The sequence below is a fragment of the Lentzea sp. HUAS TT2 genome (genome assembly GCF_051853195.1).
Lineage (GTDB): Bacteria > Actinomycetota > Actinomycetes > Mycobacteriales > Pseudonocardiaceae > Lentzea.
In genome coordinates this window covers 7,861,877-7,916,212 of the sequence record NZ_CP196667.1, presented here as the reverse complement: position 1 = coordinate 7,916,212, position 54,336 = coordinate 7,861,877, and the positions used below count along the sequence as shown (strand labels likewise).

The 54,336-nt window shown below is 70.0% G+C and carries 58 protein-coding genes (2 of these 58 only partly in view); 32 read left to right on the top strand and 26 right to left on the bottom strand.

Annotation, left to right across the window (positions count from 1 at the left end; translation table 11 throughout):
• Positions 1-263 carry the final stretch of a TetR family transcriptional regulator gene (locus tag ACSHWB_RS37730; protein WP_439658096.1) on the top strand. 325 nt of this gene lie to the left of the window's left edge, so the window shows 263 of its 588 coding nt (coding positions 326-588); its start codon lies off the left edge, out of view; its stop codon occupies positions 261-263.
• Here the strand turns inward: ACSHWB_RS37730 and ACSHWB_RS37725 are convergent.
• Positions 260-1,009 carry an SAM-dependent methyltransferase gene (locus ACSHWB_RS37725; RefSeq protein WP_439658095.1) on the bottom strand — a complete coding sequence of 250 codons (750 nt, stop codon included), beginning with the start codon at positions 1,007-1,009 and terminating at the stop codon, positions 260-262. The two genes, ACSHWB_RS37730 and ACSHWB_RS37725, sit on opposite strands and share 4 nt — an antisense overlap.
• 158 nt (positions 1,010-1,167) lie before the next feature.
• Between ACSHWB_RS37725 and ACSHWB_RS37720 the strand changes: the two genes are divergently transcribed.
• Together ACSHWB_RS37720 and ACSHWB_RS37715 are read left to right on the top strand one after the other, a co-directional pair.
• Positions 1,168-2,010, top strand: coding sequence for a helix-turn-helix domain-containing protein (locus tag ACSHWB_RS37720; RefSeq protein ID WP_439658094.1), 843 nt, complete (start codon positions 1,168-1,170; stop codon positions 2,008-2,010).
• Entirely contained in the window at positions 1,988-2,158 is a 171-nt protein-coding gene (locus ACSHWB_RS37715) for a DUF397 domain-containing protein (protein WP_439658093.1), read from the top strand. Before ACSHWB_RS37720 ends, ACSHWB_RS37715 begins: the two co-directional genes overlap by 23 nt.
• Before the next feature lie 309 nt (positions 2,159-2,467).
• Here the strand turns inward: ACSHWB_RS37715 and ACSHWB_RS37710 are convergent, their stop codons facing one another.
• Positions 2,468-3,514 (bottom strand): M4 family metallopeptidase, encoded by a 1,047-nt coding sequence (locus ACSHWB_RS37710; RefSeq protein ID WP_439658092.1) that lies wholly within the window; start codon positions 3,512-3,514, stop codon positions 2,468-2,470.
• 162 nt (positions 3,515-3,676) lie between these two features.
• Here ACSHWB_RS37710 and ACSHWB_RS37705 point away from each other — a divergent pair, with 162 nt between their 5' ends.
• A complete protein-coding gene (locus ACSHWB_RS37705; RefSeq protein WP_439658091.1) occupies positions 3,677-3,853 on the top strand; it encodes a hypothetical protein in 177 nt (58 codons plus the stop codon).
• Positions 3,854-3,859: 6 nt separating this feature from the next.
• Here ACSHWB_RS37705 and ACSHWB_RS37700 read toward each other — a convergent pair whose 3' ends face one another.
• A complete protein-coding gene (locus ACSHWB_RS37700; RefSeq protein WP_439658090.1) occupies positions 3,860-4,351 on the bottom strand; it encodes an FBP domain-containing protein in 492 nt (163 codons plus the stop codon).
• A 66-nt stretch (positions 4,352-4,417) separates the two neighbouring features.
• Here ACSHWB_RS37700 and ACSHWB_RS37695 point away from each other — a divergent pair, with 66 nt between their 5' ends.
• Entirely contained in the window at positions 4,418-4,984 is a 567-nt protein-coding gene (locus tag ACSHWB_RS37695; RefSeq protein WP_439658089.1) for a TetR/AcrR family transcriptional regulator, read from the top strand.
• Here the strand turns inward: ACSHWB_RS37695 and ACSHWB_RS37690 are convergent.
• Positions 4,935-5,333 (bottom strand): VOC family protein, encoded by a 399-nt coding sequence (locus ACSHWB_RS37690; protein ID WP_439658088.1) that lies wholly within the window; start codon positions 5,331-5,333, stop codon positions 4,935-4,937. The two genes, ACSHWB_RS37695 and ACSHWB_RS37690, sit on opposite strands and share 50 nt — an antisense overlap.
• 62 nt (positions 5,334-5,395) lie before the next feature.
• Here ACSHWB_RS37690 and ACSHWB_RS37685 point away from each other — a divergent pair, with 62 nt between their 5' ends.
• Positions 5,396-6,361, top strand: coding sequence for a helix-turn-helix transcriptional regulator (locus ACSHWB_RS37685; RefSeq protein ID WP_439658087.1), 966 nt, complete (start codon positions 5,396-5,398; stop codon positions 6,359-6,361).
• 23 nt (positions 6,362-6,384) lie between these two features.
• Here the strand turns inward: ACSHWB_RS37685 and ACSHWB_RS37680 are convergent, their stop codons facing one another.
• The gene (locus tag ACSHWB_RS37680) at positions 6,385-6,843 is read right to left on the bottom strand and encodes a hypothetical protein (RefSeq protein WP_439658086.1); all 459 of its coding nucleotides are present in this window, start codon (positions 6,841-6,843) and stop codon (positions 6,385-6,387) included.
• A gap of 6 nt (positions 6,844-6,849) precedes the next feature.
• Complete coding sequence (locus ACSHWB_RS37675; protein WP_439658085.1) at positions 6,850-7,443, bottom strand: class F sortase; 594 nt, start codon at positions 7,441-7,443, stop codon at positions 6,850-6,852.
• A gap of 206 nt (positions 7,444-7,649) precedes the next feature.
• Here ACSHWB_RS37675 and ACSHWB_RS37670 point away from each other — a divergent pair, with 206 nt between their 5' ends.
• Positions 7,650-8,384 (top strand): M15 family metallopeptidase, encoded by a 735-nt coding sequence (locus tag ACSHWB_RS37670; protein WP_439658084.1) that lies wholly within the window; start codon positions 7,650-7,652, stop codon positions 8,382-8,384.
• Here the strand turns inward: ACSHWB_RS37670 and ACSHWB_RS37665 are convergent.
• Both ACSHWB_RS37665 and ACSHWB_RS37660 read right to left on the bottom strand, forming a co-directional pair.
• Complete coding sequence (locus ACSHWB_RS37665; protein WP_439658083.1) at positions 8,357-9,553, bottom strand: epoxide hydrolase family protein; 1,197 nt, start codon at positions 9,551-9,553, stop codon at positions 8,357-8,359. The genes ACSHWB_RS37670 and ACSHWB_RS37665 overlap by 28 nt on opposite strands.
• A gap of 37 nt (positions 9,554-9,590) precedes the next feature.
• Complete coding sequence (locus ACSHWB_RS37660) at positions 9,591-10,784, bottom strand: FAD-dependent monooxygenase (RefSeq protein ID WP_439658082.1); 1,194 nt, start codon at positions 10,782-10,784, stop codon at positions 9,591-9,593.
• Positions 10,785-10,842: 58 nt separating this feature from the next.
• Here ACSHWB_RS37660 and ACSHWB_RS37655 point away from each other — a divergent pair, with 58 nt between their 5' ends.
• Positions 10,843-11,331 carry a MarR family winged helix-turn-helix transcriptional regulator gene (locus tag ACSHWB_RS37655; protein WP_439658081.1) on the top strand — a complete coding sequence of 163 codons (489 nt, stop codon included), beginning with the start codon at positions 10,843-10,845 and terminating at the stop codon, positions 11,329-11,331.
• Between the two features lie 7 nt (positions 11,332-11,338).
• Here ACSHWB_RS37655 and ACSHWB_RS37650 read toward each other — a convergent pair whose 3' ends face one another.
• Positions 11,339-11,776 (bottom strand): Lrp/AsnC family transcriptional regulator, encoded by a 438-nt coding sequence (locus tag ACSHWB_RS37650; protein WP_439658080.1) that lies wholly within the window; start codon positions 11,774-11,776, stop codon positions 11,339-11,341.
• Positions 11,777-11,879: 103 nt separating this feature from the next.
• On the opposite strand from ACSHWB_RS37650, the gene ACSHWB_RS37645 reads away from it, so the two are divergent.
• Entirely contained in the window at positions 11,880-13,160 is a 1,281-nt protein-coding gene (locus ACSHWB_RS37645; protein WP_439658079.1) for an ArgE/DapE family deacylase, read from the top strand.
• Here the strand turns inward: ACSHWB_RS37645 and ACSHWB_RS37640 are convergent.
• Positions 13,090-13,740 (bottom strand): hypothetical protein, encoded by a 651-nt coding sequence (locus ACSHWB_RS37640; RefSeq protein ID WP_439658078.1) that lies wholly within the window; start codon positions 13,738-13,740, stop codon positions 13,090-13,092. The two genes, ACSHWB_RS37645 and ACSHWB_RS37640, sit on opposite strands and share 71 nt — an antisense overlap.
• A gap of 215 nt (positions 13,741-13,955) precedes the next feature.
• Here ACSHWB_RS37640 and ACSHWB_RS37635 point away from each other — a divergent pair, with 215 nt between their 5' ends.
• The gene (locus tag ACSHWB_RS37635) at positions 13,956-15,131 is read left to right on the top strand and encodes a hypothetical protein (protein ID WP_439658077.1); all 1,176 of its coding nucleotides are present in this window, start codon (positions 13,956-13,958) and stop codon (positions 15,129-15,131) included.
• On the opposite strand, the gene def is transcribed toward ACSHWB_RS37635, so the two are convergent.
• Positions 15,071-15,643 (bottom strand): peptide deformylase, encoded by a 573-nt coding sequence (gene def / locus ACSHWB_RS37630; protein WP_439658076.1) that lies wholly within the window; start codon positions 15,641-15,643, stop codon positions 15,071-15,073. The two genes, ACSHWB_RS37635 and def, sit on opposite strands and share 61 nt — an antisense overlap.
• A 48-nt stretch (positions 15,644-15,691) precedes the next feature.
• Here def and ACSHWB_RS37625 point away from each other — a divergent pair, with 48 nt between their 5' ends.
• Together ACSHWB_RS37625 and ACSHWB_RS37620 are read left to right on the top strand one after the other, a co-directional pair.
• A complete protein-coding gene (locus ACSHWB_RS37625) occupies positions 15,692-16,096 on the top strand; it encodes a helix-turn-helix domain-containing protein (protein WP_439658075.1) in 405 nt (134 codons plus the stop codon).
• A 6-nt stretch (positions 16,097-16,102) separates the two neighbouring features.
• Entirely contained in the window at positions 16,103-16,888 is a 786-nt protein-coding gene (locus tag ACSHWB_RS37620; protein WP_439658074.1) for a pentapeptide repeat-containing protein, read from the top strand.
• A gap of 4 nt (positions 16,889-16,892) precedes the next feature.
• On the opposite strand, the gene ACSHWB_RS37615 is transcribed toward ACSHWB_RS37620, so the two are convergent.
• Positions 16,893-17,792, bottom strand: coding sequence for an ATP-grasp domain-containing protein (locus ACSHWB_RS37615; RefSeq protein ID WP_439658073.1), 900 nt, complete (start codon positions 17,790-17,792; stop codon positions 16,893-16,895).
• 135 nt (positions 17,793-17,927) lie between these two features.
• Here ACSHWB_RS37615 and ACSHWB_RS37610 point away from each other — a divergent pair, with 135 nt between their 5' ends.
• Together ACSHWB_RS37610 and ACSHWB_RS37605 are read left to right on the top strand one after the other, a co-directional pair.
• Positions 17,928-19,004 (top strand): agmatine deiminase family protein, encoded by a 1,077-nt coding sequence (locus ACSHWB_RS37610; RefSeq protein ID WP_439658072.1) that lies wholly within the window; start codon positions 17,928-17,930, stop codon positions 19,002-19,004.
• Positions 19,001-19,558, top strand: coding sequence for a TetR/AcrR family transcriptional regulator (locus tag ACSHWB_RS37605; protein WP_439658071.1), 558 nt, complete (start codon positions 19,001-19,003; stop codon positions 19,556-19,558). Before ACSHWB_RS37610 ends, ACSHWB_RS37605 begins: the two co-directional genes overlap by 4 nt.
• Here the strand turns inward: ACSHWB_RS37605 and ACSHWB_RS37600 are convergent.
• Positions 19,555-20,319 (bottom strand): alpha/beta fold hydrolase, encoded by a 765-nt coding sequence (locus ACSHWB_RS37600; RefSeq protein ID WP_439658070.1) that lies wholly within the window; start codon positions 20,317-20,319, stop codon positions 19,555-19,557. The two genes, ACSHWB_RS37605 and ACSHWB_RS37600, sit on opposite strands and share 4 nt — an antisense overlap.
• Positions 20,320-20,751: 432 nt before the next feature.
• Between ACSHWB_RS37600 and ACSHWB_RS37595 the strand changes: the two genes are divergently transcribed.
• Positions 20,752-21,657: a sulfite exporter TauE/SafE family protein gene (locus tag ACSHWB_RS37595; protein ID WP_439658069.1), complete on the top strand. Its 906-nt coding sequence runs from the start codon at positions 20,752-20,754 to the stop codon at positions 21,655-21,657.
• Here ACSHWB_RS37595 and ACSHWB_RS37590 read toward each other — a convergent pair.
• Positions 21,654-22,184: a TetR/AcrR family transcriptional regulator gene (locus tag ACSHWB_RS37590; protein ID WP_439658068.1), complete on the bottom strand. Its 531-nt coding sequence runs from the start codon at positions 22,182-22,184 to the stop codon at positions 21,654-21,656. The two genes, ACSHWB_RS37595 and ACSHWB_RS37590, sit on opposite strands and share 4 nt — an antisense overlap.
• An 86-nt stretch (positions 22,185-22,270) precedes the next feature.
• On the opposite strand from ACSHWB_RS37590, the gene ACSHWB_RS37585 reads away from it, so the two are divergent.
• Positions 22,271-23,476 carry an FAD-dependent monooxygenase gene (locus ACSHWB_RS37585; protein ID WP_439658067.1) on the top strand — a complete coding sequence of 402 codons (1,206 nt, stop codon included), beginning with the start codon at positions 22,271-22,273 and terminating at the stop codon, positions 23,474-23,476.
• A gap of 7 nt (positions 23,477-23,483) precedes the next feature.
• On the opposite strand, the gene ACSHWB_RS37580 is transcribed toward ACSHWB_RS37585, so the two are convergent.
• The gene (locus ACSHWB_RS37580) at positions 23,484-25,142 is read right to left on the bottom strand and encodes a M14 family metallopeptidase (RefSeq protein ID WP_439658066.1); all 1,659 of its coding nucleotides are present in this window, start codon (positions 25,140-25,142) and stop codon (positions 23,484-23,486) included.
• Between the two features lie 104 nt (positions 25,143-25,246).
• Here ACSHWB_RS37580 and ACSHWB_RS37575 point away from each other — a divergent pair, with 104 nt between their 5' ends.
• The 5 genes from ACSHWB_RS37575 (at position 25,247) to ACSHWB_RS37555 (ending at position 28,488) form a co-directional block, all read left to right on the top strand.
• Complete coding sequence (locus ACSHWB_RS37575) at positions 25,247-25,969, top strand: class I SAM-dependent methyltransferase (protein ID WP_439658065.1); 723 nt, start codon at positions 25,247-25,249, stop codon at positions 25,967-25,969.
• Positions 25,970-25,982: 13 nt separating this feature from the next.
• The gene (locus ACSHWB_RS37570) at positions 25,983-26,573 is read left to right on the top strand and encodes a DinB family protein (protein WP_439658064.1); all 591 of its coding nucleotides are present in this window, start codon (positions 25,983-25,985) and stop codon (positions 26,571-26,573) included.
• 5 nt (positions 26,574-26,578) lie between these two features.
• Complete coding sequence (locus ACSHWB_RS37565; protein ID WP_439658063.1) at positions 26,579-27,157, top strand: DinB family protein; 579 nt, start codon at positions 26,579-26,581, stop codon at positions 27,155-27,157.
• Between the two features lie 192 nt (positions 27,158-27,349).
• On the top strand, positions 27,350-27,925 hold the full coding sequence (locus ACSHWB_RS37560) for a pyridoxamine 5'-phosphate oxidase family protein (RefSeq protein ID WP_439658062.1): 576 nt from the start codon (positions 27,350-27,352) through the stop codon (positions 27,923-27,925).
• Between the two features lie 62 nt (positions 27,926-27,987).
• Positions 27,988-28,488 (top strand): pyridoxamine 5'-phosphate oxidase family protein, encoded by a 501-nt coding sequence (locus tag ACSHWB_RS37555; RefSeq protein WP_439664740.1) that lies wholly within the window; start codon positions 27,988-27,990, stop codon positions 28,486-28,488.
• On the opposite strand, the gene ACSHWB_RS37550 is transcribed toward ACSHWB_RS37555, so the two are convergent.
• A complete protein-coding gene (locus ACSHWB_RS37550; RefSeq protein WP_439658061.1) occupies positions 28,465-29,751 on the bottom strand; it encodes a M20/M25/M40 family metallo-hydrolase in 1,287 nt (428 codons plus the stop codon). The two genes, ACSHWB_RS37555 and ACSHWB_RS37550, sit on opposite strands and share 24 nt — an antisense overlap.
• 15 nt (positions 29,752-29,766) lie before the next feature.
• Positions 29,767-30,594: a M55 family metallopeptidase gene (locus ACSHWB_RS37545; protein WP_439658060.1), complete on the bottom strand. Its 828-nt coding sequence runs from the start codon at positions 30,592-30,594 to the stop codon at positions 29,767-29,769.
• A gap of 44 nt (positions 30,595-30,638) precedes the next feature.
• On the opposite strand from ACSHWB_RS37545, the gene ACSHWB_RS37540 reads away from it, so the two are divergent.
• From ACSHWB_RS37540 to ACSHWB_RS37525, 4 genes are read left to right on the top strand one after another with little or no spacing between them, the layout of a single operon-like run.
• Entirely contained in the window at positions 30,639-32,396 is a 1,758-nt protein-coding gene (locus ACSHWB_RS37540; RefSeq protein ID WP_439658059.1) for an ABC transporter substrate-binding protein, read from the top strand.
• 45 nt (positions 32,397-32,441) lie between these two features.
• On the top strand, positions 32,442-33,347 hold the full coding sequence (locus tag ACSHWB_RS37535; RefSeq protein ID WP_439664739.1) for an ABC transporter permease: 906 nt from the start codon (positions 32,442-32,444) through the stop codon (positions 33,345-33,347).
• On the top strand, positions 33,344-34,186 hold the full coding sequence (locus tag ACSHWB_RS37530; protein ID WP_439658058.1) for an ABC transporter permease: 843 nt from the start codon (positions 33,344-33,346) through the stop codon (positions 34,184-34,186). The genes ACSHWB_RS37535 and ACSHWB_RS37530 overlap by 4 nt, the downstream gene beginning before the upstream one ends.
• Entirely contained in the window at positions 34,183-35,715 is a 1,533-nt protein-coding gene (locus ACSHWB_RS37525) for an ATP-binding cassette domain-containing protein (RefSeq protein WP_439658057.1), read from the top strand. The genes ACSHWB_RS37530 and ACSHWB_RS37525 overlap by 4 nt, the downstream gene beginning before the upstream one ends.
• 684 nt (positions 35,716-36,399) lie before the next feature.
• On the opposite strand, the gene ACSHWB_RS37520 is transcribed toward ACSHWB_RS37525, so the two are convergent.
• Positions 36,400-39,120 carry a BTAD domain-containing putative transcriptional regulator gene (locus tag ACSHWB_RS37520; protein ID WP_439664738.1) on the bottom strand — a complete coding sequence of 907 codons (2,721 nt, stop codon included), beginning with the start codon at positions 39,118-39,120 and terminating at the stop codon, positions 36,400-36,402.
• A 161-nt stretch (positions 39,121-39,281) separates the two neighbouring features.
• Between ACSHWB_RS37520 and ACSHWB_RS37515 the strand changes: the two genes are divergently transcribed.
• On the top strand, positions 39,282-41,402 hold the full coding sequence (locus ACSHWB_RS37515) for a choice-of-anchor P family protein (protein ID WP_439658056.1): 2,121 nt from the start codon (positions 39,282-39,284) through the stop codon (positions 41,400-41,402).
• Positions 41,403-41,444: 42 nt separating this feature from the next.
• Here ACSHWB_RS37515 and ACSHWB_RS37510 read toward each other — a convergent pair whose 3' ends face one another.
• On the bottom strand, positions 41,445-41,825 hold the full coding sequence (locus tag ACSHWB_RS37510) for a cupin domain-containing protein (RefSeq protein WP_439658055.1): 381 nt from the start codon (positions 41,823-41,825) through the stop codon (positions 41,445-41,447).
• 53 nt (positions 41,826-41,878) lie between these two features.
• Between ACSHWB_RS37510 and ACSHWB_RS37505 the strand changes: the two genes are divergently transcribed.
• Positions 41,879-42,850 carry a GlxA family transcriptional regulator gene (locus ACSHWB_RS37505; RefSeq protein WP_439658054.1) on the top strand — a complete coding sequence of 324 codons (972 nt, stop codon included), beginning with the start codon at positions 41,879-41,881 and terminating at the stop codon, positions 42,848-42,850.
• On the opposite strand, the gene ACSHWB_RS37500 is transcribed toward ACSHWB_RS37505, so the two are convergent.
• The 5 genes from ACSHWB_RS37500 to ACSHWB_RS37480 all read right to left on the bottom strand — a co-directional run bounded on the left by ACSHWB_RS37500 (position 42,828) and on the right by ACSHWB_RS37480 (position 48,135).
• A complete protein-coding gene (locus ACSHWB_RS37500; protein WP_439658053.1) occupies positions 42,828-43,865 on the bottom strand; it encodes a GrpB family protein in 1,038 nt (345 codons plus the stop codon). The genes ACSHWB_RS37505 and ACSHWB_RS37500 overlap by 23 nt on opposite strands.
• 33 nt (positions 43,866-43,898) lie before the next feature.
• The gene (gene ligD / locus ACSHWB_RS37495; RefSeq protein ID WP_439658052.1) at positions 43,899-44,771 is read right to left on the bottom strand and encodes a non-homologous end-joining DNA ligase; all 873 of its coding nucleotides are present in this window, start codon (positions 44,769-44,771) and stop codon (positions 43,899-43,901) included.
• Complete coding sequence (gene ligD / locus ACSHWB_RS37490; RefSeq protein ID WP_439658051.1) at positions 44,761-46,203, bottom strand: non-homologous end-joining DNA ligase; 1,443 nt, start codon at positions 46,201-46,203, stop codon at positions 44,761-44,763. The genes ligD (ACSHWB_RS37495) and ligD (ACSHWB_RS37490) overlap by 11 nt, the downstream gene beginning before the upstream one ends.
• Entirely contained in the window at positions 46,204-47,028 is an 825-nt protein-coding gene (locus tag ACSHWB_RS37485) for a Ku protein (protein ID WP_439658050.1), read from the bottom strand.
• Positions 47,029-47,157: 129 nt separating this feature from the next.
• Positions 47,158-48,135: a tyrosine-type recombinase/integrase gene (locus tag ACSHWB_RS37480; RefSeq protein ID WP_439658049.1), complete on the bottom strand. Its 978-nt coding sequence runs from the start codon at positions 48,133-48,135 to the stop codon at positions 47,158-47,160.
• A gap of 607 nt (positions 48,136-48,742) precedes the next feature.
• Between ACSHWB_RS37480 and ACSHWB_RS37475 the strand changes: the two genes are divergently transcribed.
• Genes ACSHWB_RS37475 through ACSHWB_RS37465 form a run of 3 tightly spaced genes read left to right on the top strand, consistent with a single transcriptional unit; the run spans position 48,743 to position 50,884 of the window.
• Complete coding sequence (locus ACSHWB_RS37475) at positions 48,743-49,237, top strand: DinB family protein (RefSeq protein ID WP_439658048.1); 495 nt, start codon at positions 48,743-48,745, stop codon at positions 49,235-49,237.
• A 15-nt stretch (positions 49,238-49,252) separates the two neighbouring features.
• The gene (locus ACSHWB_RS37470; protein WP_439658047.1) at positions 49,253-50,053 is read left to right on the top strand and encodes an LLM class flavin-dependent oxidoreductase; all 801 of its coding nucleotides are present in this window, start codon (positions 49,253-49,255) and stop codon (positions 50,051-50,053) included.
• Positions 50,054-50,089: 36 nt separating this feature from the next.
• Positions 50,090-50,884: an LLM class flavin-dependent oxidoreductase gene (locus tag ACSHWB_RS37465; protein ID WP_439658046.1), complete on the top strand. Its 795-nt coding sequence runs from the start codon at positions 50,090-50,092 to the stop codon at positions 50,882-50,884.
• Here ACSHWB_RS37465 and ACSHWB_RS37460 read toward each other — a convergent pair.
• Positions 50,873-51,433 carry a TetR/AcrR family transcriptional regulator gene (locus tag ACSHWB_RS37460; RefSeq protein ID WP_439658045.1) on the bottom strand — a complete coding sequence of 187 codons (561 nt, stop codon included), beginning with the start codon at positions 51,431-51,433 and terminating at the stop codon, positions 50,873-50,875. The two genes, ACSHWB_RS37465 and ACSHWB_RS37460, sit on opposite strands and share 12 nt — an antisense overlap.
• A 9-nt stretch (positions 51,434-51,442) precedes the next feature.
• Positions 51,443-52,309, bottom strand: a complete 867-nt coding sequence (locus ACSHWB_RS37455; RefSeq protein ID WP_439658044.1) for an SDR family NAD(P)-dependent oxidoreductase — start codon at positions 52,307-52,309, stop codon at positions 51,443-51,445.
• Positions 52,310-52,404: 95 nt separating this feature from the next.
• On the opposite strand from ACSHWB_RS37455, the gene ACSHWB_RS37450 reads away from it, so the two are divergent.
• Together ACSHWB_RS37450 and ACSHWB_RS37445 are read left to right on the top strand one after the other, a co-directional pair.
• Positions 52,405-52,953 carry a cadmium resistance transporter gene (locus ACSHWB_RS37450; protein WP_439658043.1) on the top strand — a complete coding sequence of 183 codons (549 nt, stop codon included), beginning with the start codon at positions 52,405-52,407 and terminating at the stop codon, positions 52,951-52,953.
• A gap of 30 nt (positions 52,954-52,983) precedes the next feature.
• On the top strand, positions 52,984-54,336 hold the start of the coding sequence (locus ACSHWB_RS37445; RefSeq protein WP_439658042.1) for an NACHT domain-containing protein. The gene runs 1,527 nt beyond the window's last position; only the first 1,353 of its 2,880 coding nucleotides appear in the window; the start codon lies at positions 52,984-52,986; its stop codon lies off the right edge, out of view.

Genomic DNA, 54,336 nt, shown 5'->3' with positions numbered 1-54,336 from the left:
AACGGCGCCCCACCGGGCATCTCGTCGCCGACACCGATCGCCTGGACCAGAACAAGCTCCAGGCGATCACCGCGGCGCAGCAGGCAGGACTGATCCGGGCCGGCGACCCGTTCGACCTGATGGCCATGGTCATCGCGATGTCGATGACGTGGTCACCGGTCAGCAACGTCTACGCGGCGTCGATCGACGAACCCGCAGAGGTCCACGACCGCCGCCGGGACTTCCTGCGCGACAGCGTCCGCCGCGCGGTCGCGCCGGACTAGGGCCTGGTGCGCCGCAACAGGAGCACGACGAACCCGAGATATCCGCGGTAGCCGCCCAGCCAGTTGGTGCGGTGGTCCGCTGACATCTGGAGCGCGAGGTCGTGGTCGGGGTGTCCGGGGTTGTCGAGGGCCCACTGGGCGAGGGTGCCGGTCCAGCACCACTCGTACTCGTCCCACTCCGCGAGGGTGCTGACGTACCCGTAGACCGGGGTCCACCCGTCGGCGACGACCTGGGCCACGGTGGTCGGGAGATCCGCGTACTTCTGCGGACCGTCCTCCTGTTGCGCGCGGACGGCGGCGTCGGGTTCGCGCTCCCAGAAACAGTCGCCGAGCAGGAGCATCCCGTCTTCGGCGAGGTGTTCGCGAGCGGCGTTCAACGTGGGCAGCAGCCCGCCGTACGCGTAGGCGGCACCCACGCTGAGCACCAGGTCCGCCTTCCTGGTCGACCGGTACTCGGCGACGTCCTCGCGGCGCAGGTCCAGCCGATCGGCCAGACCGAGCCGGGCGGCCTCGCCCAGGACCTGGTCGAAGCCTTCACCCGAGATGTCGACTCCGACAGCCGTCACGCCGTCGTGCGCCTGGATTGCGCTTAGCAACCAGGTGCCGTCGCCGCAGCCCAGATCGAGCAGGTGATCGTCCGGCTTGCGGATGGCCCGGTCGAGGAGGTGCGCCACCGTGCTGTCGCTCAACGGCGCGGATATCGGGTGGTCGGTGTGCGCGATGGCAGCGAGTTCACGTCGGCCCATCAGCGCTGTCTAACAGAGTCTGGATCTTGTGTCGCAGGTATTTCGGTGACTTTGGAAGATGTCCAAAGGGCACGCTTTCAGGTTGACCTGCGGCGAATGGGTGGAACCAAACGGAACGCCGCCCCTACCGTCCCTGCATGCCTTTGCGGAGATCAACGGTGCGCGGTCGCGAGTTCGGCGACGCCATACGCGCACTCCTGCGGGCGGCCGACCTCACCAACCGGGCCGCCGCCGAATTGCTGGGCTGGCAGGAAGCAAAAGTCTCAGAACTGGTCAACGGCAAGGAAGGCGTCAGCGACGTCGACCTGGCCAAGCTTCTGGGTCTGCTGCGCACGCCGCCCGACGAGTTCGACCACCTCATGGCGCTGCACCACGACGCGCACATCAGGGATTGGTTGCAGCCAGCCGGTTCCAAGCTGCCGGACCGAGTGCGCACGTTGCGAGAGCACGAAAGAATCGCATCGCAGATCACCGGCTGGTCGATGAACGTCGTGCACGGGCTGCTTCAGGTGCCCGACTACACCTGGCATCTCGCACTCGCCAAGCCACTAGCTGAACCGGACGCCCGCGTGGTGGTCGAGAACCGGGTCGTGCGTCAGACAGCGGTGCTCGACGGGAATCGGCCGGTCACGATTTTCATGCACGAGCAGGCTCTGCGACTGCCGGTCGGCGATGCGAATGTCATGGCGGAGCAGCTGCACCACCTGTTGCGCTTGTCCGTGCGGCCGTATCTCACGATTCGCCTGATTCCCACGGTGTTCGGGCCACACGGCGGCCTCGCGGGTGACTTCGACCGGTTGAGGTTCAAGAAGATCCCCGCACTCGTCTACGTCGAGAGCGAAGGAGCTAACGTGTTCCTCGAGGATCAAGCTTCTGTGGCCCTCTACGACACCGTCCTGGAGTCACTCGATCGGACGGCGTTGGACGAGGTCGAGACGAGGAAGCTGATCACCGACATCATCGGTGAGGAGGCTCGTGATGACCAGGTGGCGCAAGAGTAGTCACAGCGCCAGCGACGGCAACTGCGTCGAGGTGGGCCGTGGCGTCGGCATCCGGGACAGCAAGTCCCCGTCCGTCGAACTCCCGCTCACGGCCCGCCAGTGGGCACCGCTGCTGCGGCTGGTCAGGACTCATCCCGCGGAGAGGTGACGGAGTCGTCCCACTCCTCCTCGAACACCGGCCGCCGCGCCTATGGTCATCCGGCCGGACAGCACCTCCTGCGCCGTCTAGGTCATCGGTTGTCCCGGCACTGACGGACCAGGTTGCGCAGCACCGCTTCCCGCAGCCGTGGCTCGTCGATGCCGGTCCCTTGCTGAACGGCAGCGACTTCGGAGAGGTACCGCTGCCTCGTCGGAGGAGTTGCCCGCGCGGCCGATGTTCGGGCCGATCTGCTCGCAGGCCGCCCCACCTGCTTCCAGACCGTGACGCGGGGGCGATCACGCGTGCGGCGCAACCGGTTCAGCGCACGCCGACGTCGTTCCACGCCGCGCGGACCACGGTCGCCACTTCTCCTCCGAACAACGCCTGCGCGCTCGCGGTGGTGGCCGCGGCGGCGTCGGTGAAGTTCGAGTTCACGCGCAGTTTGGTGGCGAGCGCGTCGTACCAGATCTTGCCGGCGCGGTCCCAGGCGTGACCGCCGAGCCGGGTCGCCGTGAGGTGGAACGCCTTGTTGGGGATGCCGGAGTTGATGTGGACGCCGCCGTTGTCGTTGCGCGGGTTGCCGTCGTCGGGCAGGTCGACGTACGAACGCATGTGGGCGGGCTGGCGGTCGAGCTGGTGCGCGCGGCCGGGGTCCTTCATCGACCGCAGTGCGACGCCCTGCAGCTGCGTGCCGAGGATGCCCGCGCCGATGAGCCAGTCGGCCTGGTCGGCGGTGTGTCCCAGCGCGTGCTGCTTGACCAGGGAGCCGAAGACGTCGGCCATCGACTCGTTGAGGGCACCGGACTGCTTCCGGTAGCGCAGTCCGGCCGTGTACTGCACGACGCCGTGCGTGATCTCGTGTCCCACGACGGTGATGTCGCGGGCGAGTGCGCCGGGCTGGAAGACCTTGCCGCTGCCGTCGCCGTAGACCATCTGGGTGCCGTCCCAGAAGGCGTTGTCGAAGTCGCGGCCGAAGTGGACGGACGACACGAGCTTGAGGCCGTTGCCGTCGACGCTGTGGCGGCCCAGGACCTCGCGGTAGAAGTCGTGGGTGCGGTCGGCGTTGTCGAAGGCGTCGTTGACGGCGGAGTCGCCGACCTGGCCGTCGCCCTCCTTGCGGCGCAGGACGCCGGGCAGGGTGCGTTCGTCGCCGCCCTGGACGTCGTGGACGGCCTTGAACTCGCCGGCGGGGCCGCGCAGCTGGGCGGCGTGCAGGTCGAGGAACTGCACGGCCTCGGTGAGCGTGTCGCGCTGGGAGCGCAGGGCGGCGGAGGCGAGCAGGGTCCCGATCGTGTCGCGGATGTCGACGTTGCCGGCTTCCGCGAGTTCGATCAGCAGGTGCGCGGGCAGGATGAAGCAGGTCATGAGCGTCTTTCCCCTCTTTCGTACTGAGGAAGAGGAATAACGCCGCACGGAAATACAGATCACCCGCGACCCGCCGAAAGTCGGAATTCGCGAAATTGCCGCCCGTGAGAGCCGTCACAGGTGCATGCTGTGTCCACCAGCTCAACCCGAGGACTGATGAACATGACGAGTGCGACCGCGGGCCCCCGCCACAACTGGGAGTCTGACCTGGAGCGCTACCGGACCAGGGCCGTCCAGGTGCTCGACACGCACCTGCCTGCCACGTCCGGCTGCACGGAGTGCGGCGACCCGTGGCCTTGTGCCCGTGCGTGCACCGCTGAGCTGGTGCTCGAACTCTGACGACAGCTACGAGTTCACTCTTCCGAGAAACGCGCCGATCCCGGCCACCATTCGTTCGACCTGTTCGTCGATCGTGAGCGACTCCTTGAACCGGGAGCCGGGTCCCGCGTTCTTCTTCCCGCGCAGATACAGCGAGCACTGCAGGTCGGCGCACACGTAGACGCCGACCGAGTTGCCCAGCTGACCGGACTTCCCGGCCTTGCGCGCGGACATCAGCGAGACGCCGTCGCCCGAATGCGTGGTCAGGCACCATGAGCACATCGTCTTGCGCGCCCGCCCTGCCTGCTGCGCCCGGCGCAACGCGATCCCGGTCGGGCGCCCGTCCAGCTCGATCACCAGGTACGAGCGGTCGGGCGCGGCCGGGTCGGTCCAGCCGAGGAAGTCCAGGTCGTCCCAGGTGCGGTCACCCAGATCCCTGGGTACGTGCATGCGCTTCGCCTCGCCCTTGGTGGAATTGACGAAGGACGCGCGGATGTCGTGTTCCGTCAGCGGCTTCATGCCCAGGACGCTAGGCTCACCTAGAGGTCCTAGGCAAATAATTAAGGACCCTAGGAAGGGTGACGGATGGCACGTGCGGGGCTCACGGCCGACCGCCTCACGCAGGCGGCGGCGGACCTGGCGGACGAGGTCGGCTTCGAGAACGTGACGGTGTCCGCCCTCGCCCGCCACTTCGGGGTGAAGGACGCCTCGCTGTACTCGCACATCCGCAACGCCCAGGACCTGCGCGTGCGCCTGGCCGTCCTGGCGCTGGCCGAGCTCGCCGACCGGGTGGCGGAGGCGATCGCGGGCCGTTCGGGCAAGGACGCCCTGGTCGCGTTCGCCAACGCCTACCGCACCTACGCGCGCGAGCACCCCGGCCGCTACTCCGCGACCCAGATGGCGCTCGACCCGGACACGGCCGCGACCAGCGCCGCCGGCAAGCACTCCGAGATGACCAGGGCGATCCTGCGGGGCTACGACCTGTGGGAACCCGACCAGACCGACGCCGTCCGGATGCTGCACAGCACGTTTCACGGGTACGTCTCGCTGGAACGCGCCGGGGCGTTCCACAGCCACCCGCGCGGGGTCGAGGCGTCGTGGCTCAGAGCCCTGGACGCGCTGGACTCGCTGCTGCGGTCGTGGCCCGCCTGAAGAAGTTGACCAGGTTGCCGTCGGGGTCGCGGACCAGCAACGAGCGGTTGCCCCACGGCATCGTGGTGGGCTCCTGGACGACCTCGGCGCCGGTCAGGTTCTCGTGCACGCCGTCCACGTCGCCGACCTCGAACTCGATGATGACGCTGCGGTTGGCGGCGGGCTCGGCGGAGCCTTCCGCGAACAACGCGACCGTGCGGGTGCTGCCGATCGCGAGGGTGGCGGTCGCGGTCCTGAGCTCGGCGAAGTCCTCGGTGGCCCAGGTGGCAGGCACGCCGGTGGCGCGTTCGTAGAAGCCGACGAGGCGGGTGATGTCGTTGGTGATGACGCGGATCGAAACGAAGTTCATCCCTGCACGCTAGAAGCGATACCGGACAGAACCCGCCCGGTATTCGGGGGAGAATTGCGGTCATGCCCCGGCCCACCGCTCGCGTGCTCGCCCTGTTGGAGCTCCTCCAGTCCGGCGGCGTCCGGACCGTGGCCGAGCTCGCCGACCGGCTCGACGTCGACGAACGCACGGTGCGCCGGTACGTCGACCACCTCCTCGACCTCGACGTGCCGGTCGAGTCGGTGCGCGGCCGTTACGGCGGCTACCGGCTCGCTCCCGGCTACCGGATGCCGCCGCTGATGCTGAGCGACGACGAGGCGCTGGCCGTGCTGCTCGGCCTGGTTGCAGGGCGCCGAGCAGGCCTGATGGCGGGCACGGCGAGCGAGACGGCGGCCGCGAAGATCCGCCGGGTGCTGCCCGCACGGCTCGGCGGCAGGCTCGACGCGGTGCTCGGCTCGCTCGCCTTCACCACGCCGGAAGGTCAGCCGGTCACCCCGGACGCCGCGGTCCTGCTGACGCTCGCAGACGCCGTGACCCACCATCGGCCCGTGTCGATCCGCTACACCGCCGCCGACGGCCGGCACAGCGAACGCACGCTGCACCCGTACGGGCTCGTCGCCCACTCCGGCCGGTGGTACGTGACAGGCGCCGATGCCGCGATCGGCGAGGACCGCACGTTCCGGCTGGACCGGATCGCCGGTGCCAGGACGCTGCCCGGCTCGTTCGACCCGCCCGCCGACGTCGACCCGGCGCAGCGGGTGCTGACCGGGATCGCCACCGCTCCGCACCGGCACGAGGTGACGGTGCGGATCCAGGGGACCGCCGCGCAGATCCACGACCGGCTGCCCGCGAGCGTCGCCGTGGTGGCCGAGGCCGAGGACTGGTCGCGCGTCGACCTGCGGGTGGAACGGCTCGACTGGCTGCCCGGTGTGCTCGCGGCGCTGGACCTGCCGTTCGTGGTCGAGCGGCCGGACGAGCTCCGTGAACTCGTGGCGGGGCTCGCCGAGCGGCTGCTGCGGTCAGCTCGTGCGCCTGCCACACCCCCGTGATTCAGCGACATCGCGCCGCCTCCTCACGATTCTGCGGTGCCACCACCACCGGTCTGCGGCGGTCCGATCGGTGTCACCCTCGTGGGAGGCGTTGTCGTCGGGGTCGTGTCGGACCCGACGATCGTGAACTTCGCGGTCATGGGGGTACCACTGGCGCAGGGGACAGCCGCCACGTAGTCACCCGGCTTCCTGACCACCGGACCGTGTCCGCGCAGCGTCGAGTGCCCCACGCGGCCGACGTAGATGGGGGCGGCGAACCCGGGCGAGGTCGCCAGGCCGCCGCAGCGTCCGTCGAGGAGGGACCACGACTTCAGTTCGAGGTAGATCGTCTCGCCCGGTTGCAGCACGGTAGGCGAGACGGTGAACGAGAAACTCGGTTGGGGCGGGGGCGGGGACGTCGACTCCGTCTGGGCGGACGCGGTGGACATGCTCACCAGCGTCATGGCCGCGAACAGTCCTATGACTACCTTCCTGCGTCGCACTGTCGGTCACTCCTCACTCTTGATCGCGTACGCGATGATGTTGTCCACGTAGCTGCGTGCGGCCGGGTCGAACCGGCCGCCGCAGGTGATCAGTCGCAGTTCGGGCCCGGGCGTCTGCCCGTAGACCGCGTCGGTCGGGAACCGCGACTTGGCCACCTGGTCGACCTTGCGCACGACGAACCGGATCACCGTCCCGTCCGCCCGCGAGATCTCGACGTCGTCGCCGGGGACGAGGTCGCGCAGCCGGTAGAAGATGCCGGGCATGCGGTATCCGTCCACGTGGCCGAGGATCACCGCAGGACCGACCTCGCCGGGCGTCGGGCCCAGGGAGTACCAACCGGCCTGCATCGGCTGCTCCACCGGAGGCACCTCGACGGTGCCGTCCTCGTTCAGCGCCAAGGGGATCAGTGAAGAACGAGCCCCGATGTGCGGGATCCACAGCTCGGTCGGCTCCGAGCGAGGCATTCCGGTGGTGGCGATCGTCGTACTCGTGACGGCGGGGCCGGTCGTGGTGGTGCCCGGCGCAGTCGGCTGCCGGGGTGCCCTGGTGCAGGCGACCACCAGCGCGGCAACGAGGGCGATGAACGCGAACAGCCTCATCACATCCCCCACCAATCCGGGCTTTCCACACCCGCGTCGGTTGCGCACTGGCCGAACCCACTGCGCTTTCAGCATCACGCTCAGCTGGACCAGGTGACCAGGGACGTTGTGCGGGGCCTGCCAGAGGCGAACGCCGTGCGTGGTCGAGCGGCCGGGCGACCTGACGGCCCTGTGCCGATTCCGGTCGCGCTGCTTGGATGAGCTCCATGCGAGCCCTGCTGCTGTCCGCGCTCCTGGCCCTGTCGTTCGCCGTTCCCGCCCACGCCACCACCGGGTTCGTGGTGCTGCGCGACGTCGACCCGACCATCCGGCACGACATCCGCTACTACACCGCGCACAACTTCGTCGGCACCCGCGTCGACGGCTACCGCGCCCCGCTGTGCATCCTCACCAAGCAGGCCGCGAAGGCGTTGCGGACCGTGCAGCGCGAGATGCTCAAGCAGGGCTACACGCTCAAGGTCTACGACTGCTACCGGCCGCAACGCGCCGTCGACCACTTCGTGCGCTGGGCCCGCGACCTCGACGACCAGCGGATGAAGCCCGAGTTCTACCCGCGCGTCGACAAGACACGGCTGTTCGAGGACGGCTACATCGCCGAGAAGTCCGGCCACAGCCGCGGGTCCACGCTCGACCTGACGATCGTGAAGCTGCCCTCGCGCCACCAGCGGCCGTACGTGCCGGGCGAGCGGCTGGTCGACTGCACCGCGCCCGGCCGGTTCCCGGACAACACCGTCAACATGGCCACCGGCTACGACTGCTTCGACACGCTCTCGCACACCGACGACCCGCGCGTGACCGGTCAGGCGCGGGAGAACCGTCAGCTGCTGAAGTCGGCGATGGCCGGGGCCGGGTTCCGCAACCTGCCCGAGGAGTGGTGGCACTTCACGCTCAACGACGAGCCGTTCCCGGACACCTACTTCAACTTCCCCGTCGCGCGCTGAAAGGTGCGGCGCAGGTCGCCCACCCACGCGTCCGGGTTCTCCCACGGGATGAAGTGGCCGCCGTGCTCGTGGGCGTTCACGTTGACGTGGTTGAAGTAGCCGCCCAGCGGTCCGGTCTTGAACGCCTCGACCCGCTCGGCGGCGGTGTGGACGCCGGGCGGGTTCTCGTAGCCGACGAACGTGATGCCGACCGGTGCCTGCACGACCGGCGTGCGGTCGTGGGCGGGCGTCCACGGGTAGCGGTTGGCGTTGGCGTAGTAGCGCAGCGACGTGCCGATCGAGTTGGTCGCCCAGTAGATCGTCGCGTGCGTGAGCAGGTCGTCCTTGGTGAAGACGGACTCGACGTCGCCGCCGTTGTCGCTCCAGGAGTTCCAGCGCTCGAGCAGCCAGGCGAGCAGTCCGGCGGGTGAGTCGCTCAGGCCGTGGGCGAGGGTGGCGCCGTCGAGCATGTGCACGGCCAGGTGGGGTGCCCAGCGGTGGTCGAGCTCGATGGTGCGGGCACGGGTGGACGGGTCGTCGGGCAGGGGGCGGTTGCGGGCGAAGTCCCAGGCCCGGTCGCCGGTGAAGAAGTCGAGCGGCAGCCCGGAGCCGATGTGGACGCCGTACAACGAGTCGGCGTACTTGTGGCCGAGCTGGCTGGAGATGAGCCCGCCGATGTCGCAGCCGCCTGCCGCGTACCTCTCGTGGCCGAGGGTCTCGGTCATCAGGGTGTGCCAGAGGTCGGCGACCTTCCAGAAGTTCACGTCGGGGAAGCCGGTGAGCGGGCCCGGGAACCCGAAGCCGGGCAGCGACGGCACGATGACCTCGAAGTCGTCGGCGAGCGGGTCGATCACCTTCGACCAGTGCCAGAACGTCCACGGCCAGCCGTGGCTGAGGATCAGCGGGATCGGGTGCTCGCCGCGGCCGGGCTTGCGCAGGAAGTGGATCGGGACGCCGGAGACGCTGACCCGGTAGTGCTCGTAGGCGTTGATGGCGGCCTCGGCCTTGCGCCAGTCGAAGCCGTCGCGCCAGTAGCCGACCAGTTCGCGCAGGTAGCTCGCCGGGACGCCGTAGGACCAGTCCTCGTTGCCCTCGTCCAGCGGTGAACGGGTCAGCGCCAGGCGGGCGCGCAGGTCGTCGAGGACCTCGTCGGGCACGTGGATCGGCGTGGGCTCCAAGGGGAAGGTCACGCCTCGACGATAGTGATCACACGTGCCCGGCCGGGCGCTAGGAGTGCGCAGCCCCGATGGGCGGTAGTGCCCTGGTCGTGTCGGCGACCTGGGTGAACTTCGCCGTCAGGGGAGACAGCAGCGACGAGGTCATGGCCTTGTCCGCCAGGCGGCGCAGGGCCAGTCCGAGCCGGGTGCGGGGGTAGGCGACCGGCACGATCCAGCGCGGGAGGGTCTGGACGTCGTCGACGAGTGGCCGCATCCACTCCTCGTAGGCCGCGAGCCCCTCCTCGAACTGGTCTCCCGCGGTGGACAGGCACGCCGCCAGGACGTACCCGCTCACGAGCGCCAGCGATGCGCCGCCCCCGCCCATCGGGGTCACGCACCAGGCGGCGTCGCCGGCCAGGCACACCCGCCCGCGGTGCCACAGGGGCATGCGGATCTGGGTGAGGTGGTCGACGTAGACGTCGTCCGAGGTGTCGAACCCGTCGAGCACGCGGCGGGCCTCCCAGCCGGCGTCGGCGAAGTGGTGCCGGAACTCGGCCAGTGCGGCCGCGCGATCGAGCCGGGTGACGTCCGCGGCTCGGGCGTGGGCGAGCATGGCGCGGGTGGTGCCGTGGTTGTCGGGGCGCAGGTGGACCTGACGTCCTTCCGTGGTGGTGTACCAGCGCCAGCGGCTGTCGTCGGAGGCCGTGCGGGGGATCGTGCCGAAGACCATGGAGATGCCCAGGTCGCGGCGGTCGACCAGGTCGCCGAACAGCTTGTCGCGGGTGGCCGAGCGGACGCCTTCGGCGACGACCAGCAGGTCAGCGTTCAGAACGCGGCCAGAGGCGGTGGTGATGGTGACCTCGTCGGTGCCGTCGGCCACCTCGGTGATCGTGTCGCCGTAGGTGATCTCGACGCCGTCCGGCAGGTTCTCCAGGATCGTGCGGGCGAAGTCGCCGCGCAGGACCTCGAACTCGGCGGTGGCGCCGTCCGGGCCGTCCGAGGGCAGTTCGGCGAGCACCCTGCCGTCCGTGTCGACGAACACCGTGCCCGTCTCGGTGGTGTTCTGCTCCTTCAAAGCCTCTGCCAGGCCCATCCTGGCGAGCACCTCGCGTCCGACGCCGCGGACGTCGACGTTCTGCCCGCCGTCGCGGAACTCCCCGGCCCGTTCCAGCACGGTCACCTGCCATCCCGTGCGCCGCAGCCAGAACGCGGCCGAGAGGCCGGCGATGCTCGCGCCGGAGATCACCGCGTGTCGTGCAGCCATCCGAAACTCCCCAATCAGTAGCTTTGCTGCAAAGCTACTTTGGAGTGAAGGCGCGTGCATGATGGAGAGCGACCCGCTGACCGCGGACTGGACGCCCGAGCAGATCGCGGTGATGCACCGCCTGCGGGACTGGGTGATCGACTTCGGCGAGCTCAACCAGCACCTCGCCACCTGGATGCGACTGCCGGGAGCCGACGCCAACGCGTTGGGCCAGATCATCTGGGCGGCCGAGACGAACGCGCCGCTCTCCCCGGCACAGCTGTCCCGGCAGATCGGCATGACGACGGGCGCCACCACCATCCTGCTCAACCGGCTCGAAGCCGCGGGCCACATCCACCGCACTCGCGAGAGCACCGACCGCCGGCGCGTCACCCTGCGCCCCACACCGGACGCCCGGGATCGCGCCCGCCGGTTCCTCGGCCTGGCCGGCGCCGAGATCGCGAACGTCCTGCACACGACCCCGCCGGCCGAGCTCCGCACCGTCGCGACGTTCCTGGCGAGGATGTCCGCGGCCGCGGACGAGGCGAACCAGCGCCTGGGCCGCTGAAGGGTCGCTACAGACGCGGCCGGGTCAGCAACCGCGACAGCACGATCGCGCTCTCGGTCCGGTCCACGGGGGTGGTCGAGCGCACGCGCTGGATGGCCTGTTCCAGGTGCGGGATGTCGCGGGCGAGCATGTAGAGCATCGCGTCGGCCGCACCGGAGACCGTGCACGCCTCGATGACCTCGGGAATGTCGTGGAGCGCCTTGGTCAGTTCGGCCGGGGTCGGGTTGCCCTTGCAGTAGACCTCGACGAACGCCTCGGTGTGCCAGGCCATCGCCTGAGGGTCCACCAACGCGCTGAAGCCGCGGATCGCACCCGTGGCGACCAGGCGGTCGAGGCGTCTCTTCGCGGCGGACGGCGACAGCCCGGCCTCCTTGCCGATCTCCGCGTACGTCGCGCGGGCGTTGCGCAGCACGCACCGGATGATCGCTTCGTCGATGTCGTCCATGCGCAAAGAATCGCCGCAGAGGCCTGTTTTTTGCAAAGGATGCCCTCGTGAACGCCGGTTCTGGCGATTGTTTGCGCAGGTGAGCGACCCTAACCTCCGGCTGGTGACCATCAACGATGTCGAGGCGGCCGCGCTCGCGGCGGTGGACGAGGCGGCGATCGGCCGGCTCCTGCTGGACCTGCTCGCGGTGCCGAGCGTGACGGGAAGTGCCGCCGAGTCCGAGTTGCAGCACGTGCTGGCCGGACACCTGGAACGGCTGGACCTGGAGGTCGACCTGTGGCCGATGGACCTGCCGGAACTGCGCGCCCACGAGGACTTCCCCGGCGGTGAGGCACCGCGCACGGAGGCGTGGGGGCTGGTCGGCGGCACCAGGAAGACCGACGGACCGACGCTGATCCTGCAGGGACACGTCGACGTCGTCCCGCCCGGTGACCTGGCTCAGTGGGAGGGCGATCCGTTCCGGCCGCGGGTGGTGGGCGACGTCGTGCACGGTCGTGGCGCGTGCGACATGAAGGCGGGCGTGGTGGCGATCCTCGCCGCGATGTCGGCGATCCGGTCGACTCGACTGCGTGGCCAGGTCGCCGTGCACTTCGTGGTCAGCGAGGAGGACGGCGGTCTGGGCGCTTTCGGCACGCTCCAGCGCGGTCACACCGGCGACGCCTGCATCATCACCGAACCGACCGGCGGCGATCTCATGATCGCCAACGGTGGTGCGCTGACGTTCCGCATCGAGGTACCTGGGCAGGCCACGCACGGCAGCACGCGGTACGCCGGGGTCAGCGCCCTCGACGCCTACCTGCCGATCCACGCCGCGCTCGCCCGGCTGGAGACGCGCCGCAACGTGGACACCGACCCGCTCATGTCGGCCTACCCGATCCCGTACCCGCTGTCGGTCGGCACAGTGCGGGCGGGGGACTGGGCGAGCAGCGTGCCGGACCTGCTGGTGGCCGAGGGGCGGCTGGGTGTGGCGCTGGGGGAGGACCCCGGGCAGGCGCGTGCCGAGCTCGAGGCGTGTGTGGCCGAGGCCTGTGCCGGCGATCCGTGGTTGCGGGCTCATCCCGCCGTGGTGACGTGGCCCGGTGGGCAGTTCGCCAGTGGCCGGTTGCCGGTGGGACATCCCCTCGCCGGCCTGGTCGGTGCCGCGCACGCCGACGTCACCGGGATGTCACGTCCTGCCGAAAAGGGGGCGCCGTACGGCAGTGACCTGCGGTTGTACGCGGGTGCCGGCATCCCCACCTTGCAGTACGGGCCCGGTGACGTCCGGCTCGCCCATGGTCCCCGGGAGCAGGTTCTCGTGAGCGAGGTCGTCACCGTCACCCGAGCCCTGGTTCTCGCCGCCCTGCGGACTGTCGGTGAGCAGGTCCAGGCGATTCCGCCGCTGTAGCGGCTCCCAGCGCCAGGACCAGTCCCGCGAAGGACAGGACGGAAAGCCCCAGCACCAGCCCGGGGTCGTCCACTCCCAGCATCAGATCGAGGAGGACGGTGCCGGGGAGCAACGACAGGTAGCCGAGCACCGCGATTCCCAGCAGCCACGGCCAGGCCCGCCCCGCCGCCCGTGCGACACGTCCCGGACCGCGACGCGGAGGAACACCGATTCTCGTCGCGGCAACCCCGATGACGATCCCGATCAGCGGCGGGCCGAACCCTCCGCCCACCAGGAGCAGGAGCACCGACAGCAGGATCAGTACCAGGCCGCCGTGCCGCCGTCCGGCGAACCAGACCGACCAGACCAGGACCGCGACTGCGACGAGGACGGCGGCGATCCCCGTGACCAGCAGGTCGGGGATGACTGTCAGGGCGGGCTCTCCGCCGAGGATCTCCAGCGCCGCCGCGTCCGGCCACGACTCGATGACCGGTCCTGCCGGTCTGACCGAGCCCTGCAGGATCTCTCCGACTCCGTGTTCGATGCCCGCCAGGCCCAGAAGCACTCCGAACGTCGACACCACGATCCTCAGGGCGCTCATCGGGGACCCCTCCCACTTTTTCGGCTTGCTCTGCCTCGACTGTGCAGAGCGGCGCCGGCACGGCTCCAGAGACGAAGGTCCCCGCCCCAACGGTTTTCGCCCCGGTTCTGGCCGCCGATAATGTTCACTTATCGGCGGCCAGACTTTTCTCGCCCTATTAGGTAGCGTTGCGTTTGTTACCGTTATTGCACACGTAATTCTGCTACGATATCCGCGTGGAGACGAGCTGTAACTTCCCCGGCTGTGAGCGCCCCGTTTTCCGAGGTGGCGGGCCCGGCAGGCCCTCGGAGTACTGCGACCTGCCCGAGCACACGCGCTGGCGGGCATGGAGGGAGCGGCAGCGACTGGCGGAGACCCCCGAGCAAAACCTGGAGGTCGTCACCGTGACGAATCTCCCCAGGGTCTCCGGTACCGCCAAGATCAGGGCTGAAGAGCTCCTCGACCGGTTCCGGGTGCTCTCCGAACAGATGACGCAGACCCTGGGACGGGCGGTCGGCGAGCTGAACGCCATGGCGGACCCGAGCGTCGCCGAGACGCTGGTCCAGGCCGCCGAGGCCGAGGCCGCGCGACGGGTCGCGGAGGCCCAGTCGGAACTGGCCGTCGCCGAACGCCGCCGGCACGACGCCGAGCAGGCGCGCAAAGCCGCCGAGGAGACCACCGAGCAGGCGGTGCGCGCGGCGGAGGAAGCCGACGACGCGGTCGACACGGCCGTGACGGAACGGGACGAGGCTCGCGAGGCCGCGCGGACCGCCGTCGAGAAGGCCGAGGCCGAGGTCGCCGAGGTCAGGGTGCAGGCGGCGGCCGTCGTGGAGGAGATCCGGGCCGAGGCGGACGAGAAGGTGCGGCTGGCGCTGGAGGCCGTGGAGCAAGCGAAGGCCGACGCGGTGAAGCACGCCGAGCAGGCGCGGCGGCAGGCGGCCAAGGAGATCGAGCAGGCGCGCGCCCAGGCCGAGCAGGAGGTCGAGCACGCGCGGGCGGAAGCCCAGCGGGAAGTCGAACGGGCGCGGGCGGAGGCTCAGGCGGTGGCCGAGCAGGCCAAGGCCGAGGCGGTCACCGCCGTCGAGGGAGCAGAGCAGGCGCGGCAGGAGGCGGCGGAGACCGTCGGCAGGGCCGCGAAGGCCCGGGACCTGGCGGTGGTGCGGGCCGAGCGCGCTGAGCAGGCCGCCGCGGACGCGCGGGCCGAGTTGGAGCGCTCACGTGCGGAGTTCGAGACGCGGTTCGCGCAGGTCCGGCAGGAGAGTGCGGACCAGGTGGCGGCGGTGCGGCAGACGCTCGCGGTCGTGGAGGACGCGCGCGCTCAGACGTTGACGCGTGCCGAGCGCGCGGAACGTCAGCTCGACGAGGCCGCGGAGGAACTGCGGGCGGCGCGGCGGGCGAAGACCTCGTCCTGACGGTCGGCCATCTCGCGCAGTGCGGACTTGCGTTCGCGCTGGGTGAGGCGATCCAGGTAGAGCCTGCCGTTGAGGTGGTCGGTCTCGTGCTGCAGGCAGCGCGCGAAGTAGCCCCTGCCCTCGACGACGATCGGGGTGCCGTCCTTGTCCTGGCCGCGCACGACGGCGCGGTCGGGGCGGGCCACCACGCGGGACGGGCCTGGCACGGACAGGCAGCCTTCCGGTTCCTCGAGCAACGTGCGCGCGCCCGGCGGGAGGTCGTCGAGCACGGGGTTGAGGATGTGGCCGGTGTGGTGGACGCCCCACTCGTCGCTCATGTCCCACACGAACAACCGCAGGTCGACGCCGACCTGGTTCGCGGCGATCGCGGCGCCCTCGGCGACGTGGTTGGTGGCGAACATGTCCTCGATGAGCCGGGTGAGCTCCGGGGTGCCGAACTCGGTGGCCTCGCGGCACCGGCGGGTCAGGATCTCTTCGCCGACGACGGTGATGCGGCGCGGTGAACCAGGCATGCTTTGCAAAGTAGCAGTCTTTGCAAATTTATCGGTAGGGTGCCCACCATGCCCCGACGCCCGCTCCCTGACCATCCCGTGCGCATCGCGTTGCTGGACCTGCTGGCCGAGCACGGCACGCTGACCTCCACCCAGGCCGCCGCACGGCTCGGGCAGAGCTCGGGGTTGTGCTCGTTCCACCTGCGCAAACTCGCCGAGCTGGGCTTGATCGAGGAGGCGCCGCACCAGGGCGGCAAGGCGCGGCCGTGGCAACTGCGGTGGGAGACCGAGCAGGAGCAGGCGGCCGACGAGTCGTTCACCGCGCTCATCCACGTGACGCCGCAGGAGATGGCGGAGATCGGCGAGTCGATCCAGCGGCTGTTGTTCCGCTACCGCGACCGGGGCACGCGCCCGGCGGACGCGGTGGCGGTGACCGCGGAGGTCCGGCTGCGCACCGGGAACCCAGTAGGCTGACCCGCGATGGACGAGCTGAAAGGCGACTGCGCCAACTGCTTCGGGTTGTGCTGCGTCGCGCTGCCGTTCGCCAGGTCGGCGGACTTCGCGGCCACCAAGGACGCGGGTACGCCGTGCCGGAACCTGCTGGCCGATCACCGCTGCGGCATCCACGACCAGCTGCGGCCGAAGGGTTATGCGGGCTGCACGGTCTACGACTGCTTCGGCGCGGGCCAGCGGGTGTCGCAGACGGTCTTCGGCGGTGTCGACTGGCGCATCGCTGAGCGGCAGAAGATGTTCTCGGTGTTCCCCGTGGTCAGGCAGCTGCACGAACTGCTCTGGTACCTCGCCGAGGCACGCCGTCTCGACCCGCACGACGACCTGGCCGCGGCCTACGCCGACGTCGAACGGCACACCGTCGCCGACCCGGACACGATCCTGGCGCTCGACGTCGCGGAGGTCCGGGCGAAGGTGAACGTCCTGCTGCTGCGCACCAGCGAGCGGCTGCGGACCAGCGCGAAGTCCTACCGGGGTGCCGACCTGATCGGCGCACGGCTGCGGAACAAGAACCTGGGCAGCGCGGACTTCCGCGGCGCCTATCTGATCGGCGCGGACCTGACGAACTCCGACCTGACGCGGGCGGACATGATCGGCGCCGACCTGCGGGGTGCGGAGCTGTCCGGCGCCGACCTGAGCACCTGTCTGTTCCTGACGCAGCCGCAGGTCAACGCCGCTCGCGGCAACAGCAGGACGAAGCTGCCGGACGCGCTGACCCGGCCATCACACTGGCAGGAGCCCGTCCGGCGCCGTTGAGCGGTTACACGGGCTGCGCGCTGAGCACGTGCGGCAGGTGGGCCGCCACGTAGGGCAGCGCCATCTGTTCGAGGCCGCCGTCGCTGCCGAACACCGGGTGCACGTTCACCTCGAACACCACCCCGCCGTTCTCGGTGGCGAGATCGACTCCCGCGAGCGGCAGTCCGACCGCGCGGGTCGCGGCCAGCGCGAGGTCGGCCATGCCCGGCGGCAGGTCCTCGACGCGCATCACGGTGGAGACCGCGCCCTTGCACTCGTTGCACGGCGCGTCCGGATCGGCCTGGATGTGCTCCACCGCCCTGATGACCTCGTCGTCGAGCACGACCACCCGGTACTGGTGCCGGAGTCCTCGCTGGTTGAAGTTCTGCGCGTCCGCCGCCACCAGCCAGTCGCTGCCCGACGAGGCGTAGTGCGCCATGGCCTCGGCCATGTGCGCGACGGTCGTGATGTGGAAGACCTCGTCGCCGCCGGTGCCGATGCTGGGCCGCGCCCACACGTCACCGCCGAGCAGTCCGATCGCGTCGCTGGCCTGCTGGGTCGTGGGGGACGACAGGGTCAGGGTCGCCATGTGCGGGATTCCGGTGAGCAGGAAGCGCTCGATCGTGAGGTTCTTCTCGGTGGCCACCCGCCACGCCTCGACGTCGGTGCCGAGCGAGTGCACGCCCAGCGCCTTCAGTCGTTGCTGGCAGACCTCGAAGTCACGCCGGCGATGTGGAGGGATCTCGTAGACGATCACGGTGGCGGCGTCGATGTCGGCGACGTCGGAACCACCGGTCATGAACCTCCTGGCGTCCACCAGGAGTGGGGCCCTGCCCGTGAACTGCTGGACCGCGGTGGCGAGCGTGTCTCGTCCGCCTTCGGCCGAGCTGTGGTCGGTCAGGATAACGATTTCGTCGCTCGGCATGTGTCTCATCCAACCGCCCTTCTGGCCCAATGGATACCGCTCAATGGCGGGCAGCCCCTCGGCGCATGCGCGACGGAGTCGCCTGACCAGGCGAAACAGTTTGACTGAAATTTCAGTCAGGATTACCGTGGGGTCATGAACAGGCGCAACTTCGTGCAGTCGGCGGCAGCGGCCATCAGCGGCCTGCTCGCCGGCTGCACAGGCAGGTCCGGCGGTGACACCGCAGGTGAGCAGGCATGGGTGATGCCAGAGGAGGGTCAGCCGCACCGGCGGACGTGGATGGCGTTCGCCGCGAGCGAGCGGATCTGGGGTGCCGGCCTGCTGCCCCGGGTACGGCGGGACCAGGCGACGATCGCGACCACGATCGCCCGGTTCGAGCCGGTGTCGATGCTGGTGCGCGCCGAGGACCTGGAGCTGGCCCGGTCGTTGATGCCCGGTGTCGAGCTGGTGGTCGGCGAGCTGGACGACCTGTGGATGCGCGACACCGGTCCGGTGTTCGTGCGCGGCGGTGGCGCGGTCGACTTCAACTTCAACGGCTGGGGCGGCAAACAGGAACACCGCCGCGACGCGAAAGTCGCCGCGTTCGTCGCAGGTCAGGCCGGTGCCCGGCGGGTGCGCACAGACCTGGTGCTGGAGGGTGGCGCGCTGGAGGTCGACGGCGAGGGCACGGCGATCATCACCGAGAGCTGCGTGCTCAACAACAACCGCAACCGGGGCTGGAGCAAGAGCGACGTCGAGCAGGAGCTCGCCCACCTGCTCGGGATCAGGAAGGTGATCTGGCTGCCGGGCATCGCCGGGCGTGACATCACCGACGGCCACACGGACTTCTACGCGCGGTTCGCCGGACCCGGTGTCGTGGTGGCGGGGCTGGACAACGACCCCGAGTCGTTCGACCACGACGTGACGCGCCGGCATCTGGAGATCCTGCGTTCCGCCACCGACGCCGCCGGACGGCCGTTGCGGGTCGAGGTGCTGGAGGGCCCGCAGACCGTGCGGGTGCGCGACGAGGACTTCGCGGCCGGGTACGTGAACTTCTACGTGTGCAACGGCGCGGTGGTCGGGCCGGAGTTCGGTGACCGGCGGGCGGACGCCGCGGCGAAGGCGACGCTGGAGCGGCTGTTCCCCGGACGTACGGTGGTGCAGATCAACATCGACGGGATCGCGTCGGGCGGTGGCGGCATCCACTGCACCACGCAGCAGGAACCGAAGTGAGGGAACCCGTGTCGGAGCGCAGGACGCAGATGCTCGAGGCCGCGGTGCGGGTGATCGCGCAGGACGGCGTGCGCGGGTTGCGCGTCGAGAAGCTCGCGGCCGAGGCCGGGGTGTCCACGGCGTTGATCTACTACCACTTCAAGGACCGCGCCGGGATCCTGCGGGCCGCGCTGGAGCACGTGAACCACCGGGCGCAGTCCTACACCGGCGGCGAGGACTCCGGTGATCCGCGCACGCGGGTCGAGCAGATGCTGCTGGGCGAGCTGCAGGACACCGCGTTCGTGCGGGAGACGAGCGTCGCGTGGGGCGAGCTGCGGGCCAGCGCGGCGTTCCACGAGGAGCTGCGCGCGACGTTGCGCACGGCCACCGACGCGTGGAACTCCGACGTCGAAACCCTGCTCCGCCAAGCGAATCCGGACATCGACGCGGCGGCGGCCGCGGAACGGCTCACCGCGCTCGTCGAGGGGGTGAGCGAACGCTGGCACAGCGGCTCGCTGACCCTGCAGCGGGCGCGGGAACTGCTGGCCGGGGCGATCGCCCGCGAACTGGGTTAGACCGACAGCCGCTGCTGGGCGACGGCGCGCGCGAAGCCCTCGACGTTGTCGATCATGATGTTGTGGCCGGTGTTCGGCACGGAGACGAGCTGCACACCGGACGCGGCGAGATCGCGGCCGCCGCTGGGCGGTGCGTCCTCGGGGTAGAGAAAGACGCGCGGGATCTCCAGTTCCAGCAACAGCTTGCGCATCGTGGGCGACGTGCCGCGCACGAGGTCGACGGCGCTGCGGTAGAGGGCCTCGCGGCCGGCCATGCGCATGGTGGCGGCCCAGTGCGGGCCGACGTCGCGCAGCACGCGCTCGAAGCCGTGGCTGAGGAAGTCCGCCTCGCCGTAGGCGGCGATGCCCCGGCTGCTGGGGGCGCCGAGCGAGGGGACGGCGGGGTCGATGTGGGGGTCGACGAGCACGAGCGAGCGCACCATCTCGGGGTGGCGCGCGGCGAGCACGATGGCGACGGCGCCGCCCATGCTGTGACCGATGATCTCGCTGCGGCGCAGCCCGATCTTGGCCAGTGCCACGGCGAGCGCGTCGGCGTGGCCCTCCAGCGAGTAGGCGAACCCGGCGGGCCGGTCGCTGATGCCGAAGCCGAGCATGTCCATCATCAGGCTGCGGCGGCCGGCCAGCAGCGGGTGGGCGACGGCCTCTGCGTAGTAGGGAGCCGACGAGGCGCCCAGTCCGTGCAGGTAGACGCGTGCGGGCGAGGCGCCCGGCACTTCGACCCAGCGGATCCGGACCCCAGGTCTGATCTCGACGGCGCGCATGTCTCTCCCGGCGGTAATCGGTGTGCGGACCCTACCTCGCGCCCGGACCGGCCGAGAGCGGTTTCGAGAGTCCGTTCTCATCTGGTCAACGAGCCGCGCGGACACCACTGCGGGCAGCAGCGTCACGGCGGTGAACACGAGGGTGTAGCCGAATCCTATGGCGGCGTGCAGGGGACGTGAGCGTGCTCCCTCGCACAGCTGCGAGCGCGGTGGCACCGATCGCGACGGCGAGCAACCAGGCGTGGCGTAAGGCCATCGCGTGATGTTCGTCCACGGGAGCGCCGGCCGACAGCGACCGAACGGCGGCTTTTATCGCCGTGGGGTCGAATTGGCAACCCCTTCGCCACCAAGGGTTCCGTCATGTGGTCATCGTTGGCTGATCTTGGTTCTGTCCGGATCATCACCATCAACCCGACGGATTGGACGGCCGGCATGAGACAACTGCTCCTGCTCGCTTTGGTGGGCCTCGGCGCACAGCTCGTCGACGGCAGCCTCGGCATGGCGTACGGCGTGACCTCCACGACGCTGCTGCTGGCGATCGGCACCAGCCCGGCCGCGGCGTCGGCGACGGTGCACCTGGCGGAGATCGGCACGACGCTGGCGTCCGGGTTCTCGCACTGGCGGTTCGGCAACGTCGACTGGAAGGTCGTCGCGAAGATCGGCATCCCGGGCGCGGTGGGCGCGTTCGCCGGGGCGACGTTCCTGTCGAGCCTGTCCACCGAGGTGGCCGCGCCGGTGATGTCGCTGGTGCTGCTGGTGCTGGGCCTGTACGTGCTGATCCGGTTCACGACGTTCGGGCTGCCGCGCACGAACCTGGGCAAGCCGCTGCGCAAGAGGTTCCTCGCGCCGCTGGGCCTGGTCGCCGGGTTCGTGGACTCGACCGGCGGCGGTGGCTGGGGTCCGGTCGGCACGCCCGCGATCCTCGCCAGCGGCCGGTTGGAGCCGCGCAAGACGATCGGGTCGATCGACACCAGCGAGTTCCTCGTGGCGGTGGCGGCGAGCGTGGGCTTCTTCGTCGGCATCGGCAACGAGGGCGTGAACTTCACGTGGGTGCTGGCGTTGCTGGCCGGTGGCCTGATCGCCGCGCCGATCGCGGCGTGGCTGGTGCGGCACGTGCCGCCGCGGGTGCTCGGGTCGGCGGTCGGTGGCGTGATCATCCTGACCAACGTCCGCACGTTGCTGCGCAGCGACTGGATCGACGCGAGCGACGCGGTGAAGTGGCCGATCTACGGGCTGATCTACGTGGTGTGGGCGGCGGCGCTGGCGTACTCGATCCAGCAGTACCGGGCCAACCGCGACGAGGAGCGCAAGATCGTGGCCGAGGCCGAGAAGGTCTAGACGCCCAGGGCTGCGCGCGCGGCCGTCACGGTCGCCGCGCGCAGCTCCTCGACGGGGGTGTCGGGGAACTGCATGGTGCAGTCCTGCATGCCGCCGAACGCCAGCACGGCGCGGGCCTGCTGTTCGAGGGTCGCCTCCGCGCCGAACACGAGCCGGGTCAGGCGGGCGCGCCAGGACAGCACGACGTCGATCAGGCCGAGCTCCGCGAGCGTGGTCAGCTCCGTGAGCAGCAGCATCATGTCCTTGCGGTGGCGGTGGTGGAAGTCGAAGAAGCCCTCGATCAGCTCCACCGGTGCCACGTCCGCGCGTTCCTCCATGCGGGCCAGGAACCCCTCGCCGTCGTCGAGCAGCGGGGTGACGATGCTGCGGACGAGGTCCTCGCGTGAGGTGAAGTGGTAGTAGAGCGCGGGTTTGGTGATGCCGAGGCGGTCGGCGATCTCCTGCAGGCTGGTCTGCTGCACGCCCTGGGAGGCGAACAGCTCGCGCGCGGTCTGCATGATCCGCTGCTTGGTGTCGGACTTGGCCACGTGCCGAATCTTACTTAACGATCGGTAAGTCGCGGGTGTACGCTCGCCCCAGTTCACTTACCGACCGTTAAGTAAGGAGCTTTGACGTGCGGATACTCGTTTCCGGAGCCAGCATCGCCGGCCCGGTGCTCGCCTACTGGCTCACCCGGCACGGGCACGAGGTGACGGTGGTGGAGCGCTCGCCGGTGCTGCGCAAGACCGGCGGGCACGCGGTCGACCTGTTCAAGCCCGCGATGGACATCTCCGAACGCATGGGGGTGCTGCCGCGCATCGAGGCCCTGGCGACCGGGACCACGCGGCTGACCTACCTGCGCGAGGGCGCGCGCAAGCCGATCAGCGCCGACGTGACGAAGTTCTTCGCGGCCGCGTCGGACCGGCACGTGGAGGTCATGCGCGACGACCTGAGCGAGATCTACTACGAGGCCACGCGCGCGGACGTCGAGTACGTGTTCGGCGACTCGATCACCTCCATCGGCGACGAGGTGAGTTTCGAGGTCGGTGCGCCGCGGCGGTTCGACCTGGTCATCGGGGCGGACGGGCTGCACTCCAACGTGCGGCGGCTGGTGTTCGGCGAGGTCGAGAAGACGTTCGTGGGTGCGTATCTGGCCGTGTTGTCCGTGCCGCGGTCGTTGGGTGTGCCGGGTGAGATGACTGGGCATATCGGGCCGGGGCGTACGGCGGCGGTGTACAGCGCACGGCATCTGGACGACGCACGCGCGGTGTTCCTGTTCCGCTCACCCGAGCTCTCCTACCACCACCGGGACGTGGCGCGGCAGAAGCAACTGCTGCGGGAGGCGTTCGCGGGCCAGCATCACGAGGTCGACTCGTGGCTGAAGCACCTCGACGGCGACGCGGCGTTCTACTTCGACTCGATCACCCAGCTGCAGGGCGACACGTGGTCGCGCGGGCGGGTGGCGCTGGTCGGCGACGCGGCCTACTGCCCCGGCCCGGCGATCGGCGGCAGCACGAGCCTCGCGGTGCTGGGCGCCTACGTGCTGGCGGGCGAGTTGTCCGCGGGTTCCGACTTCGAGGCGGCGTTCACGCGGTACGAGGACGAGATGCGCGGCATCGTGCACGACAGCAGGGCGTTCGCGCTCGGGGCGGCGAAGACGTTGATCCCGTCCACCACGCTGGGTGTGCGGGCTCTGGTGCGGGGCGCGCAGCTGGTGACGTCGTTGCCGTCGTGGATGATCCGGCCGCTGGCCAAGCTGAACTCGAAGGGCGTGCGGCTGCACGACTCGATGCGCGTGAAGGACTATGAGCGTCAGGGCGCCGGCGTACCGGCGCCCTGACGTCAGGTCAGAACTGCAGGCTCCACTTGTCGAGGAACCCGGTGTCCTGGTTGGCGTTGTCGTTGACCCGCAGCTGCCAGGTGCCGTTGGCGACCTCGCTGGAGGCGTTGACGGTGTAGGTGGTGTTGATGTTGTCCGTGCCGCCGCCCGCGCGGTTGTGCAGGACGTAGACGGTGCCGTCCGGAGCCACCAGGTCCACCTTCAGGTCGCCCTGGTAGGTGTGCTTGATGTCCACGGCGACCTTGAGGGTCGACGGCGCGTTGCCGGTCACCTCGGCCACCGTGATCGGCGAGTTGATCGTGGTGTTGTCGCGGATCTGGAAGTCCGCGGCGTTCTCGAAGAACTTGCCGGGGCCGGGCGGGGTCACGCCGCAGTACTGCGATTCCTTGCCGATGGCCTCGTACGGGCAGTCGGCGCGTTCGAGCAGCTGCAGCACGGCCTCCTTGTTGCGGGAGGTCTGCGCCGGGATCACCTCGTCGGGCGGGTAGAAGCCGCCACCGCCGGCGCTGCCGGGGTACATCTCGAAGGTGTAGGCGAAGATGCCCTGCGTGCCCCACAGCCAGTCGGGGATCGACCCGTCGGTGATGTACAGGTCGCTGGACTGCTCGGGCGTGTAGCCGTTGCTCTGCGCCATGGACTGGCCGATGGTGGCGAACGTGTCGCGCTGGTCCTGGGTCAGGCCCGGTGCGACGTCGTCGTAGGTCCAGCCCCACGGCCACAGGATGAGCTCGCTGTAGGTGTGGAAGTCGATGGACGCGCCGATCTGCTGCTTGCCACCGACGTTGCGGCTGCGCACGAAGTCGGACACGACCTTGACCTCGGGCGCGGACGCCGCGCTCGGGCCGCGGTAGGTCTCGGAGCCGGTGCTGCCGCTGGAACCGCCGCAGCAGCCCCACTTGTAGTCCCAGTTGCGGTTGAGGTCGGTGCCGACGTTGCTCGAACCGGCGTTGGGCTGCCGGTTCTTGCGCCACGACCGGTAGCTGCCGGTCGCGATGTCGTACTCGCCGCCGTCGGGGTTGACGTCCGGGATGATCCAGATCTCACGGGTGTCCACCAGGTCGGTCAGCCGTGCCTCGCTGCCGTACTTGGTGGTGAACTCCTTGATCAGGTACAGCGCCATCTCGACGGTGAGGTGCTCACGGGCGTGCTGGTGGTGCGTGAACAGCACCTCCGGCTCGTTCTCGTCGACGCCGACGTTGTCGCTGATCTTGAGGGCGACGATGTCGCGGTTCTCGTAGGACTTGCCGATGACCTGCTTGCTGATCAGGTTCGGGTAGGCGGCGACGGCGTTGTTGATCTCCGTCGTCATCTCGGCGTAGTTGTGGTAGTTCGAGTCCGCCGCGGGGAAGTCGAACGGCCCGACCGCCGCGTTCGCCTCCATCCGCTTGGGCAGCTCGGTGATCTCGAACCCCTGTGCCTTCAGGTTCTTGACCTCGCGGGCGGTCGCGGTGATCACGACGATGCCGTGCTCCTCGACCGAGTCGATCGCGGCGCCGGACTTGGCGAGCTTGCTGCGCTGCTCAGCGGTGCGGACGTCGCTGACCTGGTAGTTCGTCGACGTTTCCTCGGCGCCGGGTGCCGCGCCGGTGGGCACGCCTCCCATGGCGAACACGACGCTCGCGGCGACGGTGACCCCGATCAGGGGTCTGAGATGGCTCTTTCGCATGCAGGGCAACCCTTTCGTACCACGGCAGGGACATGGCTCGACAATGTGTAGTGCGTGTGAAGGCTCACTGTCATCCCGCCATCCGTATGGGGTTACCTGGTGGGATGACGCGCTACGACGCTGTGGAGGCGGGTTCGTACCGATTGGCCCGCGAGATCTCGCTCGGCGGGTTGGTGTCGTGGCGGGACGCGGTGGCGCCGTATTTCCTGCCTGGGCGCACGGTTCTGGACCTCGGAGCGGGCACCGGGTTGTTCGTGCGGGCGTTCCGGGAGTGGTTCCCGGAGGTGTCCGTGGTGGCGGTGGAACCGTCGCCGGCGATGCGGGAGGCCTCGGGGTTGCCGATGCTCGTCGGGGACGCGGGCGCGATCCCGTTGCCGGACGCGTCGGTGGACGTGGTGTGGATGTCGACGGTGGTGCACCACGTGCGGGACCTGGCCGCGGCCGGGGTGGAGTTTCGGCGGGTGCTGCGTCCGGGCGGTGTGGTGGTGCTGCGGTCGTTGTTCCGCGAGCGGCACTCCGGGATCGGGCTGTTCCGGTTCTTCCCAGAGGCGGTGCGGGGCATGCCGGGGTTCCCGACGGTCGAGGAGGTGGCGGACGGCATGGGGTTCGCCGTGCAGCGGCTGGAGGCGATCCCTCAGGTGACGGCGTCGTCGTTGGCGGACAAGGCGTCCACGGTGCGGCAGGAGTCGGACACGCTGCTGCGGTCGCTGACGGCCGCGGAGTTCGCGGCGGGCCGGGAGCGGTTGCGGGCGGCGGCCGCCGTGGAGTCCGGGCCGGTGGTGGACCACCTGGACCTGCTGGTGCTCAAAACTGTCGGTGCCGTCTGAGACGCTGCTTGCTGTGGACGAGAAGGCACTACTGCACCGGTACCTGACGGCGGCGCGTGACGCGTTGCTGTGGAAGCTCGACGGCCTGTCGGAGTACGACGCGCGGCGCCCGCTCACGCCGACGGGCACGAACCTGCTGGGCCTGGTGAAGCACGCCGCCGGGGTCGAGCTCAACTACTTCGGCCGCGTGTTCGACCGGCCGTTCCCCGAGCCACCGCGGTGGTCGACCGCGGACGCCTTACCCGCCTCCGACATGTACGCGGACACCGACGAGTCGCGCGAGTCCGTCGTGGCCTTCTACGCGCGGGTGCGGGAGTTCGCCGACGCGACCATCGACGCGCTGCCGCTGGACGCGCCCGGCGTCGTGACGTGGTGGCGGGAGGAACGGCGCGCGGTGACGCTGCGGCAGGTCCTCGTGCAGGTCTCGATCGAGCTGCACCGGCACGCCGGGCACGCGGACGTGGTGCGGGAGCTGATCGACGGCGCGGTGGGCATGCAGGACGGCAACACGAACATGCCACCGGTCGACGCCGGGTGGTGGGCGGGGCACCACGCGAGGCTGGAGGAAATCGCCGCCACCGCCGGCGCGACTCTGCGAGGGTGAGCGGCATGGCCTCTGACCCGAAAGCCGACCTGCACCGCTACCTCAAGGCCGCCCGCGAGGCGTTGCTGTGGAAGCTCGACGGCGTGTCGGAGTACGACGTGCGGCGACCGTTGACACCGACGGGCACGAACCTGCTGGGCCTGGTCAAGCACCTGGCCGGGGTCGAGGCGGGGTACTTCGGCGACTGCCTGGGGCGCCCGTTCCCCGAGAAGCTGCCGTTCGACGTGGACGCGGACCCGAACTCGGACATGTTCGCCACGGCGGACGAGTCGCGGGAGGACGTGCTGGGGCTGTTCGCGCGGGCCACGGCGTTCGCGGACACGAGCATCGAGGAGCTGCCGCTGGACGCGCCCGGTGTGGTGCCGTGGTGGCCGGAGGAACGCAAGTACGTGACGCTGCACCTGCTGCTGGTGCACGAGATCGCCGAGGTGAACCGGCACGCGGGGCACGCGGACATCCTGCGGGAGGGGCTCGACGGGATGGCCGGGCTGCGGGCGGGCATTTCGAACCTGCCGCAGCAGGACTGGCAGGCGTACTGGGACCGGGTGGAGCTGGAGGCGCGCAAGGCGTCAGGGCAGGCGTGAGCGTGTGCTGAGGCCGCAGGAGCGGTCCCGGCACGAGCGGTCGGCTGACGGCGGGTGCGGACTCGCCGGAGATGCCGGCCGTGTGCCTGGGCGTGCTGGGGTGCGGGTTCTCCGCGGACGGGCCGCCGGAGCTCGTTCAGCACCTGGGAAAGGTGGCTGACAGGGTCCGCGCGGCGATCGATACTGCTTCGCATGGGTAAGGAATACGAGCGGATCGAGCCGCGGTTGCGGGAGTTCATCGAGAACCAGAAGGTGTTCTTCGTGGCGAGCGCTCCGCTGGCGGGCGACGGGCACGTCAACCTCTCGCCCAAGGGCCGGCAGGGGACGTTGCGGATTCTGGACGACCGCACGGTGGCCTACCTGGACTTCGGGGGAAGCCATGCCGAGACGATCGCGCATCTGCGGGAGAACGGGCGCGTCACGCTGATGTGGTGTGCGTTCGAGGGGCCGCCGACCATCGTGCGCGTGCACGGGCGAGGTGAGCCGGTGTTCCGCGACGATCCCCGGTTCGCCGAGCTGGTGGCGGGGTTCGGGGAGGCGGACGGCCCGGCGTTGCGGGCGGTGGTCGTGGTGACGGCGGAGCTGGTCAGTGACACGTGCGGGTTCGCGGTGCCGTTCATGGACTACCGCTCCGAACGGGAGCTGCACGCGGACTACTTCGGCCGCAAGACCGACGACGAGTTCCGCGAGTACACGAACAAGAAGCCGTACAACAACGCGAGCATCGACGGCCTGCCCGCCATGGAGCTGCCGCTGCCACCCCGCTAGAAGAATCTTCGGGCGGGGTGTCGAGAACGTCGTGGCGGCTCCGTCCCCGGGGCATGACGACGATGACGCAGAGCGAGATCCTCGAGGTTCTGAACCGGCCGCACAGCAAGGAGCTGCTGCACCGCGACATGCTGCGGATGGCGTACGTGGCCAAGGACGGCACGCCGCGTGCGATCCCGATCGCGCACACGTGGAACGGCGCGCAGCTCGTGCTGTGCACCTCGAAGAACGCGCCGAAGCTGCACGCGCTGCGGGCCAACCCGGTGGTGGCGCTGACGATCGACACCGAGGTGCACCCGCCGAAGATCCTGCTGATCCGCGGCACGGTGGAGCTGGACGAGGTCGACGGCATCCCGCAGGAGTACCTGCAGATGAACGGCAGCTACGACATGTCGCCGGAGCAGCGGGTGGAGTGGGAGCGGGAGGTCCGGTCCCTCTACGACGGCATGGTGCGGATCGTGGTGACTCCGACGTGGGCGAAGCTGATCGACTTCGAGACGACGCTGCCCAGCGCGGTGCAGGAGCTCGTCGAGCAGCGGTCAGCTCGACAGGAAGCGGTCTAGGACGCGCACGCCGAACTCCAGGCCCTCGACGGGGACGCGTTCGTCGACGCCGTGCGCCATCGCCCGGTAGTCGAAGCCCAGGGGCAGGCGCAGCGGCGAGAAGCCGTAGCAGTGGATGCCGAGGCGGCTGAACGCCTTGGCGTCGGTGCCGCCGCCCAGGCAGTACGGCACGACGGCCGCGGCGGGGTCCTCGTCGCGCAGGGCGTCGGCCATCGCGGCGAACCAGGGCGTGTCGATCGGGGCCTCGACGGGCGGCTGGTGTTCGAGGAACTCGCGGGTGACGCCGGCGGGCAGCAGCGAGTCGATGGTGGTGACGAGCTCGTCGACGGTGCCGGGCAGGGTGCGGACGTCGAGGTGCGCGGTGGCGGTGCCGGGGATGACGTTGACCATGTACCCGGCCTGCAGCATCGTCGGCGTGGTCGAGCAGCGCACGGTGTTCTCCACCAGCTTCGCGGCGGGGCCGAGGCGGGCGACCGTGCCGTCGACGTCGTCGAGGTCGACCTCCACCCCGAGCGCCTTGCCCGCGCCCACGAGGAACGCCTCCACCGTCGGGGTGAGCCGGACCGGGTGCTCGTGCGCCGCGATCCGCGCCAGGCACGTGACCAGCGCCGTCACCGCGTTCTGCTCGTTGCGCCGCGACCCGTGGCCCGCGCGGCCGCTCGCGGTGAGCTTCATGTGCGACGTGCCGCGCTCGGCCGTGCCGATCGGGTACAGGCGCACGCCGTCGACGTCGTAGGAGAACGCGCCGGACTCGCTGATCGCGGCCTCGACCCCGGCGAAGTGCCCGGCGTGGTGCTCCACGAGCCACTGCGCGCCGTGGGCGCCCTGGTCCTCCTCGTCGGCGACGAACGCCAGCACGACGTCGCGGCGCGGGCGGCGCCCCTCGGTGTGCCAGCGGCCCAGGACGGTCAGCGTCATCGCCGCCATGTCCTTCATGTCGACCGCGCCCCGGCCGTGCACGAACCCGTCGCGGATCTCGCCGGCGAACGGGTCGAAGCTCCACTCGGCGGGGTCGGCGGGCACGACGTCGAGGTGCGACTGGACCAGCACGGCGGGCAGCGACGGGTCGGTGCCGGGCACGCGCGCCAGCACGTTGGTGCGCCGCGGGGCCGGTTCGAGCAGTGTGGGCGGCACCCCGTTGTCCTGCAGGAGCGCCGCGACGTGCTCGGCGGCCTCCCGCTCGCCCGCGGAGTCGCCACCGCCGCGGTTGGTGGTGTCGAAGCGGATCAGCTGCGCGCAGACCTGCGCGACGTCCAGCGTCATGGCGACACCCTACGGTCAGCCGTAGATGCCCTCGATCGCCGCGCCCGCGATGTGGGTGACGACTTTGAACGCCTTCATCGCCTCGGTCATCGACGCGGCGTCGAACCCGACGCGCCGCACCCCGATCAGGTCCACGGTGGGCACGATCGCGGCGGCCTCGGCCAGGTGCGAGGCGTCGAACTCGACCTCGATCCGGTGCGGCTCGACGACCCCGGCCGAACGCCCCGCGGTGGCCATGGCCGCGGTGGCCGCCTCTGTGATCTGTGAAGAAGTCACCGCCGGTGGCAGGCACACGGCCGCATACCGCGACACGCACTCCTTCACGGCCACCGTCCACGCCGAGGCCGCGTAGGACGCGGCGTCCTCGCACGTGAGGTCGTCACCGGTCACGAGCAGCACGGGAACGCCGTGTTCGGCGGCCAGTGCGGCGTTGAGACGGCCCTCGGAGGCGAGCACGCCGTCGAGCCACACGCCGGTGATGGAGTTCTCCATGTAGGTGTGCGCGAGCACGCCCCGGGAGCCGGCACCTGTGTGATAGCCGAGAAACACCACTCCGTCCACATCGGAGTCGATACCTTGCATCATCGACAACGGCTTGTGCCGGCCGGTGAGCAGCCGCGCCGACTCGTGGAGGTCCTCGAGCAGGAGGTTGCGTTGCGAGGAATGCGCCTCGTTGACGAGCACCTGCTCGGCCCCGCCCGCGAGCAGGCCGTACACACACGCGTTGACGTCCGCCGTGAACAAGCGCCGGAACCGCAGCCACTGCTCCGTTCCGGGGACGACGTCCCCGGTCCAGGTGACTCCGGTGGCGCCTTCCATGTCCGCCGAGATCATGATCCGCACATCTCGGTAAGTTAGCGGTGGGCTGCTGGGGAAGAGGGGTTTTCGTGCGGGTGAAGTTGTGCGCGTTGCTTGCAATAGCAACGACACTGGGGCTTTCGGCACCTCCGGCGACGGCGCAGGCGCCCGTCATCCTGAAGGTCGCGATCGTGCAGCAGATCGACTCGATGAACCCGTTCCTCGCGGTGTTCCAGTCGAGCACCGAGATCGGCCGGCTGATGTACGACTACCTGACCGCGTACGCCGCGGCGGACCAGTCGGTGACCGAGGGCCTGGCGAACAGGTGGGAACCGTCGGCGGACAAGCTGACGTGGACGTTCACGGTCCCCGAGGGCAAGAAGTGGTCCGACGGGGTGCCGATCACGGCACGCGACGTCGAGTTCACCTTCAACCTGATGCTCAACGACCAGATCGCCCGCACGGCCAACGGCAGCTTCGTCACCAACTTCCAGGACGTCACCGCCACCGACGACCGGACCGTGGTCATCAGGACCAAGACCCCGCAGGTCACGATGCTGGCGCTGGACGTCCCGATCGTGCCCCGGCACGTGTGGGAGAAGGCCGGCAGCATCAAGGACTACACCAACGACCAGATGCCGGTCGTGGGCTCCGGCCCGTTCGTGCTCACCGAGCACGTGCCCGGGCAGTTCATCAAGCTCCGTGCCAACAAGGACTACTGGCGCGGCGCGGCGAAGTTCGACGAGCTGCACTTCGTGTACTTCCAGAACTCCGACGCCGCGGTGCAGGCGCTGGGCAAGGGCGAGGTCGACCTGGTCAACCGGATGGCGCCGGCCCAGTTCGACTCGCTGCAGGGCAAGGCGGGCGTGACCCTCAACAAGGCGCAGGGCCGCCGCTTCACCGAGCTCATGATCAACCCCGGCGCGCAGACCCGCACCGGTGAGCCGATCGGCGACGGCAGCCCGGTCCTGCGCGACGTGCGGGTGCGGCGGGCGATCGCGCAGGCCATCGACCTGGACGCGCTGGTGTCGAGGGTGAACCTCGGGTACGCGGAGAAGGGCGCCGGGCTGGTGCCGCCGGTGTTCACCAAGTTCCACTGGCAGCCCAGCGCGGCCGAACAGCGCAAGTTCGACCCCGCGGCGGCCAACGCGGCTCTCGACGCCGCCGGGTTCCCGCGCAAGGCCGACGGCACCCGCTTCGCGCTGCGGTTGATCGGCCGTGCCGGGCGGGCCTACGACGAGCAGGCCAGCGAGTACCTCAAGCGGTCGATGGGCGACATCGGCATCCCGCTGGACGTGCGGCTGGTCTCGGACAACCAGCTCAACGAGTCCACCACCGCCGCCACCTACGACCTGGCGTTCTCGGGCTGGTCGACGAACATCGACCCGGACTTCGTGCTGAGCCTGCACACCTGCGCGCAGCGGCCGGGCGCGGACGGCAAGGGCGGCACCACCGACGCCTACTTCTGCGACGAGACCTACGACCGGCTCTACGCCCAGCAGCTCTCGGAGTTCGACGAGGGCAAGCGCGTGGAGATCGTGAAGCAGATGCAGGCCCGGTTCTACGACCAGGTGCCCGCGGTGGTGCTCGCGTACGAGAACGCGCTGGAGGGCTACCGGTCCGACCACTTCGCGAAGTTCACGACGCAGCCCGCGCAGGGCGGCGTGATCATGGCGCAGAACGGCATGTGGGGCTACTACGGCGCGGAGCCGGCGCAGCGGTCGGTGCAGGCGCAGGGCACCCGGTGGGCAGGGCTGGCGCTGGGTGGTGCGGTGATCGCCGGGCTGGTGCTGGCCGTGGTCGTGATGGCCCGGCGGCGCAACGCCACGGCAGGGGAGCGCGAGTAGGTGCGGCTGGCCGGTCGGTTCGGTGGTGCCGCGCTCAGCTTGCTGATGGTGGCGGTGCTGGGTTTCTTCCTGTTCCGGGTGGTGCCGGGCGACCCCGTGGTCTCGATGACTCGGGGCCGCCCGACCACCGCGGCGATGCAGGCCGAGCTGCGGGCGCAGTTCGGCCTGGACCGGCCGCTGCACGAGCAGTTCTGGAGCTACTTCACCTCGTTGCTGCAGGGCGATCTGGGGACGTCGTTCACGTTCCGGCGCCCGGTCTCGGACGTGATCCTGGAGCGGCTGGGGCCGACGGTGCTGCTGGTCGGCACGGCGACGCTGGTCGCGGTGCTGCTGGGGTTGTGGCTCGGGGTGCGGGCGGCGTGGCGTCGTGACTCTGCGTTCGACCGGGTCACGACGGGGGTGTCGCTGACGTTGTGGGCGGTGCCGACGTTCTGGCTGGGCATGCTGCTGATGATGGTGACGGGGGATCTGTTCCCGTCGCGGGGCATGCGCGACACGGACACGGCGCCGGACTTCGTCTCGCAGGCCCTCGACGTGGGTCATCACCTGGTGTTGCCGTCGGTCACGCTGGTCGCGGTGGTGTGCGCGGAGTACGCGCTGGTGATGCGGTCGTCGTTGCTGGAGGAGATGCACGCCCCCTACCTCACGACGGCCCGCGCGAAGGGTCTGCGCGACGACCTGGTGCGGCGCCGGCACGCCGTGCCCAACGCGGTGCTGCCGGCGATCACGCTGGTGTTCCTGCGGTTCGGGCTGGTGGTGGCCGGGGCGATCACGACGGAGACGGTGTTCTCCTGGCCGGGTCTGGGGTTGTTGTTCTACGACGCGCTGACCGGGCCGGACTACTTCCTGCTGCAGGGGCTGCTGGTGGTGACGGCGGGCGCGGTCGTGGTGATGAACCTGCTGGCCGACCTGCTGCACGGGGTCCTGGATCCACGGGTGAAGGTCGTATGAGCGGCATCGAGACGAGGACCGGGTTCCTGGCGCAGCGCGCGGGACTGGCGGGGGCGGCGGTGCTGGCCGCGGCCGCCCTGATCGCGCTGGTCGCGCCGCTGCTGATCCCGGACGACGCGCTGGACGTCACCCGCGTGACCGACGCGGCGTGGCAGTCGCCGGGTGCGGGGCACTGGCTGGGCACCGACCACGCCGGGCGGTCCATCGCGTTGCTGATGGCGCAGGGCGCGGGGACGTCGTTGTTCGTGGGGCTGACGGCGGCGGTGCTGGCGGTGGGCATCGGCACGCTCGTCGGCATCCTGAGCGGTCACTTCGGCGGGCTGCTGGCGGGGGCGTTGCTGCGGGTCACGGACTTCTTCCTGGTGCTGCCGGCGCTGGTGCTGGCGATCGCGTTGTCGACGGTGCTGCCGCGGGGGCTGGGCACGATCGTGCTGGCCATCGGGCTGACGAGCTGGCCGTCGACGGCGCGGATGGTGCGGGCGCAGACCTTGACGATCGAGGCCCGGCCGTTCGTGGAACGCGCACGGGCGCTGGGCGGCGGTCACACCCACGTGATCGGGCGGCACGTGCTGCCGTCGGTGGTGCCGCTGGTGCTGGTCAACGCGACGCTGGCGGTGGCGTCGGCGATCGTGGCCGAGTCGACGCTGGCGTTCCTGGGGCTGGGTGACCCGGCGCGGATCTCGTGGGGCGCGATGCTGCACCAGGCGCAGCTGCACGGGGCGGTGCCGCAGCGGGCGTGGTGGTACCTGCTGCCGCCGGGCCTGGCGATCGTGGTCGTGGTGCTGGCGTTCACGCTCGTCGGGCGCGCCCTCGAAGCCGTCGTGACGCCGAAAAGGTGAACCCGTTGCTGGAGCTGAAGAACCTCACCGTCCACTACGGACCGAAATGCGTCGTCAACGACGTGAACCTCACCCTTGCGCCCGGTCGGACGCTGGGGCTCGCGGGTGAGTCGGGGTCGGGCAAGTCGACGGTGGCGATGTCGGTGCTGCGGCTGCTGCCGCGTTCCGCGAGCGTGTCCGGGGAGATCCTGCTCGACGGCGACGACGTGACGACGATGTCGTGGGGCCGGTTGCGGGCGGTGCGGTGGGCGTCGGCGTCGATCGTCTTCCAGGGCGCGATGCACTCGCTCAACCCCGTGCAGCGGGTCGGTGAGCAGATCGCCGAGCCGATGCGGCTGCACGGCACGCCCGGCAGCGTGGCGGAGCTGCTGGAGCAGGTCGAGCTGCCGCCGGACAAGGCACGCGCCTATCCGCACGAGCTGTCGGGCGGGCAGAAGCAGCGGGTGATGATCGCGATGGCGCTGGCCTGCGGGCCGCGGCTGGTCATCGCCGACGAGCCGACCACCGCGCTGGACGTGGTGGTGCAGGCACAGGTGCTGGCGGTGATGAAGCGCCTGGTCGCCGAGCAGGACCTCGGGTTGCTGATGATCAGCCACGACCTGTCGGTGCTCGCCGAGACGTGCGACGACCTGGCGGTGATGCACCGGGGCGAGCTGGTCGAACGCGGCCACACCCGCGAGGTGATCGCCAACCCCCAGCACCCCCACACGGCGGCGCTGACGGCCGCGTTCCCGGTGATCGGCGACCCGGCGCACCGCTGGGCGGAACCCGCGCCGACGCCGGAGCCGTTGCTGCAGGTGCGGGACCTGGTGGTGGACTACGGGCGCACGCGCGCGGTCGACGGGGTGGACCTGACGATCGGGCGGGGCGAGATCGTGGCGCTGGTCGGGCAGTCCGGCTCCGGCAAAACGACACTGGCCCGTACCATAATGGGGCTGCGGAATCCGTCCTCCGGTCGGGTGATCTTCGACGGCGCCGAGGTGGGTCGCGGCGGCAAGGCGCTCAAGGCCTTCCGGCGGCAGGTGCAGCTGGTGCTCCAAGATCCGTCCAGCGCCCTGAACCCGCGGCACAAGGTGTTCGACGCGGTCGCCGAGGGACCACGGGTGCACGGCGTTCCCGGCGACCTGGAATCCCTGGTCACGGCCGCTGTGGAACGTGCAGAGCTGCGTCCGGCGAGCCTGTACCTGGAGTCGTTGCCCCACGAGCTGTCCGGGGGTCAGCAGCAGCGCGTGGTGATCGCCGGCGCACTGGTGCTGCAGCCCCGTCTGCTGGTGGCCGACGAGCCCGTCGCCTCCCTGGACGCCTCGGTGCGGGGCGAGATCGTGGCCCTGTTGCTCCGGTTGCGCCGCGAACTGGGCCTTGCTTCATTGATCATCACGCACGACCTAGGGCTGGCGTGGCAGATCGCCGACCGGGTCGCGGTGATGCACCAGGGGAAAATCGTGGAACAAGGCTCAGTCGAAGAAGTCCTCCTCACCCCCACTCACGACTACACGCGCGCCCTGTTGCGCGCGGTGCCCCAGGTCTGAGGGTGATCCCGATCGAACACGCCCGGTACCGGGCCTCGCTGACGCCTGCCGAGATCGGGCGGGGCGGGGCCGACGGCTGGGTGGACGTCGACGAGGTGCCGACGCTGGCGCGGCTGGCGTGGCACGACCTGGGCCGCCCGCCCGGGGTGCTGGGCGAGCTCGCGCAGGCGTGCGAGCCGGGGCACGTGCTGGAGCTGTGCCGGATCCTGGCGTCGACCTCGCGGGCCGACACCGCGGCGGTGTGGCGGTACTTGGCCGCGGACTTCGCCCGCACCGGGGAACGCTCCGACGGCCGGCAGCGGTTCCTGCTGGACCGGGCGATGCGCGGCGAGGGCATGAACTGGGGCGACTACGCCGCGCTGATGGGCATCGCCCGTCCCGAGGAGGTCGACGCGGCGTTCGACCGCGACGAGGACATGGTCGGCGTGGCGGTCATCGGGCTGGCGATGTCGTACCCGGACCCCGTGGTCGCGTTGCGGCGGGTGGCCCGCGCCCTGGACCACAACCGCATCGAGGTCCGCCGCCAGGGCGCCACGGCGCTGGCGCACGTGGCGCGCATGCACGGGGTGGTGTCGCGGGAGTGCCTGGAGGTGCTGCGCCGGTACCCGGACGACGTGGCGGAGGAGGACCTGTGGACGTTCGTCGCGCACCGCAGGCTGCCGGCGTGGTTGTGGTGGCGGCGGGTCAGGTCACGGGCAGGGCGGCGAGTTCCACGCGCACGGCGTGCCCGGTTACGAGGTCGCGCTGCGCCTCGGCCCGTCGCAGCGCCTCCTCGAAGTGCCGCCGCGCCAGGTCCGGGTCGCCCTCGGCCTTCGCGACGCGGCCGCGTTCCACGGCGATGTGGCAGCGCATCTGGTCGGGCCCGTACCAGCCGCCGGGGCACAGTTCCCACGCCAGGTCGCACTCGTGGCGGGCGGTCGCGTAGTCCCCGGTGAGGCGGGCGAGCCCGGCCAGGCCCAGGCGGGCGCCGGCCTGGATGACGAGTGCCCCGGCGCGGCGGGACAGGGTCAGTGCGAGGGCGAAGTCGGTGCGTGCCCCGTCGAGGTCGCCGGTGAGCAGGGTGGCCTGGGCGCGTCCGATGACGGCCTCGGCGGTGTCCTCGGTGGCGCCGAGCTCGTCGAGCAGGGCGCGGCCGCGTTCGATGTGGACCAGGGCGCCCGCGGCGTCGCCTTCGGCCATGGCGATCTCGCCGAGCTGGTTGAACGCCAGTGCCGCGCCCCAGCGGTCGCCGGCGCGGGTGAACGCCTCCGCGGCGCGTTCCAGTAGATCGGTGCCCGTGGCCGGGTCGCCTCCCATGCGGGCCACCAGACCGTCGCCGACCAGGGCGAGCGCGGCGCTCCACGGGTCGGAGCCCAGCAGCCGGTTGCGGCGGTGCCACACCTGGGAGTCGTCCTGTGGCGCGCCGAGCGCCATGCCCCACATCATCGTCATGATCGGGTAGCGCGGTGGGTCGACGAGCATGTCCATCAGCTCGTCGGCCTGGCGGACGCGGGCGCTCTGGTCGCCGGTCGCGACGGGCCACGCGATCAGCAGGCACAGCGAGTACTCCTGCTCGTGGCCCTCTGGCGGGGTCTCGCCGCACGCGTGCAGCACGGCGTCGGCCTGCTGGGCGGCCTCGGTGCGCAGGCCGCGGAACCAGTAGTAGGTCGCGAGCGCGGCGACGAGCTCCAGTGCGAGGCGCAGGTCGTGGGCGGTGGCCCAGGTGACGGCGGCGACGAGGTTGTCGTGGTCGGCGGCGAGCCGGGCGAGCCATTCGATCTGGTCGTGGGCGCGCAGGTGCGGTTCGGCCTGCTGGGCGCGTTCGAGGAACCACCGCGCGTGCCGCTGCGCCAGGTCGGGGGCGTGGGTGGCGCAGAACGCGTGGATGGTGTCGAGCATGCGGTAGCGGTCGTCGGCGACCTCGACGAGTGACTTGTCCGCCAGCGAGATCAGCGTGTCGACGTCGGAGTCGCACACGGCGGTGACGGCGTCGAGGCTCGCGCCGCCGGAGAACACGGTGAAGCGGGCGGCGAGGTCGCGTTCGGCGTCGGTGAGCAGGTCCCAGCTCCACCCCACGACGGCGTGCAGCGTGCGGTGCCGCGGCGCGGCGGTGCGGCTTCCCTTGGACAGCAACCGGAACCGGTCGTCGAGCCGCGCGGTGATCTCGGTCAGCGGCAGTGACCGCACGCGTGCGGCGGCGAGCTCGATGGCCAGCGCGATCCCGTCCAGGCGCCGGCAGACCTCGGCGATGACGTCCAGGTCGGCGTGGAAGCCCGGCTTCACGGCCTGGGCGCGGTCGAGGAACAGGCGGGTGGCGGCGTCGTCGTCCAGGGCGGTGACCGGGCTCAGGGTCTCGCCGGTGATGCCGAGCGGTTCGCGGCTGGTCGCCAGCACCCGCACGTCCGGGCAGGTGGACAGGAGGTCGCCGAGCACGCGGGCGGCGTCGTCGATGACGTGTTCGCAGTTGTCCACGACCAGTACGACCTCGCGCGTGGACAGCGCGGCCCGCAGCCGGTCCTGCACGCTGACCGGCCCGGCCGAGAGCAGACCTGCCTCGCGGATGCCGAGGCCGTCGAGCATGGCGCGGGCGACGTCGGCGGTGGCGCTGAGGTCGACGAACGCCACCTCGCCCGGTTCGCGGTGCGCGACCTCCACGGCCAGGCGCGTCTTGCCGGTGCCGCCGGGGCCGATGAGCGTGACGAGCCGGTTGTCGCGCAGCCACTTCGACACGCGCCGCAGGTCCTCGTCGCGGCCGACGAAGCTGGTGAGCTGCGCGGGCACACCCCGGTGCGGTGCCTGCGCCCGCAGCACCTCCAGGTGGGCGGCCGCGAGCGCGGGGGAGGGATCGACACCCAGTTCGTCGGCCAGCAGAGCCCTGCCCTGCGCGAACACCTCCAGCGCCTCGGTCTGATGGCCGTCGCGGTGCAGCGACCGGATCAGCGCGGCCCGCGCGTCCTCGCGCAGCGGGTGCTCCGCCACCACCTTGCGCAGGTCCTGGGTGGAGCCGCCGGACACCGCGCAGCCGATGAGCATCTCGGTCAGGCGCTGGCGGGCCACCTGCGCGAACGGCGCGTCGACATCGGCCAGCGCCGGTCCGCGCCACAACGCCAGGGCCTCGGCCGCCCGTCCCGCCTCGAGCAGCTCCGCGCACCGCAGGTGATCCACCTCCGACGGCGCGGCGAGCAGCCGGTAGCCCGCGGGATGGTGCTCGATCACCAGGCCCGGCACGGTCCGGCGCAGCCGCGAGACCTGGGACTGCAGCGCGTTGGCCGCACCGGCGGGCGGCTCGGAGTACAAGCCGCCGATCAGCTGCTCGTGCCCCACGATCCGCCCAGTGTCGAGCACGAGCATCGCCAGCAGGGCGCGTTGCCGTGGCGCGGCGACCTCCACGCCGTCGACCAGCACCGGACCGAGCACCCCGAACATCACCGGCGTGATTCTTCCGCAGTCGCCAGGTCCACGAGACCGGAATCGACCTTGGTCCGAATAGGTCGACTATCGATGCATTTCGGTGACCCGCCGTATCAGCCCGGCCACGTGCGGTCTCCTTCCGTTCGGTCGGGGACGAACCAATCGAGCGGAGAACCATGAGACCCAGCATCACGGTCGGCGCCGCACTAGCGGCCACCGTGGCACTCGCCATCCCTGCGCACGCGGCCACCGGCAACCTGCCCGGCGGCACGAGCATCGGCGTGACCATCACCAGCCCGGCGAACAACGCCGTCGTCGTGCCCGGCCCGGTCACCGTCACCGGCAAGGCCTCGATCGGTACCGGCGTCGCGATCGTCGACACCGCGCTGACCTACGTGCTCGACGTGTCCGGCTCCACCTCCACCGTCGTGAACGCGGGCTGTGGCGGAGACCAGAACGGCGACGGCCAGCCCGCCTCGATCCTCGACTGCGAGATCGCCGCCGCCCGGTCCCTCAACGCCAAGGCCGCCGTCCCCAACACCGTCGTCGGCAGCGTCGGCGCCGCCGTGTTCGGATCCTCCGGCGCACCCCTCGACGTCAGCCCGGCGGCAGGTGACCAGCAGGTCATCGCCCCCACCGCCGACGCGAACGGCAGCGGCGGCACCGACATCTCCGAGGCACTGGGCGGCGTGCAGTTCAGCGGTGCCCAGCTCTTCACCGCCCGCAGCGTCGGCGGCGGCACCAACTACACCGCGGGCCTGACCGCCGGCCTCGCCTCGGCCACCGCCGCGCCGCAGCAGCGCAAGCTGATGATCTTCCTGTCCGACGGTGTCGGCTCCGGCAACGTCGACGCCCTGCTGCAGCAGGCCAACGACGCCGGTATCAAGATCTTCACCTTCGCCGTGTCCAACGGTGTCGCCTGCGGCGAGGCGAACGCCCCGAACTCGTTGCGCAAGATCGCCGAGACCACCGGCGGCACCTGCACCGAGGTCCCCGACGTCTCCCAGCTGCCCGACGTCGTGCCCGGCGTCATCGCCTCCAAGCTCACGCAGCTGACGTTGAAGGTCGACGGCGGCGCGGACATCCCGATCACCTCGATCACCCCGAGCCTGCCGCAGGACGGGCCCGCGACCGTCGACTACTCGGTCGCCACCCCGGCGCTGACCCCCGGCACGCACCAGCTGTGCGTCACCGCACGCGGCACCGACGGCGGCGGAGCCGGTGACGTGACCGAGTGCGTCACGGTCAAGGTCAACGCCCCGCCCGTCGTCAAGCCCGGCGGCCCGTACGCCGGCCAGGAGGGCACCGACGTCGCCCTCGCGGGCCTGGTGACCGACCCGGACGGCCCGTCGCTGACCACGGCGTGGACCGCGGCACCGCAGTCCGGTGTCGACGCGGGCGCGACCTGCTCGTTCGGCAACGCCGCCGCCCAGACCACCTCGGTCAAGTGCACCGATGACGGCGTGTGGCAGCTGACCCTGACCGCGAACGACGGCCTCAACCCGCCCGTCGCGGTGTCCACGACGCTGACGTTGTCCAACGTCGCCCCGCAGGTCACGCTGACCGCCGACAAGACGCTCGTCACCCGCGGCACCACGGTGAACTTCACCGCGCCGTTCACCGACATCGCCATCAACGACAAGCACACCTGCACCCTGAACTTCGACGACGGCAGCCCGGTCGCGAACGGCGCCGTCGCCCAGGGAGCCGGTAGCGGCACCTGCACCGCGTCGCGGGCGTTCACCGCGCTGGGCGCGCACAACGTCCTGGTGACCGTGACCGACGACGACGGCGCCTCCGCCACCGCGGTCGTCAAGGTCGTCGTCTACCTGCGCGGCGAGGCGTGGGCGCTCAACGCGACGGGCCTGGTCAACGTCGCGAAGACCGCGCACGCCCAGTGCCCGCCCAACGAGGACAAGACCGTCGCCAGTGTCAACGTCCTGGGCCTGGCGTCGGTCAACGCACTGCACGCCGACTGCACCCTGGACGCGAACACCGGCCGCACCGTCGCCTCGGCACGGGTGGAGGGAGCGTCCCTGCTCGGTGGCCTGATCACGCTCAACGCCATCGAGGCCAAGTGCGAGAGTGACGCGAACGGCGTCGTCGGCTCGTCGAAGGTCGGCACGCTCAACGGCCAGCCCATCGGCACCGGCCCGCTCACCGTCACCATCGGCATCGCGACCGTCCGCCTCAACGAGACGGCGACAGGGCCCAACGGCCAGCTGATCCAGAACGCCGTCCGGGTCACCACGATCCTCGGCCAGGAGATCATCTTGTCGGCCTGCCGCCTGGGCTGACCCCGTGAATGAGGCTGGGAGGGACCGCGCCCCCTCCCAGCCTCACCCCAGCTCGTGCCCGGCCGTCGCGTCCACGTGCGTCGGCACCTCGTCGTGCCGGTCGCCCACGGTCAGCGTGCCGCCGGGCTCGAACATCAGGATGTGCGCGCCGTGCGGGGCCGACGGCTTGTGGAACGTCCCGCGCGGCACGGTGAACACCTCGCCCTTCGCGAGCAGGACCGAGCGTTCGGGTTCCCGCAACGCGATGTGCAGCTCGCCGTCCAGGACGAGGAAGAACTCGTCGGTGTCGTCGTGCACGTGCCAGACGTGCTCACCCCGCACCTTCGCGACGCGCACGTCGTAGTCGTTGACGCGGGTGACGATCCGAGGGCTCCACAGGGCGTCGAACGAGGCCAGCGCCTCGTCCAGGGAGATGGGGTTCATGCTGTCGAGCTTCGCGGCTGTCGCGAGCTGAGCGTGAGTGCTAGGAATCGCACATGCCGCAAGAATCCTCGCACCGCGTCGTCGTCATCGTGGACGAGAACTCCAACCCGTTCGAACTCGGCTGCGCCACCGAGGTCTTCGCCCTGCACCGCCCCGAGGTCGGCGGCCACCTCTACGACTTCCGCCTCTGCTCACCCGAACCCGCCACGGTGATGCGCGACGGCTTCTTCACCCTCACCGGCGTCACCGGCCTGGACGCCACCGAGCACGCCGACACCCTCATCATCCCCAACCGCCCCGACGTCGAGGTACCCCGCCGCGCCGCAGTGCTCGACGCCATCCGCCGCGCCCACGCACGCGGCACACGCCTCGTCGGGTTCTGCAGCGGCGCCTTCACCCTCGCCGAAGCAGGCGTCCTCGACGGCCGCCGCGCCACCGCCCACTGGCAGTGGGCCGACGACTTCCGCACCCGCTTCCCAGCCGTGCACCTCGAACCCGACGTCCTGTTCGTCGACGACGGCGACATCCTCACCTCCGCCGGCAGCGCCGCCGCCCTCGACCTCGGCCTGCACCTCGTCCGCCGCGACCACGGCGCCGAGATCGCCAGCTCCGTCAGCCGCCGCCTCGTCTTCGCCGCCCACCGCGACGGCGGCCAGCGCCAGTTCGTCGAACGCCCCGTACCCGACCTGCCCGACGAGTCACTCGCCCCCGTCCTCGCCTGGGCCCAGCAGCACCTCGACACCCCGCTCACCGTCGCCGACCTCGCACAGCGCGCCGCCATGAGCCCCGCGACCCTGCACCGCCGCTTCCAGGCACAACTCGGCACCACACCACTGGCCTGGCTCACCGCCGAACGCGTCACCCTCGCGTGCCGGCTCATCGAACTGGGGGAGCGCCGCTTCGACGTCGTCGCCCGCCGCACCGGCCTGGGCACCGCCGCCAACCTCCGCGCCCTGATGCGACGCCAGACCGGCCTCACGCCATCGGACTACCGGCGCCGCTTCACCCCAGCGCCCGCAGGATGATCCGCTCCACCACCCGCGCCTTCGCGTCGGCGTAGTCCTGCACCCGCGCCCACGTCCTTCCCGCCAGCTCCCGCTTCGTGCGCTCGTACTCCTCCCGGTCCTGCGGGTAGGCGCGCAGCCGGTCGCGGAAGGCCAGCATGCGGTCGAGCTCCTCGCACTTGGGGGAGTAGACGTGCAGGTTCACGTTCGGCTCCGTGCCCTTGAGCAACCGGTGCTCGTGCCAGGTCCGCTCCCGCAGCCGCAGGTAGTAGCCCGCCGCCACCAGCGCCGGCACGTAGGCGTCCTCGTCGGCCGAGTCCGGCACCACCAGCAGGATGTCGATCAACGGCTTCGCCGCGAGCCCCGGCACCGACGTCGAGCCGACGTGCTCCAGCCGCACGATCTTCCCGCCCAGCGCGGCCCGGATCTTGGCCTCCTCGACGGCGTACCACTGCGGCCACTGCGGGTCGTAGTCCTCCAGCACCACCGGGGCGTTGTGCGGCGGCGTCTCCGTCACGAACTCCACCTCGCCCGGCTCCACCGGCCACGCCAGATAGGCCCGCTCGAGGATGTCCAGCACGACCGCGTTCTTCGCGTCCGTGTAGTCCTGCACCCGCTCCCACGTCCGGCCCGCCAACGCCCGCTTCGTCGACGCGTACAGCTCGCGGTCCTCGGCGTTGTCGCGCAACCAGTCCCGGAAGATCCGGTGCCGCCGCACCTGGGCACACCCGCGCGGGAACACGTGCAGGTTGATGTCCGTGTCCGGGCCCTTGAGGATCCGGTGGTCGTGCCAGTCGTCCTCGCGCACCGTCACCCGGTACCCGGCCGCCTCCAACGCCGGCACGTACGACCCCTCGTCCAGCGGATCGTCCACCACCAGCATCAGGTCGACCAACGGCTTCGCGCACAACCCCGGCACCGACGTCGACCCCACGTGCTCCAACTCGGCACCCGGCAACGCCGCCAGGACCCGTTCCCGCTCCCGTTCGTACAGACCAGGCCACGCGGCGTCGTACTCGGCAAGCTCGATGTTCACGGCAAACCCCCACCTAGGCAGTCGGCCAGAATATCAACTCCCGAACAGGTCACCCGCCGACTCGACCCGCGCCAGCACCTCGTCCGCCGTGAACACCAGGTCCTCCACGATCTCGCAGTCCTCGACCTCGTCCCACGTCACCGGCGCCGACACCGCCGGCCGCTCCCGGGCCCGCAACGAGTACGGCGCGATCGTCGTCTTCGCCGGGTTGTTCTGCGACCAGTCGATGAACACCTTCCCCGGCCGCTGCGCCTTCGCCATCGTCGACACGACCAGCTCCGGATGCTCCTGCGCCAACCGCTGCGCCACCGCCTTCGCGTACTCCGACGTGTCCTTCGCCGGCGCGTACGCGTACACCTGCATCCCCTTGTTGCCCGACGTCTTCGCCCACGAGTCCACACCGTCGTCGTCGAGCACCACCCGCACCTGCTCCGCGACCCGGCAACACTCCACCACCGTCGCCGGCGCCCCCGGATCCAGGTCGAACACCAGCAGATCGGGATCCCGCTTGCCCCCGCGCGGCCCCACCGTCCACTGCGGCACGTGCAACTCCAGCGCCGCCAGGTTCGCCAGCCACACCAACGTCGCCAGCTCGTCCACCATCACGTAGTTGACGGTCTCGTTGCCCTTCGAACTGCCCGGCGACTCCAGCCGCATCGTCCGCACCCACTCAGGACGGTGCTCCGGCGCGTTCTTCTCGAAGAACCACTTCCCGTCCACCCCGTTCGGATACCGCTTCAACGTCACCGGACGGTCCTTCAGATGGGGGAGCAGCACCGGCGCGATCCGGGTGTAGTAATCGATCACCTCACCCTTCGTGAACCCGAACTCCGGGTACAACAGCTTGTCCAGGTTCGTCAGCTTCAACACCCGGTCCTCGACCCGCACCGTCGCATCACTCGACAACCCGACGCACCTCCTCCGGCGTCTTGTCCGGCCGCAACCCGCGCCACGCCGGAAACCGCATCCGCCCGTCCGGCGTCCACTGCCGGAACACCACCTCCGCCACCAGCTCCGGCTCCACCCACAACGCGCCCTTCGCACGCTCCCGCGGCATCTCCGTCACGAACGGCGAACCCTTGCGCGCCAACGCCCTGAGCCGCGGCGTCAACACAGCCAGCTCGGCATCGTTGAACCCGGTACCCACCGACCCCGCGAACGCCAGCCCGCCGTCCTGGGGGATACCCAGCAACAGCGCCCCCACCACACCCGACCGCTTGCCCTCACCCATCCGCCAGCCGCCGATCACCACCTCCTGCGCCAGCAGGTCCGTGATCTTGCGCCACACCGGGCTGCGCACCCCCGGCTGATACGCCGAGTCCAGCCGCTTCGCCACCACACCCTCGAGCCCCTGCTCCCGGCTCGCCGCCAGCACCGAGGCGCCGTCCTCGTCGTAGGACGGGGGAGTCAGCCAGCTCGGACCCCTCAACTCCAGGCCCCGCAGCAGCTCACGACGTTGCCGGAAAGGGAGAGGCATCGTGGACGTGCCGTCGAGGTGCAACAGATCGAACAACAACAACGTGATGGGGTACTGCCGTGCCGCCCGGCGCGCCGCCTCGGACTTCGTCACGTGCATCCGGTTCTGCAACGCGCTGAAACTCGGCCGCCCGTTCTGCAGCGCGACGATCTCCCCGTCCAGCAGGGCCTCCGTCGACCCCAGCTGCTCACCGACGCCCTGCAGCTCCGGATAGGCGACCGTGATGTCGTTGCCCAGCCGCGACCACGCCTGCACCCGCCCGCCCTCGACCCTCAGGACCGCCCGGACACCGTCCCACTTGAACTCATAAGCCCAATGATCATCATCGTCGTGGGGGAGAGGACCAGGAACAGCGAGCATCGGCTTCAGCTGCTCCGGCAGAACCTTCCAGTCCGGACGCGCCGCGGCGTGCCGCCGCTTCATCATCCAGTTCTTCTCGTCCTTGCCCGACCGGAAGAACACGAACTGACCCTGCACCCGATGACCGTGCAGGACCACGTCCACCTCACGGTCCGACCACTTCACCGTCTCGTAGCGGCCCCGGTCCCAGATGACCATCTCGCCACCGCCGTACTCACCCTTCGGAATCTCCCCGGAGAACTGCGCGTACTCCAGCGGATGATCCTCGGTGTGCACGGCCAGACGCACCACATCCGTCGTCGACGGCAACCCCTTCGGCACCGCCCACGACACCAGAACACCATCACGCTCCAACCGCACATCCCAATGCAGGCTGCTCGCGTGATGCTCCTGAATCACGAACGTGTCGTTGTCACCCCTGGGCAACTCGTCCGCACTCGGAACGGGCTCCGGCGTCCTGGCCGGATCCCGCTTGCGCCGGTACTCGTCGAGCCCGGCCATCTACGCCGACGAGGCCTTCTTCTTCGGCGCGGCCTTCTTCTCAGCGCCCTTCCGCCCGGCCTTCGCCTTCTCCACACTGCGCTCCAGAGCCGTCATCAGATCGATGACATCACCCTTGTCCTCGGCCTCCGGCTGCTCGGGCAACTCCGCACCCTCCGCCTTCGCCGCGATCACCTTCTCCAGCGCGTCCCGGTAGTCGTCGGTGAACGTGTCCGGATCGAAGTCACCCGCCATCGACTCCACCAGCGACGTCGCCATCTTCAACTCCTGCGGCCGCACCTCCACGTCCTGATCCAGGAAGTCGAACTCCGCCTTGCGGATCTCGTCCGGCCACAACATCGTGTGCATCACCAGCACGTCATCACGCGCCCGGATCGTCGCCAGCGTCTCCTTCTGCCGGATCGTGATCTTCACGACCGCCAGCTGACCCGTCTTGACCAGCGCGTCCCGCAACAACACGTACGGCCGTGCCGCAGCCTTGTCCGGCTCCAGGTAGTACGTCTTCTGGAAGTAGATCGGATCGATCTCCTCCGCCGGCACGAACTCCAGAACGTCGATCGACTTGTCGGTCTTCACCGGCAACTTGTCGAAGTCCTCGTTCTCCATGATCACCATGCGGCCGTCGTCCAGCTCATAGCCCTTGGTGATGTCGCCGTACTCGACCTCTTCGCCGCACACCGAACAGACGCGCTTGTACTTGATGCGCCCGCCGTCCTCCCGATGCACCTGGTTGAAACGGAAGTCGTGCTCCTCGACAGCCGTGTAAAGGCGCACGGCGATCGTCACCAACCCGAAGGAGATGGCCCCACGCCACACGGATCTCATCCTCATTGGGTACCCCTGAAATGCGGTTCTCGCACTATCAGATCACCCACTTGGCCTAACGATCCGGCAACTGAGCGACCCCCGGCCCACGCGTCACAACCGAGAGTCCCGCACACCGGTGGAGCACCGCTAGATGTCCCTGAGCGCCCGATACGTCCGGTTGCCCGCCACCGCCGCCCGCCGCTCCCGCGCCGTCGCCTCGATGTAGTTCTGACTCGTCGCCAGACTCGCATGCCCCAGCAACGCCATGATCTCGCTCGCCGACGCCCCGTCCTCCGCCAGCCGCGTCGCGAACGTGTGCCGCAACGCGTGCAGATTCGCCCCCGTCGGCACCCGGTCGTTCAACCCCGCCCACCGGAAACACGACTTCACCAGGTACTCCAGCCCACCCCGCCCGATCGGCTCACCCTGCCGATCCCTCAGCAACGCCGAGTCACGGTCGAACCGCCCCTGCGGGAACCGCTGCCGGCAGCTCTTGAGGTACGCGTCCACGATCCGTTCCATCGGCGGCTCGATGGGAACCGACCTGTCCCGGTTCCCCTTGCCCTTCACGTGCAGCCGCTGGTCACCCTCCCGCCCGACCACGCTCGCCAGCGTCAGCGTGCGCATCTCCGCACTTCGCAGCCCCGCGACCAGCCCCAGCGCGATGACCAGCACGTCCCGTTCCGGCCACGGGTCACGCCCCTTCGTCGCCCCTTCCGCCGCGGCTGTGAGCAGCTGCTCGGGGGTGTCCTCGCCGCGCAGGGGCTTGGGCACGAGGGGAGGCGTCTTCGGGCGGGCGATGGCACCCATCGGGTTGCCGGCCATCAGGTCCTCGGCCACGCAGAACGTCAGGAACTGGTTCCACGTCGACCAGGCCCGCAGCACGGAACTCTTGGCGTGGGTGTCCGCGAACAACCCGAAAGCCTGACGGAGATTGGCGCCGGTGAGCTGGGCGATCGTGAGGTCCTCGACGGGGGAGAGGAGGGCCTCGGCCAGGAGTGTGTTCACACCGGAGAGATCCCGCTGGTAGGCGGCCGTTGTGTGCGGGGAGTCCTTGCGGGTCCGGCGGGCGAGGAAGAAGGCTTCCTGGGCGGCGAGCACGTGCATATGGATCTTGTACCGCACAGCACCGACAATTCCGCGTTCCGTGCTGGATAATGGCGATTATGCATGAAATGTCCGTTTCGCCGGATTCCGACACGGCGGAGGAAGGCGCTGGACCAGGTGGCGTCACTTGCCGGGGATCGCGAACGTAATGACGAGCCGCCACGTACGTCCCACTGATGACACGTCGGTGCCGACCGCGCTCCGGCATCGCCGTGGATCTGATGTTGTGGCGTCTGCAAGCGCAGCCGGCCTGCCCGTTGGCTGCGACTTGCAGACGCGCCAACACGGGCGTTTCAGCCCCTTCTGAAGCGATCTTCGCAGGTCGCCGTTTCGCCGATAATCTACATTATGTCAAGTAACTCGGATCTGGGCCTCTCGGAGGCTCTCCCGCCTTGCCCTGTGGCGCGTCTGGCCGCCGTTGGTCGCTGCCGCTGTCCACGGCCGGCGCGCTGGCGTCGTCAGGAGCCGTCCTGACGAACTTTTCGAGTGCGGGCGCTGAGGTGGGCGTCGTGAGCGGCGCTGTCGGCCGGCTTCTGGTGTCGCCCCTCGCTCCGGCGCTCCTGGATCCTCTTTCGTCACCGTGGCGATAGATACCTGGCCCGTGGGGCTGGCAGGCTCTGCGGTCATGATCGATGAGTTCGCCAAGGAGTACCTGCACGGTGATCTGCGCGAGTTGCGCGAGGTGATGGTGTGGAAGCTGGACGGTCTGTCCGAGTCGGACGTGCGGCGCCCGCTGACCGCGTCCGGGACGAATCTGCTGGGTTTGGTGAAGCACCTGGCGTTGTCGGAGTCGCGGTACTTCGGTGAGGTGTTCGGGCGGCCGTTCCCGGAGCCGATGCCTCGGTGGGACGACCTGTCGGCGCGTGGGCTGGACATGCGGGCGGACGAGTCGGAGTCGTGTGAGGAGATCGTGGGTCGCTATCGGCGCGTGTGGGCACATTCGGATGCGACGATCTCTGCTCTTGCGGTGGACTCCCCTGGGTTTGTGCCGTGGTGGCCGCGTCCGGACGTGATGTTGTTCAACGTGTTGGTGCACTTGGTGTCGGAGACGGCGCGGCACGCGGGGCACGCGGACATCTTGCGGGAGCAGCTCGACGGTGCGACCGGTGAGGGGCGTTGAGGCAGACTCCCCCGCATGCGTTTCGCGATCTACGTGCCTTGTTATGGCGATGCCTATGGTGATCCGTCCGTGCTGGTGTCGCTGGCGGTGGAGGCCGAGGCGGCGGGGTGGGACGGGTTCTTCATGTGGGACCACGTGGTGGCGGAGCCGGTGGTGGCTGATCCGTGGGTGACGCTGGGTGCGGTGGCGGCGCGGACGTCGTCGATCGTGCTGGGGCCGATGATCACGCCTGTCCCCCGGCGTCGTCCGTGGAAGCTGGCGTTGGAGGCGTCGACGTTGCAGCGGTTGTCCGGGGGCCGGTTGGTGCTCGGGGTGGGGATGGGTGTGGGGCGGGATTTCACGTCGTTCGGTGAGGCGTCGGATGTCCGGTCGCGGGCGGCGCGGTTGTCGGAGGGGGTGGAGTTGGTGCAGGAGTTGTTGTCGGGTGAGCCGGTGGAGCACCACGGGGCGGTGTTCGACGTGTCGGGGGTGCGGTTCGCGCCGGTGGAGGTGCCGGTGTGGACGTCGGGGATCTGGCCGCGGAAGGTGCCTTTTCTGGCGGCGGCGCGGGCGTCGGGGTTGTTCCCGATCATTCAGGACGGGTCGGGTGGGTTCGCGGTGGCGTCGCCTGAGCAGGTGGCGTTGATGAAGGCGGAGTTCGTGGCGGCGGGTGGGCCTGCCGATGGGGATGTGGCCGTGTGGGGTGGTGGGGCTCGGCCGTCGGCGGAGCGGGTGTCGGAGTTCGCGGACGCCGGGGCGACGTGGTTGTTGCTGGACGGGTGGAAGGCGTCGCTTTCGGAGCTGCGTTCGTACGTTTCCGCTGGTCCGCCGCGTTAGAACGATCTTGTCGGGGGTGCTCGCCACACTGGGGGCATGCGCTACGCGATCTATGTTCCGTCGTTCGGTTCGTGGCTCGGTGATCCGTCGGTCCTGGTGTCGCTCGCGGTGGCGGCGGAGGAGGCCGGGTGGGACGGGTTCTTCCTGTGGGACCACGTGGTGGTGCCGGGTGAGCCCGTGGTGGCGGATGTCTGGGTGACGTTGGGTGCGGTGGCGGCGCGGACGTCGAGGGTTCGGCTGGGGCCGTTGGTGACGTCGTTGGGGCGTCGGCGGCCGTGGAAGGTGGCGTTGGAGGCGTCGACCCTGCAGCGGTTGTCGGGTGGGCGGCTGGTGCTCGGGGTCGGTGCGGGTGTGCCGCAGGACTACTCCCCTTTCGGCGAGCGTGCGTCGCGTGCTGGGGCGATGTCGGAGGGTGTGGAGTTGCTGCGGGCGTTGTTGTCGGGTGCCGAGGTCGAGCACCGGGGCGCGTTGTTCGAGGTGTCGGGCGTGCGGTTCGCGCCTGTCGAGGTGCCGGTGTGGATCGGTGGGAACTGGCCGCGGTCGGCGCCGTTCCGTGCGGCGGGGCATGCGGCGGGTGTGGTGCCTGCGACGTTCGGTCCTGAGGGTCTGGTGGTGCTCTCCCCCGCGCAGGCCGCTGAGTTGAAGGCGGACTTCGTGGCGTCGGGTGGTTCCGCCGACGGTGATGTCGTGTTGTGGGGCGGCGCGGAGTTACCTGCGGACGTGCGGGAGTACGAGGCAGCGGGTGTGACGTGGATGCTGACCGATGGTGGCGCGCAGAGGCTGGATGAGCTGCGGGCTTTCGTCGCTGCCGGTCCGCCGTCAGGCGTGTAGGCCGCGGAGCAGGGTTTCGAGGTAGCGGCGGGCGGTGGGGAGCCGGTCGGCCGGGGTCGCGCTGTGCACGTAGGTGGCGTAGGCGATGCCGCACATGAGTGGGACGAGGTCGTCGTCGTGCACGTCGGGGCGGACGGTTCCGGCGTCGCGGGCGCGGGCGAGCAGGCGGGTGCCGGTGGCCATGATCTGTGTTTTGAGCTCGGTGGTGCGTGGCAGGACGTCGTGGGTGGCGGCGGCGACCTTGACGAGTGCGGCGTCGCTGACCTGGCCTTCGACGACTCGGGTGAGGAAGTCGCCGAAGGCGGTCCACGGGTCGTCGTGGGTGAGGGCTTGTTCGCCGTGTCCGGCGAGTGCTTCGAGGCAGGGGGTGGCGACGGTCTCGAGGAGTGCCTCGGTGGTCGGGAAGTGCCGGTAGACCGTGCCGACGCCGAGTCCTGCGCGGCGGGCGACGTCGTTGAGCTGCAGCGGGGTGCCTTCGTCGACGAGTTCTCTGGCGACGGTGACGATGTGCTCCCAGTTGCGGGCGGCGTCCTTCCGCTGCGGCGTCATGGTCTCAGCTTAATTGGATACGCCATCCGGAACGCGGACGAGTGGTGCGTGCCTCTCGCTGAGCCTGCGCACGGCTTGCTGGACGCGGGGGTCGGTGGCCTCACGAATCGGCTTCACGGGAGTGGCGCGCCGTCCGACCACGGTGCCGGATGGCAGTGTCTCGTCGGTCGCGGCGAGGATCGAGGGCCGGGCGGCGACCGACGCGGGCCCGGAGGTCGCGTACTCGAAGGTGCGGCGGACCAGGGGCCAGAGCAGGCGCAGTCCGGGCGACACGATCTTGGGTGTGCGCAGGCTGCCGTCGGTCATGTCGGTGGCCGCGCCTCCGGGGTCGGCGGCGAGGACGGCGACCTTGGTCTGCCGGCGGGCGAGGTCGAGGGTGTAGGCGAGGTTCGCGAGCTTGGCGCGTCCGTACCAGTGGAAGCCGTAGTAGCCGCCCGACGGCTCGACGTCGTCGAAGACCTTCTTGGCGGTCCTCACGGAGCCGGAGGTGACGTTGACGACGCGTCCGGTGAGGACGGGCAGCAGGAGTTCGGTGAGCAGGTAGGGCGAGAGGTGGTTGACGACGAACGAGGCTTCGACGCCGTCCAGTTCGGCGTGGTCGGGGAACATGGCGCCGACGTTGTTGACCAGGACGTCGAGCTCACCGTCGGCGGCGATCCGTGCCGCGAGCGCCCGCACTTCGTTCAGTGAGGCGAGGTCGGCCTGCAGGAACCGCGCGGTCTCCCCTCCCCTGGCGTTGATCCTCTCGACCGCGCGCTCGCCTCGTTCGGCGTTGCGCCCGACGACGGTGACGGCGAATCCGGCCTCAGCCAGTCCCAGTGCCGTCTCCAGCCCGATGCCACCGGTACCCGCGGTGACCACTGCCCTGCGTGCCATGACATTCTCCCAATCCGGATAGCGAATCCGCTTAAGGTCGACGCTAGCACACATCCGGATGAGCTATCCGTTTCTCGGTCGGCGACAATGCCACCGTGGATCTTGGGGTGATCGGCCAGGCGGCAGGCATGTTCGCGGTGACGAACATCGACGACCTGGTTCTCCTGGCGCTGTTCTTCGCGCAGGCCAAGTCCGCCTGGCAGGTCGTGACGGGCCAGTACCTGGGCTTCACCGCCATCCTGGCGATCGCCGTCGTGGGCGCACTGGGAGCGTCCCTGCTCCCCGACCACTTCCGCCCGTGGCTGGGCCTCATCCCCTTGGCTCTGGGCCTCAAAGCAGCCTGGTCACTGTGGCGCGGCTCGGACGACGACGAACCCGCCACCCCGCCCGGCGTCCTGGCGATGGCCGGCGTGACCCTGGCCAACGGCGGCGACAACATCGGCGTCTACGTGCCGGTCTTCGCCGTGGCGGACTCGCTGTGGGTCTACGTCGCGGTGTTCCTCGTGCTGGTGGGCGTGTGGTGCCTCGCGGGCTGGTTCCTGGCCTCCCGCCAGGTGGTGGCCCGCGCCCTGGCCAAGTGGGGCCACGTCGCCCTGCCGGTGGTGCTGATCGGAATTGGTCTTTTGGTGTTGTTCTCGGCCTGATCACCCTGCCCGTCGGGTAGACACCTTCGGGTGCGAAAGACCTACAGCTACAACGAGGCCGTCAAGATCCTCGGCGGCCGCGACCACCCGGTCATCGCCGCCATGGACAAGGTCCTGGGAGGCGCGCTGCTGGCGGGTTCGTTGGGGCTGTGGCAGGTGCTGGACCTGTTCGACGCCAAGCCGGACTTCCTCCGCCTGAGCAACGAGCTGATCTCCAAGGTCTCCGCGAAGCGCCGCGGTGTGAGCCGCTACACCCGCACCCAGCAACTGCACGCCGCCCACGCAGTCGTGGTGATGACCGCGTTCTTCGAGTCCTTCGAGCTACAGCAGGCGGGCGTGCCCCTCACCGCCGAGGACCGCGAGCTGGTCATGCCGTTCAACCCGTGGACGTCGGCGTTGCCACTACCTTCCGCGGCTCGTCCCTACGAGGTGACCAAGCTAGAACTGCTGGAGCTCTACACGGACCTGGGCTCGAACCTGAACAGGGCGTTGCAGAGCATGGCAGCCTGGGACGCTCTCACCGAGACCGAACAGGACCGTGCGCGGGCGGCGGTCGTCAGGGCTTCCACGTTCGCGGTCGACCGGTACCAGGAACTGCTGGGCCAGCTCGCGGCCGAGTACCCGGAGATCAGGTTCTGGTTCGCGGTCCAGGACGGCATCGCGGCCCGCAAGGCGTTGGCGCGGCTGGAGGACGTGCTGCGCGAGACCACGACCGACCTGACACCCGAGGTGCGGCTGACCGAGCTCGCCGGCGTCTATCAGGGCGCGTTGCGGCGGCCGTTGGTGAAGTCGGGCGACGTGCCTCAGGGCGTGTGGATCCCGAGTCTCGCCGAGGCCTACATCGACCCGCAGTTCCAGGTGGTGATCGGCACCGAGCAGGCCGCTGCGCCGTCGCTGCTCTCGTGGTGGGACGACGTGCCGGTCCGCGACGACCTGTACGCCTATCTCGCGGGCTATCTGACCTCACCGGAGGCGTTGTCTGCTCCCCTGCTCGTGCTGGGTGATCCGGGTTCGGGCAAGTCGGTGCTGACGGAGATGCTGGCGGCGCGGCTGCCAGCGTCGGACTTCGCCGTTGTGCGGGTGGAACTGCGGTGCACACCGGCGAACTGCACGCTCGAGGAACAGATCGAGCACGGCCTGCGCACCTTGTTGCAGGAGCCGGTGAGCTGGGCGGAGTTCTCCCGCAAGACCGGTGGCGCTTTGCCGTTGGTGGTGCTGGACGGGTTCGACGAGCTGTTGCAGGCCACAGGTGTGAGTCAGACGCGGTATCTGACGACGATCGCCGAGTTCCAGCAGAGACTGGAGGACAGGGGCAGGCCGGCGTTGTTCGTGGTGACTAGCCGCTTGAGCGTGTGCGCTGGGCTGGAGTTGCCGCCGGGCACG

Coding starts and splice junctions, on each gene's coding strand:
- ACSHWB_RS37725 (WP_439658095.1), bottom strand. CDS start 1,009: ATGGGCCGACGTGAACTCGCTGCCATCGCGCACACCGACCACCCGATA.
- ACSHWB_RS37715 (WP_439658093.1), top strand. CDS start 1,988: ATGACCAGGTGGCGCAAGAGTAGTCACAGCGCCAGCGACGGCAACTGC.
- ACSHWB_RS37710 (WP_439658092.1), bottom strand. CDS start 3,514: ATGACCTGCTTCATCCTGCCCGCGCACCTGCTGATCGAACTCGCGGAA.
- ACSHWB_RS37705 (WP_439658091.1), top strand. CDS start 3,677: ATGACGAGTGCGACCGCGGGCCCCCGCCACAACTGGGAGTCTGACCTG.
- ACSHWB_RS37700 (WP_439658090.1), bottom strand. CDS start 4,351: ATGAAGCCGCTGACGGAACACGACATCCGCGCGTCCTTCGTCAATTCC.
- ACSHWB_RS37695 (WP_439658089.1), top strand. CDS start 4,418: ATGGCACGTGCGGGGCTCACGGCCGACCGCCTCACGCAGGCGGCGGCG.
- ACSHWB_RS37690 (WP_439658088.1), bottom strand. CDS start 5,333: ATGAACTTCGTTTCGATCCGCGTCATCACCAACGACATCACCCGCCTC.
- ACSHWB_RS37685 (WP_439658087.1), top strand. CDS start 5,396: ATGCCCCGGCCCACCGCTCGCGTGCTCGCCCTGTTGGAGCTCCTCCAG.
- ACSHWB_RS37675 (WP_439658085.1), bottom strand. CDS start 7,443: ATGAGGCTGTTCGCGTTCATCGCCCTCGTTGCCGCGCTGGTGGTCGCC.
- ACSHWB_RS37670 (WP_439658084.1), top strand. CDS start 7,650: ATGCGAGCCCTGCTGCTGTCCGCGCTCCTGGCCCTGTCGTTCGCCGTT.
- ACSHWB_RS37660 (WP_439658082.1), bottom strand. CDS start 10,784: ATGGCTGCACGACACGCGGTGATCTCCGGCGCGAGCATCGCCGGCCTC.
- ACSHWB_RS37655 (WP_439658081.1), top strand. CDS start 10,843: ATGATGGAGAGCGACCCGCTGACCGCGGACTGGACGCCCGAGCAGATC.
- ACSHWB_RS37650 (WP_439658080.1), bottom strand. CDS start 11,776: ATGGACGACATCGACGAAGCGATCATCCGGTGCGTGCTGCGCAACGCC.
- ACSHWB_RS37640 (WP_439658078.1), bottom strand. CDS start 13,740: ATGAGCGCCCTGAGGATCGTGGTGTCGACGTTCGGAGTGCTTCTGGGC.
- def (WP_439658076.1), bottom strand. CDS start 15,643: ATGCCTGGTTCACCGCGCCGCATCACCGTCGTCGGCGAAGAGATCCTG.
- ACSHWB_RS37625 (WP_439658075.1), top strand. CDS start 15,692: ATGCCCCGACGCCCGCTCCCTGACCATCCCGTGCGCATCGCGTTGCTG.
- ACSHWB_RS37620 (WP_439658074.1), top strand. CDS start 16,103: ATGGACGAGCTGAAAGGCGACTGCGCCAACTGCTTCGGGTTGTGCTGC.
- ACSHWB_RS37615 (WP_439658073.1), bottom strand. CDS start 17,792: ATGCCGAGCGACGAAATCGTTATCCTGACCGACCACAGCTCGGCCGAA.
- ACSHWB_RS37610 (WP_439658072.1), top strand. CDS start 17,928: ATGAACAGGCGCAACTTCGTGCAGTCGGCGGCAGCGGCCATCAGCGGC.
- ACSHWB_RS37600 (WP_439658070.1), bottom strand. CDS start 20,319: ATGCGCGCCGTCGAGATCAGACCTGGGGTCCGGATCCGCTGGGTCGAA.
- ACSHWB_RS37595 (WP_439658069.1), top strand. CDS start 20,752: ATGAGACAACTGCTCCTGCTCGCTTTGGTGGGCCTCGGCGCACAGCTC.
- ACSHWB_RS37580 (WP_439658066.1), bottom strand. CDS start 25,142: ATGCGAAAGAGCCATCTCAGACCCCTGATCGGGGTCACCGTCGCCGCG.
- ACSHWB_RS37575 (WP_439658065.1), top strand. CDS start 25,247: ATGACGCGCTACGACGCTGTGGAGGCGGGTTCGTACCGATTGGCCCGC.
- ACSHWB_RS37565 (WP_439658063.1), top strand. CDS start 26,579: ATGGCCTCTGACCCGAAAGCCGACCTGCACCGCTACCTCAAGGCCGCC.
- ACSHWB_RS37560 (WP_439658062.1), top strand. CDS start 27,350: ATGGGTAAGGAATACGAGCGGATCGAGCCGCGGTTGCGGGAGTTCATC.
- ACSHWB_RS37555 (WP_439664740.1), top strand. CDS start 27,988: ATGACGCAGAGCGAGATCCTCGAGGTTCTGAACCGGCCGCACAGCAAG.
- ACSHWB_RS37550 (WP_439658061.1), bottom strand. CDS start 29,751: ATGACGCTGGACGTCGCGCAGGTCTGCGCGCAGCTGATCCGCTTCGAC.
- ACSHWB_RS37535 (WP_439664739.1), top strand. CDS start 32,442: ATGGTGGCGGTGCTGGGTTTCTTCCTGTTCCGGGTGGTGCCGGGCGAC.
- ACSHWB_RS37530 (WP_439658058.1), top strand. CDS start 33,344: ATGAGCGGCATCGAGACGAGGACCGGGTTCCTGGCGCAGCGCGCGGGA.
- ACSHWB_RS37520 (WP_439664738.1), bottom strand. CDS start 39,120: ATGTTCGGGGTGCTCGGTCCGGTGCTGGTCGACGGCGTGGAGGTCGCC.
- ACSHWB_RS37515 (WP_439658056.1), top strand. CDS start 39,282: ATGAGACCCAGCATCACGGTCGGCGCCGCACTAGCGGCCACCGTGGCA.
- ACSHWB_RS37510 (WP_439658055.1), bottom strand. CDS start 41,825: ATGAACCCCATCTCCCTGGACGAGGCGCTGGCCTCGTTCGACGCCCTG.
- ACSHWB_RS37505 (WP_439658054.1), top strand. CDS start 41,879: ATGCCGCAAGAATCCTCGCACCGCGTCGTCGTCATCGTGGACGAGAAC.
- ligD (WP_439658051.1), bottom strand. CDS start 46,203: ATGGCCGGGCTCGACGAGTACCGGCGCAAGCGGGATCCGGCCAGGACG.
- ACSHWB_RS37485 (WP_439658050.1), bottom strand. CDS start 47,028: ATGAGATCCGTGTGGCGTGGGGCCATCTCCTTCGGGTTGGTGACGATC.
- ACSHWB_RS37475 (WP_439658048.1), top strand. CDS start 48,743: ATGATCGATGAGTTCGCCAAGGAGTACCTGCACGGTGATCTGCGCGAG.
- ACSHWB_RS37470 (WP_439658047.1), top strand. CDS start 49,253: ATGCGTTTCGCGATCTACGTGCCTTGTTATGGCGATGCCTATGGTGAT.
- ACSHWB_RS37465 (WP_439658046.1), top strand. CDS start 50,090: ATGCGCTACGCGATCTATGTTCCGTCGTTCGGTTCGTGGCTCGGTGAT.
- ACSHWB_RS37460 (WP_439658045.1), bottom strand. CDS start 51,433: ATGACGCCGCAGCGGAAGGACGCCGCCCGCAACTGGGAGCACATCGTC.
- ACSHWB_RS37455 (WP_439658044.1), bottom strand. CDS start 52,309: ATGGCACGCAGGGCAGTGGTCACCGCGGGTACCGGTGGCATCGGGCTG.